The sequence below is a fragment of the Marilutibacter maris genome (genome assembly GCF_003233695.1).
GTDB classification, from domain to species: domain Bacteria; phylum Pseudomonadota; class Gammaproteobacteria; order Xanthomonadales; family Xanthomonadaceae; genus Marilutibacter; species Marilutibacter maris.
The window spans coordinates 1,361,972-1,419,642 of sequence record NZ_CP029843.1 but is presented as its reverse complement, the minus strand read 5'-3'; the positions used below and the strand labels follow the sequence as shown (position 1 = coordinate 1,419,642).

The window sequence follows — 57,671 nt, the reverse complement described above, 5'->3', positions numbered from 1 at the left end:
GTCGCGGGTGAGATCGAGGACGTCGGACACCGGCTCAGACCCCGAAGCGCTTCTTGAAGCCGTTGTCGGAGAAGCCCTGGCTGATCACGCCGTCGTCGGTCACCACCACCGGCCGCCGCACCAGTTGCGGGTACTCGCGCAGCAGCAGTTTCCATTCCGCGTCCGAGCCCGGCGCCTTGCGCTGCTCGGGCAGGTTACGCCAGGTGGTCGAGGACTTGTTGATCATCGCGTCCCAGCCGCCGAGCGCGTCCTTCCACTCGACCAGGGTTTCCGGGGTGCGCGGCTCGTCGCGGTAGTCGACAAAGGCGTGCTCGACGCCGAAGCGGTCCAGCCACTTGCGCGCCTTGCGGCAGGTATCGCAGTTCTTCAGTCCGTACAGGGTGGTCATATTGATCTCAGTGCGTGTTGCGCAGCTTGTCGATACGGAGAATCAGTTCCTCCGCAACGGCGTTCCGGGCAAAGGGGTTGAACTGGAACGAATGCTTCGGAATGAACGCCACGTCCTGTCCCAGGCTACCGGGGACGCGCAGACGCAGGGTGATGCGCCGCGGGCTGGCGAACTGGCTCGAATCGACGTTCATGACGTTGCCCAGGTCGATACGTTCCTCGACGTCGCCCTTGCGGACCAGCAGGCAGGTGCCCCCATCACGGACCTCGTCCGCGATATCCCACAGCAGCTTGCGGAAAAGGAAGTACCCGAACACTGCCATCAGCAACGGCTGGAGCACGACCACGGGCTGCTCCGTCCATACGCCCGACCACAGGACGATACCCAGGAACACCGCCAGGAAGCCGAACCAGGCCACCGGGAACACGCGCTTGGCGAGAAACGTCGTCGATGACGAGAGCGTCTCCACGTGCTCAGTCCGCCAGCCCGCGCAGCAGGTCGTTGATGCTGGTCTTGCTGCGCGTCTTCGCATCGACCTGCTTGACGATCACGGCGCAGTACAGCGAGTGGGTGCCGTCGGCGGCCGGCAGCTGGCCGGAGACCACCACGCTGTACGGCGGCACCGAACCGTAGCTGATCTCGCCTGTCGCTCGGTTGTAGATGCGGGTGCTCTGGCCGAGGAACACCCCCATGCCGATCACGCTGTGATGGCCGACCACGAAACCCTCGACGACTTCCGAGCGGGCACCGATGAAACAGTGGTCCTCGATGATGGTCGGGGTCGCCTGCAGCGGCTCCAGTACGCCGCCGATGCCGGCGCCGCCGGACAGGTGACAGTGCTTGCCGACCTGGGCGCAGGAGCCGACCGTCGCCCAGGTATCGACCATCGTGCCCTCGCCGACGTATGCGCCGATGTTGACGAAGCTCGGCATCAGCACCACGTCGCGGCCGATGTGGGCGCCGCGGCGGGCGATCGCGCCGGGCACCACGCGCGCGCCCAACTGGCGGAACGCGGCCTCGTCGTAATCGGCGAAGCGGGCCGGGATCTTGTCCCAGAACGGCGCCGGATAGGCGTCGACGACTTCCATGTCCTGGGTGCGGAAGTAAAGCAACACCGCCTTCTTCAACCACTCGTTGACCCTCCAGCCGCCCTCTCCGTCGGGTTCGGCGACGCGGAACTGGCCGCTCTCCAGGCCGTCGATCACGCGCTCGACCGCGGGCCGGGTCGAGCCATCGATCTCGTCGACGGTCAACGCAGCGCGCCGTTCGAACGCGCTTTCGATCACGGACCGCAGTTCAGCGCCGGCGTCGCCGCCGGTTTCCTTCTTGGGACTCATCAACAATCTCCTTCAAGGCAGGCCAGCAGCGCCGCGCGCAATGCCTCCTGCCGGTTGTCGTCAAGCGCTCGGTCGCTGCCGTTGTCGTCCACGGCGGTGACCTGGAACAGGTCTTCGGCACGCTCGCCGAAGGTGGCGATGCGCGCATCGTGCACCCGCAACGCCTGATGGCGCAGGGCCCGGGCGATGTCGGCCAGCAGGCCCGGGCGGTCGGTGCAGACCAGGCTGACCTGGGTGCGACCGCCGCGGGTGGCGTCGAACACGATCTGCGGGGCGATGCGGAAATGCCGCAAGTGACGCGGCTGGGTACGGCGCGGCGGCTTGACCTCGTCGAGGTCGCCGGCCAGCGCGGCCTCCAGCCGCTGCTCGATGTCTTCCGCCGCCGGGATGTGGCGGGGATCGGAGGGGATCACCTCGAAGCTGTCGAAGATCGTGCCTTCCGGACCGTCCAGCACGCGCGCCTGCTGGATCGCCAGGCCAAGCCGGTCGAGGGTCGCGACGATCGCCGCGAACAGGCCGTCGCGATCGGGCGAGTGCACGAAGACCTCCATCGCCCCGGCGTGCGCGGCGACCGGTCGCGCACGGACCCGGGTGTCGCCGGGCGCCATGCCGCGCAGCGCGGTCGCCTGCCAGGCAAGTTGGTCGGGGCGGCCGCGGCGGAAGGCGGACTCGGGCATCCGCGCGAACAGGACTTCGATCTCATCGTCGCCGGTGCCGAACGCCGCCAGCATCGCGCGCGCCGCCTCGCGGTTCTCGGCCGCACGCTCGGCGGCCGCCAGCGGATGCTCCAGGCCCCGCCGCAGCGCCAGCCGGGTCGCGGTGTAGAGATCGGCGAGCAGGCGGTCCTTCCACGCGTTCCACAGCTTCGGCGAGGTCCCGGCGATGTCGGCGCAGGTCAGCAGATAGAGGTGATCGAGCCGCTCGCGGTCGCCGATCACGGTGGCGAAACGGTGGATCACCTCCGGATCGGTGATGTCCTGCTTCTGCGCGGTGGTCGACATCAGCAGGTGCTTGCGCACCAGCCACTCGACCAGGCTCGCATCCGCCTCGCTCAGGCCCAGGGTGTCGCAGAACACCCGCGCATCGTCGCCGCCCAGCTCGGAGTGATCGCCGCCACGGCCCTTGCCGATGTCGTGGAACAGTCCGGCCAGCAGCAGCAGTTCGGGCTTGCGCAGCCGCGGCCAGATCTCGCGGGCCAGGGTGAAGCGCTCGTCGTGCTCGCCGGACGCGAAGATCGACAGGTTCTTCAGCACCGCCAGGGTGTGCTGGTCGACGGTGTAGACGTGGAACAGGTCGAACTGCATGCGACCGGACACCCGCGCGAACGCGGGAATCCAGCGTCCCAATACGCCCAGCCGGGCCATCCGGGTCAGGGTCTGCACCGGGACCGGGCCGCGCAGCAGTTGCAGGAAACGGGCATGCAGCAGCGCGCCGGCGGCGGAGAACCCGGGCAGCGACGGCAGCGCCTCGGCCAGCGCGCGCGCGGTCTGCGAGTGCAGGCCGCGGACATCGCCGCGCGAGGCCCAGACCGCGAACAGGTCGAAGATCTGCGCCGGCTCGCGCGGCCATTCGGCCTCGCGCGCGGCCAGGTAGCCGCGGCGCAGCTCGAACAGGCGGTCGATCGGCTCGGGTACCGGCTCGCCCTCGATCTGCTCCTCGAAGCGTTGCAGCAGACGTTCGCCGATGCGCTGCACCAGCGAGGCGCTGCGGTAGAAGCCCTGCATCAGCTGCTCGACCGCCAGGCTGCCGTCGGTATCGACATGGCCCAGGCGCGCGGCCAGCAGCTTCTGGTAGTCGAAGCGCAACCGCTCCTCGCGCTTGCCGGCGACCAGGTGCAGGCCGTAACGCAGCCGCGACAGGAAGATGCGCTCGCGCTCCAGCGAGGCGACTTCGTCGGCACCGAGCTGGCCGACCGCGATCAGCGACTCCAGGTCCGAGGTGCCGATGATCCGCAGCGCCATCCAGTGCAGGGTCTGGACGTCGCGCAGCCCGCCCGGCCCTTCCTTCAGATTGGGCTCGAGATTGTCGGAGGTATCGCCATGGCGGGAATGCCTTTCCCGCAGCTCCTGCCGCTTGGCTTCGAAGAACTCGCGTGCCGGCCACACCCGTGCCGGCGCGGCGGCCTCGCCCAGCGCCTGGCGGGCGCCGGCATCGGCATCGAGGGGGCGCGATTCGATCAGGCTGGTCAGGACGGTGAGGTCGGCCTCGGCCGCCTCACCGCACTGGGTCGCCGAGCGCACCGCATGGCCGACCGGCAGGCCGGCATCCCACAACAGGGTAAGGAAGCGCGAAAGCGCGTCCTCCTCGGTACGGCGGTCGCTGCCGTCGGTGGTGTCGGGGCGCTCCGGGGTCAGGACCAGCAGATCGACGTCGGAATGCGGGAACAACTCGCCGCGGCCATAGCCGCCGACCGCGAACAGGGCCAAGCCGGACGCCTCCGGCACGCAGCGCCGCCACGCCGCCAGCACCTGGCGGTCGACCGACTTCGCGCGGGCCGCCAACAGCCGGTCGACATCGGCCCCGGCATCGAAGCGCGCGGCCAGTGCCGCTTGCTCGGTGGCCAGGGTTTCGCGGGCCTGGGCCGCCCATTCGGCGTCTGAGGCGCTGGTCCCCGCTTCGCCGGCGCGGACAGGCCCCGCGGTCATAGGTCGTTGTCGTCGCCGGGCAACCGGGTCAGGATCTCGACGCCGTCGTCGGTCACCGCGACGGTGTGCTCCCACTGCGCCGACAGCTTGCGGTCCTTGGTGACCACGGTCCAGCCGTCGGGCAACAGGCGGGTGTGGCGGGCGCCTTCGTTGATCATCGGCTCGATGGTGAAGGTCATGCCGGGCTTCAGGATCACGCCGGTGCCGGGCCTGCCGTAGTGCAGCACCTGCGGCTCGTCGTGGTAGACCCGGCCGATGCCGTGGCCGCAGTACTCGCGGACCACCGAGAAGCGCTCGGACTCGGCGTACTCCTGGATCGCGTAACCGACATCGCCCAGGGTCGCGCCCGGGCGCACCGTGCGGATGCCGCGGAACATCGCCTCGCGGGTCACATCGACCAGCCGCTGGGCCATCACCGACGGTTTGCCGACGATGTACATGCGACTGGTGTCGCCGTGCCAGCCGTCCTTGATCACGGTGACATCGATATTGACGATGTCGCCGTCCTTGAGAACCTTGGCCTCGCTCGGGATGCCGTGGCAGATGACGTTGTTGACCGAGGTGCAGACGGTCTTGGGGAAGCCCTTGTAGCCGACGTTGGCGGGGATCGCCTTCTGCACGTTGACGATGTGGTCGTGGCAGATGCGATCCAGCTCCTCGGTGGTCACGCCCGGCTTCACGTGCGGGGCGACGACCTGCAGCACTTCGGCGGCCAGACGGCCGGCGACGCGCATGTGCTCGATTTCTTCGGGGGTCTTGAGGTTGATGGCCATGCGCGCATTATCGCCGAATCCGGGACGCACCGGGCTCCTGCCGCATGAACGCCCGCGCCAGCCTGCGCAATGCCCCGTCCCGGCCGGCCGGTGGCGCCGCCGGAAGCGCCGGCGAATGGCGCCCCGGCGGCGCTTGCGGCACCGGTCTTGACAGCGCCGGTGGGGAGTGGAAGTGTTGGCGGCGGATGCAACGTACGGGCCCGGGAAGGCGGCGGACGCGGCGCTTTCTCCAGGGCAACAGGGACGAACGACGCGTCGAGGAGACCGCCCATGACCCGGTTCAAGCATTTGTTCGGCAAGCAGTTGTTCGGCAAGCCACTGTCCAGCAAGCGCCTTTCCGCCATCGTGCTGCTCGCCGCCTTCGGCCTCGTCGCCAACCCGGCATGGGCGCAGACCGCGACCACGACCTTCCAGGTCCAGATCACGATCCAGAGCAGCTGCACCATCGACGACCCGGCGCCGACCGACGTCGATTTCGGCAGCCAGCCCTCCAGCGCCACCAACGTCGACGCGATCGGCCAGCTCAACGTCAACTGCACGCCGGGCACCGACTACGTCATCGCGCTGGATGACGGCCAGAACAGCGGCGGCGGCGGCGTCGGCGCCCGCGCGATGGCCAACGGCGCCGACCTGGTCACCTATCAGCTCTACAGCGACGCCGGCCGCACCACGATCTGGGGCGAGACCCTCGGCACCGACACGGTCGCCGGCACCGGCACCGGCGCGGTACAGGCCTACCCGGTCTATGGCCGGGTGCCCATCGCCAGCGCTCCGGCGGCGAGCTATCTCGATGTCGTGACCGCCACGATCAGCTTCTGAGTCGCGATCGTGGCCACGTTCGAGCGGCGTCATCGCCGCCGGCCCGCGCGCGCGCCGACCGTGTCGGCACCGGGGGTGAAAGCATTGCTGACGGCGCTGCTGGCGGCATCGCTGTCGGGCCTGCCCTCGCCGGCCGATGCGACCCATCTGCAGGTGGCGCCGACCTCGGTCACGATCCCGGCCGAGCGCAATACCGAGGGCCTGACCCTGAGCAACAGCGGCGACGCGCCGATGCACGCGCAGGTGCGGGTGTTCGGCTGGCACCAGGAAGACGGCGAGGACCGTCTGCAGGCCACCACGGCCATCGTGTTGAGCCCGCCGATGGCGGAGATCGCCCCCGGCAGCCGCCAGCTGGTGCGGATCGTGCGCACCGGACCGCCCCCGGCCGGGACCGAGGCCAGCTATCGGATCGTCGTCGACGAGATCCCCGGTCAGGGTCAGGGTCAGGGCGATGCCGGTGCCGATCCGTCCGGGCTGCGGTTCGTGATGCGCTACTCGATCCCGCTGTTCGTGTCGCCCACCGGCCCCGGACCGGCCTTGCCCACGCTGCAGACGCGCGTGACCGCCAGCGGGGGCGAGCGCTTCATCGAGATCGGCAATGACGGTCGCGGTCATGCGCAGGTGGCGGATCTGGCGTTCGTCGCCACCGACGGCACCCGTACTTCGATCGCCGCGGGGCTGTCCGGATACGTGCTGCCGGGCCAGCGTCGGCGCTGGAAGCTGCCGGCGCGGCTCGTGCCTCCGCTGAACGGCGTCTTCAAGGCAAGGATCAACGGTGAGCCCGCCGAACGCACCCTGGCGCCGGATGCGGTGGCGCTCTAGCGCGCTGCTGCTGGGGCTGGCGGCGGCCCCACCGATCGCGATGGCGGGCCCGGCGCCGGCCGGGACTCCGCATCCCGGGCACGACACGCTGTACCTGGAAGTGGTGCTCAACCGGACGGCCCGGCCGGGTCTGGTCCGGTTCCTGCGCGAGGGATCGCGCTTCCGGGTCGACGCCGCCGAACTGCGGCGGCTGGGACTGGTCCTTGAAGAGCATGCCCTTGAAGAGCATGCCCTTGAAGAGCGCGCCGCTGACGAGGGTGTCGCGGACGGGCATACGCAGGACGGACATCCGGCCGCGGGCACGATCGCACTGGATGCGATTGCCGACATCCACTACCGCTACGATGCGCCCGGCCAGCGCATGTTCATCGAACTGCCGCCGTCACGGCTGGACCTGCCGACCACGGTGATCGGCGCGACCGATCGCGCCACCCCGCCGCTGAGCGAAGTCCCGACCAGCCTGTTGTTCAACTACGACCTTCATGCCGACCACGACGACCGCGGCAACAGCCAGTTGGGCACGGTCGGCGAGCTGCGCCTGTCCGGCCTGGGCGCCGGCGTATTCAGCACTTCGGCGGTCAACCGCCTGCATCGCCGCGATCACGGACGCTGGCACACCACGACCACCCGCCTGGATACCCGTTGGGAACTGTCGTTTCCCGAGCACGCGCTCACCGTCCGCGCCGGCGACGTCTTCAGCGGCTTTCTGGACTGGACCCGACCGGTGCGCATGGGCGGCGTGCAGGTCGGCCGCAACTTCGGTCTGCAGCCGTACCGGGTCACCACACCGCTGCCGACCTTCCTCGGCGAGGTCGCGGTGCCGTCGGCGGTCGATCTGTACGTGAACGGCATGCGCCAGTACAGCGGCCAGCTGCCCGTCGGACCGTTCGAGCTGAGCACCGCACCCGGCATCAACGGCGCGGGCAACGCCTCGGTGGTGATCACCGACGCCTTCGGTCGCACCCGTACCCTCGAGCTTCCGTTCTATTCCACCCCGCAGTTGCTGGCGCGTGGACTGTCGGACTGGTCGCTGAGCGTCGGCACGGTACGCGAACGCTACGGGCTGACGTCATTCGCCTACGCCAGCGAACCGGTCGCCAGCGCCAGTCTGCGCTACGGCATCGCCGATCCGTTCACCGTCGAACTGCACGCGGAGACCGGCGACGGCCTGGTCAATGCCGGGTTGGGCGGGGTCTGGCTGCTCGGCCGCGCCGGCGTGCTCAACGCTTCCCATACCCGAAGTCGGCAGGAGCGGGCACGCGGATCGCAGAGCGGCATCGGCTATCGCTGGAACGATGGCCGCTTCAACTTCTCCGCCGACGGCCGCCGCACCGACGGCGACTATCGCGACATCGCCTCGCTGTACGGCCCGCCGCCGCCGACCGTCAGCACCCGGATGCTGGCCGGGATCACCAGCGCCGCGCTGGGCAACGTCGGCATCACCCACGTGCGGCTGCGCCATCCGGACCCGGATATCGCCCCGGCACGCTACGCGGGCCTGTTCTGGACCCGGAACTTCGCCAATCGCTGGTCGGCAAGCCTGTCCTACAACGAGAACCTGGACGATGCCGACGACCGCAGCGTGTATCTGCAGGTGAGCGCCGTGCTGGACGGCAACCGCCAGTTGGGCAGCGCCTGGCAACGCGAGGGACGGCGCGACAACGCCCGGGTCGAATTCATCCAGCCGGTTCCCGGCGATGGCGGCTTCGGCTGGCGCGTGCGGGCGCACGACGGCGACGATGGCGCCGGCGGCGCGGTCGAGGCCGGCTGGCTGCTGCCCAGGACGCGTGTGGGCATCGGCCTCGCCCGCATCGGCGATACCCGGCGCGGCTATGCCCAGGCCAGCGGCGGCGTGGTGTTGATGGACGGCCATGCGTTCGCCGCGCGTCGCATCGACGACGCCTTCGCTGTGGTCTCGACCGACGGTGTCGCCGACGTGCCGGTGCTGCTGGAGAACCGCGCGATCGGCCGCACCGATGCCGACGGCATGCTGCTGGTGACCCCGCTCAACGCCTGGCAGCGCAACCGCCTCTCGATCGACCCGATGTCGCTACCGGTCGACATGCGCATCGACACGGTCGAGCGGATCGCGACCCCCGGCGACCGCGCCGGCACGCGGGTGCGCTTCGCGATCGCGCCGGTGCGCGCGGCGGTCATCGTGCTGCACGACGGAGCCGGACAGCCGTTGCCGCTGCGCAGCCGGGTGCGCCTGGCCGGCAGCGATGCGGACACCATCGTCGGCCACGACGGCGAGACCTATCTGGACACGCTCGACGCGCACAACCGGTTGAGCGTGCGCACGCCGTCGGGCGGGATCTGCCATGTCGATTTCGATTACCCGCAAGGCGCCGATCCGATTCCGCGCATCGGCCCGCTGCGATGCCTGCAGGAGGCCGAGCCATGACCCGCCCCCCCACACGCTTCGCCGCCGCGACCGGACCGCGCCGCACCCTCGCGGCGATCGTATGCCTGGCGCTGCTGGCGTGGCTGCCATCGGCCCCGGCCGCCACCACCTGCACCGCCAGCAGCACCGCGCTGAGCTTCGGCAGCACCAGCGGCGCCGGCAACGTCGACAGCACCGCCACCGTCACCGTCGAATGCAGTACCTCGGGACTGTCGCTGCTGGCCACCGCCCGGGTGCGGATGTGCCTGAACATCGGCGCCGGCGTCAACGGCGGCGGCAGCACCGCACCGCGCCGCATGACCAATGCCTTCGGCGACCCGATGCAGTTCCAGATCTACAGCGACCCGGCCCGCACCCAGATCTGGGGCGACTCACTGATCGCGGCGACCCCGACCCCGGTCCTGATCGACCTGGAATACAGCGTGCCCCTGCTTGGCGGCAGCGGCGAGGCCAGCGCCACCATGCAGGCGCGGATTCCGGTGCAGGCCGGGCTCGCCGCCGGCACCTTCAGCAACCCCTTCAGCGGCACCCATACCCGGCTGGAATACCGCTACGCCGTGCAAGTTACCGGAACACCACCGTTCCCGGTCTCGTGCACCAGCGGCGGCGATGGCGGCGGCACCGCGACCTTCCCCTTCACCGCCACCGCCACGGTGCCGGACAACTGCACGATCGGCAGCGCGACCACCCTCGACTTCGGTACTGTCGGCGGAGCGGTCGCCACCGATGTCGACCAGACATCGACCATCACCATGACCTGCACCCAGCGCACCGCCTGGGACGTCGCCCTCGACGACGGCCAGAATGCCAGCGGCGGGGTCCGCCGCATGCGCCTGGGCGCCAGCGCCGACTACCTCGACTACGAGCTGTACCGCGACGCCGCCCGGACCCAGCGCTGGGGCGCCACCCCGGGCACCGACACCGAGGTCGGCACCGGGACCGGCAGCGCCCAGGCCCTGACCGTGCATGGCCGGGTCCCGGCGACCCAGTCGGTACCGGCCGGCGCCTACGGCGACGTGATCACGGTGACGGTGAGCTACTGAGCGGCGGTCGCGCCCGCCGTCACCCCCGGGCCATCTCCCGACCTTGCTCCTGGAGGCCGTAGCGGCTATGCTTCTCCGGCTGTGCCTGCCGGTCCGACCGGCAAGCCGCCGCCGATGCCGGGCGTAGCACCCGATCCTGATTGACCCGATCGCTGTCGCGATCGACCGGTCCGGGTCAGGAAGGGTGCCGGCAAATACACACCCGCTGCCACGCGCCGTGCCGGGGTGCCGCGATCGCCGTCTGGAGCCACCTGGCTCCGATGCCGGCGAAGCGGTTCGGACACGGACGCAGCGGGGAGGCCCAACCCCGGAATCCCGCCCCGGCCCCGTGCCGGGGCAGCCGCGCCAAACCCATTTGCGGCCGGATTCCACTGCCTGGAGTTACTGCAATGCCCCAGATCACCATGCGCCAGATGCTCGAAGCCGGCGTCCACTTCGGCCACCAGACCCGTTACTGGAACCCGAAGATGGGCCCGTACATCTTCGGCGCCCGCGGCAAGATCCACATCATCAACCTCGAGAAGACCGTTCCGCTGTTCAACGACGCGATGAACTTCATCTCGGGTATCGCGCAGAAGCGCGGCATGATCCTGTTCCTCGGCACCAAGCGTTCGGCGCGCGAGACGATCAAGGAAGAGGCCGAGCGCTGCGGCATGCCGTACATGAACCAGCGTTGGCTGGGCGGCACCCTGACCAACTTCCGCACCGTCAAGCAGTCGGTCGCGCGCCTGAAGGAGCTCGAGGCCGCCGAGACCGACGGCACCTTCGACAAGCTGGTCAAGCACGAGGTGCTGGGCCTGCGTCGCGAGCGCGACAAGCTCGAGGCCTCGCTGGGCGGCATCAAGGACATGAACCGCCTGCCCGACGCGCTGTTCGTGATCGACATCGGCCACGAGGACATCGCGATCAAGGAAGCCAAGAAGCTCGGCATCCCGGTGATCGCGGTCGTCGACACCAACTACAACCCGGAGCTGGTCGACTACGCGATCCCGGGCAACGACGACGCCATCCGCGCCGTGCAGCTGTACGCCCGCGCCGCCGCCGACGCGGTGCTGGAGGGCAAGGCCGCCGCGCCGACCGCCGCCTCGGTCCGCGAGGAAGACTTTGCCGACGCCGCCGAAGGCGACGCCGACGCTGCCAAGAAGCCGGCCCGCAAGGCTCCGGCCAAGAAGGCCGCCGCCAAGGCCGACGGCGCCTCCGAGGCTCCGGCCGCCGAGTAAGGCGGGCGTCATGCGGCCACGCGATACTGCGTGGCTGCGCCCTTCCCGCACCCGGCGGGAAACATCGTTGGTCCGCGCCCTACGGCACCGTCCGGGCGCGGGCCGCACGTCGCCCAGCGACCCATCCCATTTGAGGTACCCCCATGGCTGAAATCACCGCTTCCCTCGTCAAGGAACTGCGCGAGCGCACCGGCGCCGGCATGATGGAGTGCAAGAAGGCGCTGTCCGAGACCGGCGGCGACATCGACGCCGCGGCCGAGAACCTGCGCAAGTCGGGCCTGGCCAAGGCCGACAAGAAGGCCGGCCGCGTCGCCGCGGAAGGCCGCATCGCCAGCGCCCAGGACGGCGGCAAGGCCGTTCTGGTCGAGATCAACTCCGAGACCGACTTCGTCGCCAAGGACGAGAACTTCGTCGCCTTCACCAATGCCGCCGCGCAGGCCGCCCTGGCCACCGCCGACATCGAAGCGCTGAAGGCCGCGAGCATCGACGGCGCGACCGTCGAGGAGACCCGCGCCGCGCTGATCGCCAAGGTCGGCGAGAACGTGCAGCTGCGCCGCATGGTCCGCATCGACACCGACAACACCGTCGCCGCCTACGTCCACGGTGGCCGTATCGGCGTGCTGGTCGAGCTCAAGGGCGGCGATGCCGACCTGGCCCGCGGCCTGGCGATGCACGTCGCCGCGATGAACCCGCCGCATATCAAGGCATCCGACGTGCCGGCCGACTTCATCGAGAAGGAAAAGGAAATCGAGCTGGCCAAGATGAGCGACAAGGACAAGGCCAAGCCGGCCGACATCCTGGAGAAGATCATCGGCGGCAAGATCAACAAGATCGTCAACGAAGTGACCCTGTACGGCCAGCCGTACGTGCTCGACACCAACCAGTCGGTCGAGGCCGTGCTGAAGGGTGCCGGTGCCGAGGTCGTGCGCTTCGAGCGCCTGGCCGTTGGCGAGGGCATCGAGAAGGTGGTCGAGGACTACGCCGCCGAAGTGATGAAGCAGGCCGGCCTGGCCTGATCGCCCCGCCCTGCGCAGGCGACGCCTGCAAAGACGAAGGCCGCGGATCGCTCCGCGGCCTTCTTTTTTGGCGGATTTCGAATCGAGGAGCTCGCCTCCCTTCTCCCTCCTCCTGCCCGCGCGCCGGACTGACCAACGGCGGCGGACGGTTCTTTCCGCCCATCCGGTACAACAGGCGCCGGAACAGGGACCGGCAAAAAGTGGTGCTCCCGCGCGATGAGAACAGGGAACATCGCGCCGGGAGCAAGGCCGGTCCTTGGCTGGCACCGCCTCCTTCGGTGCCAGCGACGGGCATCCATGTCTGCCCGTCCTTCTTCCAGCGTCCGATCAGCCGGGGCTACCCCCGTCCCGATCAGAACTGCAACGAGTAGCGGGCATTCAGCCCCTGCGCGTCCGCGTCGTCGCCGAACTGGCCGCGATAGCCGAACTCCAGCAGGCTGCGCGCACTCAGGCGGGCGGCGATGCCGAGCTCGGCGACGGTCGCGTCGTCGGCCAGCGGCGCGCCCTGCACGGTGAACGCGTCGGCACCGCTCCAGGCCAGCGTCGCGGCCGGCAGCAGATCGCCACTGGCGTCGCGGTAGCCCAGACCGCCACGCAGACTCAGCCAGCTGTCGGCCTGGTGGGCGGCCTTCAGGTTGACGTTGAAGCGCAGTCCGGCGGTGGCCAGGCCGACGTCGCCGTCGCGGCCGCTTCCGCCGAGCGCGGTGGCGCCACCCTGCTCGCGGAAACCGTCGATGTCGAAGCCGACATGCGCGTACTGCAGATAGGGCTCGAACTCCCACGCCCCCGTCTGCATCCGGTACCCCGCCTCGATGAAGCCCTGGGTGACGGTCGCGTCGTATTCGACCCGGGTCTGCTCCTGCAGGCCCTGGAACGCGGCGCTGCGGCGGATGTCGACCTCGCTGCTGTCGTGGCTGATGCCGCCTCGTACACCGAAGCTGCCCCACGCCTGGCCGGCATAGATACCGACCCGATAGCCGGTGATGTCGCCTTCGCTGGCACGCGTGCGCGCATCCAGGTCGGTTCGCGCGGTGCCGCCAAGCACGCCCAGGCGCCAACCATTGTCGAAGCGGTAGTCGTAGCCCACCAGGGTGGTGTTGCCGCTGTACTCGGTGCGCGCGGCATTGCCGTCGCCGTCCAGGGTGCCGCTGCCACGCATCACTTCCACCCACGCCGAGGAGCCGGCGTCGCCCTGATGGGCGAACGCGCCCTGCCCGGCCGAAGCACGCGCCAGCGCGCTCTCGCGCACGTGCTGCTGGCTGTCGACCAGCACCGACTGGGCGCTGGCGTGCAGCTCGCCGCTGAGCATGTCGAGCGCAACGCCGGCCTGCGCCGGGAACAGCTGGGTCAGGCGCTGGGCAAGCACGTGGTCCATCGCGAGCGCATCGGCGGCAGTCGCGACCGCCCGCTGGTTGCGGGTGTTCGCGGCGTCGGCCAGGGCCATGCCACGGCTGACGTCCAGCCCGACCGCGTTACCGGAGTAGCTGAAGGTGAAGTCCAGGAACGGCGATACGGCGCTGCTGTCGATCCCGGCGAAGCCGCCATCGATGCCACCGGCCGCATTGAGGATGTTGTAGCTCTGGCCAAGCAGGTACTCGCCCGGTCCACGCAGGATGCGGACGGTACCGCCCTGCAGGTCGGCGCGTCCGCTGATGTCGAGCAGATCGGCACCGTCGGGCGCCTGGATCTCGGCCTCGAACACCGAGCCGGCCACCTGGGTGTAGTCGCCGTCGATGCGCAGGGTGCCGATCGAATTGCCCGGCGCGATCACCCCCTCGACCCGGGTATCGCCGAGGCTGCCGACGCCGTGCAGGCGCCCCTCGGCACCGACCACGGTCGTGCCACCGATGACCGTGCCCTGGATGCTGGCCAGACCATCGTTGACGTTGAGATCGGTGTCGCGCAGCGTGCCGTTGAGGACGAAGAAGCCGCCGTTGACCTCGGCCGCTGCCGACAGGGCGTTGTCGCCGTCGAGCTCGAGCACGCCGTCCTCGACACTGAGGCCGCCGAAGCTGTTGTCGCCGCTCAGGCGCAGCCAGCCGATGCCCGACTTGGTCAGTCGGCCGGGGCCGCTGATGTCATTGCGCCAGTCGTCCCACGCCGGACCGTCCCACACCTTCTCGCCACCGGCGAAGGCGTTCATCGCCACATTGGTATCGACCCTCAGCATGCCCGGACCGTCGATCGCCTTGGCCAGATTGATCAGACCCCAGCCGTAGATCTCGTCGACGCCGGCCTCGCCCAGATCGGTGGCCGTGGTCAGCAGCACGTCGCGGATCTGCGGATTGTCCAGATACGGGAAGCGCTCCATCAGCAGCGCCAGCGCGCCGGTGACGTGCGGCGCCGCCATCGAGGTGCCGGTCAGGTTGCCGTAGCCGAACTGCGGGTTCTCGCCGACGACCTCGAAGCCAATCAGGTTGCCGTCGTCATCGTACTTGTACTCGACCTCGGCATCGCCGCCGATCACCGTCGAGGTGATCTCGGTGCCGGGCGCGGAAACGCACCAGTCCTTGCTCAGCCCGCATATGCTGGAGCTGCCATCGATGCCACCGCCCTCGTTGATGTTGGCGACGCTCAGCCAGTACTGCTCCGCCTCGGGCACCCATCGCGGCAGGGTCGCGTAGATGCCCGCGATATCCCCATCGTTGTTGCCGGCGGCCCACACTTGCAGCATGCCGTCGCGAATCGAAGGCGTCACATAGGTATTGAAATACTCGGCGGCGCCATCGCTGTTGTAGAGCGCGTCCATGTCCTCCGGCGTGGAGGGTTCCGACGCGAGTCCCCAGCTGTGATTGATCGCGCGGACGCCCTGCGCCGACATCTGCTCGTACATCGCAGCGACCGCTTCGCTGCTGGGCCCGATGCTGATCTCGGTACCACCGAAGTTGACGCCGAATATCCCGGACAACAGGGCGGTCACATCGGAGTAGCTGTTGGCGAACAGGCGCGCTGTGGTCAGGTCGGCGCCGTAAGCCACACCGTGGGTCCCGTTGCCATCGCGATTGGCCAGCATGGTGCCGGCGACGTGGGTGCCGTGGGTCTCGTACGAGATGCCGGAAAGGCCCTCGAGGATCTCGTTGGCATCCGGAACGAGCCAGCCGAACTGGATCAGCAGATCGACCAGTGCGCGGTCTTCATCGGTGTACTGCAGGATCGATACCTGGGCGCGATCGCCCTCGGTATAGAAGCATGCGTCAGGGCCGTCGAGCACCGCGCCGCTTGTGCAGCCCGGGTCGGCCATCAGGATCGAGCGCAGGTCCTTGCCCGCGAAGTCGGCATGACGACTGTCGGCGCCGCTGTCGAAGATTCCCAGACGGATCCCGCGTCCGGTCAGGCCGCGCGCGTAGGCGTGGTGCGCGCCGATCGCCTCGAGGCCCCAATCGGCCTTGAACTCGTCGCTGCGCCAGCTGTCGGCATCGCCGACCTTGCCCTGCTCCTGATACCGAGTGTCCTGCGCATCCTGCGCCACTGCGGTGCCGGCGCCAGCGAACAACAGCGCGACGACGATCGCGCTGGAGAGCGCCGACCGCACATGCCCCTTGTTCCCGCCGCTGCGGCTGTTCCCCAGCCGACCACCACGAAGCGCCGACGAAAAGCTTCCAGACTGCTGCATCTTGTCCCCTATTCCCTGATCGAGTGTTCTTGTCCCGTCCAACGCCGCTCGCTGTCGAGCACGCGCGAACGGAGGCGGCGTGCCAACGGCACGCGTCGGAGCCCCAGAGCTTCGACACGAGCAATAACGCGCGTGCCAGGCAACCCCCTACCCCGATCGCGGTAGCGAGTGAAACCCGAACAGGGTTATTGCGCTGACAAGGACCCGGCTTTGCCGGAACGGCTCGTTCAGAACCGATAGCGCGCGCTGAGCAGCAGGTAGCGTCCGCGCGGATCGTCGTAGGCGATGTCGTAACCGTCGCGCTCGATGTCGTAGTTGACCGGATCGCGATCGGCCAGATCACGCACGTTCAAGCCCAGCCGCCAGCCCGGAATGCCGTTGTAGGCGATGTCCAGATCGAGCACCCCGCGCCCCGGTGTGCGGCAGCGACCGCGGTTGTAGCCCGGACATCCGGTGACGGGCGAGCCGACCTGGTAAGGGCCGCGGGCGCGCAGGGCCAGGGTATGGGTCCAGTTGCCGCGCGCCCACTGCACGGAGCCCAGCAGGTTGGTGGTGGGCGCACCGTAGCCGGCATGGTCGTAGACCGGCGCACCTTCACCGAGCTGGCGCTTGACCCGCGACAGCTGGTGCACCGCGGCGGTCAAGGAAAGCCTGCCGGCATCGCCCGCATCCACATGCCAGCGCATCTCCGCTTCCCAGCCGCGGATGTCGGACCGGCCGATGTTCTGGTAATAGCTGTCGATCCCGACCAGGCGACCGCCCTTGTCGCGACGCACCGACTCCGGAAAGGCCTCCGGACTGTCGAGCACGTTGCCTTGCGCGATCTCGTTGTCGCGACGGATGCGGAAATGATCGAAGCTGAGACTGAAGTCCGGCGACGGCGCCCATACCATCCCCAGCGTGTGACTGCGCGATGTCTCCGGCACCAGGTTCGGGTTCTCGAACGCACCCAGCTCGACCCGGCAATAGGACGGTGCCAGCCGGAATTGCGCCAACCGCTGCAGCACCGACGGGTCGATGACCACCTCTTCCAGGCACGGTCGCAGCGCATCGCTCGCCGGGACCAGCTTGCTCTGCGGAATCACGTTGGGACGCCGCAGCTCGAACAGCGAGGGCACCCGGTAGCCGGTAGCCGCGGTCGCACGGAAGGTGAAGCTCTCGTGCGGCGACCACTTCAGGCCCAGCTTGGGCGAGACGCGGCTGCCGTAGTCCTGCGGATCGTCGTAGCGCAGGGCGACGTCGGCCTGCAGATTGTCCAGCAGCGGCAGGCCGAGCTCGGCGTACAGGGCCGCGCTGTTGCGGTGACTGTTGCGCGCGGTCTTGGGGGTGCCCAGGGCCAGGTCGTCCTTCAGCAGGCGGGCATCGGGCTCGTGCACCAGACCATTGCGCAGGAACTCGCCGCCGACCGCAAGCCGTGCCGCGCCTCCCGGCAACTTGAACACCGGCCCCTCCAACCCGGCCGACAATTGCTGCAGGGTGGCCTCGCCGCGCAAAGTGAAAGTCGGGGAGATGGCGGCGAGCCGTTCCGGATCGTTGGGCGTGCCATCAAAGCGGTACCGGCCCAGGGAATCCGGACTAAGAAACTCCTCCAGACTGACCTGGCCATCGATGCTGCTGACGACACGATTGGCGTGGTGCGAAGCCGACACGTCCCAGGCCCAGTCTCCGCGCCAGCCCTTGAGCGCGGCGCCGAAATCGAACGTGCGGTTGTCGGTGCGGCTGGTAACGGGCCCCAGCTCGAAGAACGCGTAGTTCAGCCGGACCTCGGGACGGCCGAGAAAGAACCCCATCGGGAGGAAGTCCGGATAGCGGTCCGGATGCCCGGCGGGCAGCTCGACGCTGGCGGAGAACGGCGGGTACCGCAGTTCCTGCTGCGCCTCGCCGTAGCGCGCATCCAGCTCCAGCGTCGTTCCCTCCCACAGCGGTTCGGACAGATGCCCGTACAGCCACAGGCGCCGACTGGCCGGCTGCAGGTCGGTGTAGCGCGCCTGGTCGAACCGGCAATTGGCGTCGATGACCTCGGCCGGCGCGTTGCCGCACTCGAGCGCGACCGGCTCGACGACATCGTCCAGATCCAGGAACCGGTAATAGTGAGCGAGCCAGGTCCGCCCGTCCGGCAGACCATCGCGGCTGCGGTCGCGGGTATGCCAGTCGCGCGCATCGCCGGGCAACGCCTCGCGATCGAACCAGTCCGCCGCCAGCATGCCGCTGCCGCCGCGCGGCGTATCGAAGCCATGACTCAGCGACAGGCGACGCTCGCCGGCATCGCCGCGCTCGGAACGGCCGTAGCGGATCAATGCCTCACCGCCCTTCTGCCGCTTGCGCAGGATGATGTTGACCACGCCTGCGATCGCGTCGGCACCGTAGATCGCCGAGGCGCCGCCGCGCAGGATCTCGACGCGATCGACCAGGCTCAGCGGGATCGCGTCCAGGTCGGTCAGCCCGCCCAGCTCGGCGCTGGTCAGGCCATAGTTCGCCACCCGCCGGCCATCGACCAGGAACAGGGTCGCGCGCGGCCCCAGCGCGTTGAGACTGGTGGTCGCGGCCACGTTGAACGGTTGCTGGAAGTTCGGCCCGCCTTCGGCGGCAACCGCGACCGGATGGTGGCCGATCATCCCCGGCTGGAACCGCAGCAGCTCGAACAGGGTCTGGAAGCCGCTGGTCTCGATGTCCTCGCGGGTGATCAGGGTCATCGGCGACGGGGTGACCGCGTCGATGTCGATGCGCGGAATCCGCGACCCGGTGACCTCGACCCGATCCATGTCGACGGCACGCTGGCGCGGCATCGACGGCGGCGGTGGCACCGCCTGCTCCGGCTTCGGCGCAACGGTCGTCTTCAACACGAAGGTGTCGGCGTTGACCCGTTCGGCCCTCAGCTCGCTGCCCTCCAGCAGGTAGCGCAGCGCATGTTCGAGCGTCATCCGGCCATTCAACGCGCGTGCGCGGCGCGACTCGACCTGCCCCGGAGCGTAGAGGATCTGGATGCCGCTACGCAGCGCCAGCGCCTTCAATGCACCGTCGAGCGTGCCGCCAGGCAGATCGAGCTGCAGTTGCTCCGTCGAGGTCCCCGACTCCGCCGCGGACGGTTCGACCGCCCACGCGCCGTCCGTGCGCAGCGACAATACGCCGCACACTGCTATCACCAGGCAGACCCTGGTTATCCGAGGGGGCACCGGAACCAGCATCCCCACACATTACGGAACCCCCGGCAGCGCAGGCAATCAGGGGATTCCTCCATTCGCACCGGTTTGGAGGCCTCGCTCCTCCGGGAGGGCTCCCGCGCCGCCGCCCGGGCGGCCTTCATCCAGGCCGCCGGCCGGCTTCCAGCCGCGCCCTCACTCCGCGGGACCGTACAGGAACACCCCGTCGTCGCGGGATTCGGCGCGCAGCCCCCAGCCCTGCCTGAGCGCCTCGACCAGGGCCGCCTGCTCGTCGACCCGGAACACGCCACTGACGGCAATGCCCGCCAGTTCAGGTTCGGCCAGGCGCAACGGGACCTCGGAGTAGCGGTTCATCTCCACCAGCAGGTCGTCGAGACGACGCTTGCGGAACACCAGTTCGCCGCGCGGCCAGCCGTTGGCGACCTCGAGGTCCAACGCACGGGTTGGAGTGAAACGGCCCTGCGGATCGACATGGAGCTGCTCGCCGGGGGCGAGCCTGCGGCCCGGGCCGTCGTCGCCGCGGCTGACCAGCACGATGCCCTCGATGAGCCCGACGTCGATGTCGTCGCCGCGGCGGCTGACCTGGAAGGTGGTGCCGATGTCGCGCACGGTGCCGGAGGCGGCACGCACCAGGAACGGCCGGTCCGGGTCCTGTCCGACCTCGAAGCGGGCGCGACCGGAGATCAGCTCCACCACCCGCAGGTCGGCATCGAAGCGGGTCTCCACCCGGGTATCGGTATCCAGCAGCATGCGGGTGCCGTCCTCGAGCACGATCTCGCGCTGCTCGCCCACGGCGGTCGCGTAGCCGGCCACCTGGGGCGGTTGCGGACGCAGCCAGGTCGCCGCCCCGATCGCCAGCACCAGCACCGCCGCCACTGCGGCCGACCAGGGCCGCCAGCGCGATCGCCGCGTCCTGGACGCGGTGCGCGGGGCCGGCGGACTCATCTCGCCGATGGCGGCCCGCAACAGTTCGTCATCGGCCAGTCCGGCCGCCAGCAGGTGCAGGCGCTCGGCCTCCAGGTAGGCCTCGACATGCCGCGGCGATGCCGCCAGCCAGTCCTCGAAGGCGGCGCGCTCGGCCATCGAGCACTCCGGCGACTCCAGCCGGGCCAGCCAGTCGGCGGCGAGGTCGTCGAGACGGGTGATATGCCCCACGCTCACGGCATTTCCTCCCCGGACGCATCGCCCTCGATCCGGGCCAGGCCTTCACGCAATCCCTTGAGCGCGCGGCTGACATGCTTTTCGACGGCCTTGACGGAGATGCCGAAGCGCTCCGCGATCTGGGGGTAACTCATGCCTTCGATGCGGTTGAGCAGATAGACCTCGCGGCAGCGATCCGGCAGTTCCAGGATCAGCCTCCGCACGTGAACCAGTTGTTGCTGGGTGTCGACGCGCTGCTCGTGGCTGGGTTCGGGCGACGGCAGCCAGTCGTGATCGGCGTTCAGGCTGATCGGTTGCGGCCCGATGCCGGTGCCGGTGCCGGCGCGACGGCCCCGGTCGAGCAGCGCATTGGCGGCGATCCGGTACACCAGCCGGCGCAGTTGTTCCGCGGGCAGGCCGCGGTAACGCAACAGCCGGACCATCGCCTCCTGGGCCACGTCCTTGGCATCCTCCTCCGGCAGGCGCCGGCACAGATAGCCGACCAGGACCGAGCGCTGCTCGCGTACGAATGCCTCGAAGTCGTCGCCCTGCCCGCACTCCGGCAGCGAGCCAGGGTCGTCCCGCTCCCAGGCCGGAGCAACCACTAGGCGCGCTCCCGGGAGTGGGCGGTGGTTGTCGCGGCAGCGACGATCGGAACGACGGTGGACCCGAGGGGGGGCATCGGCAGAGACGTCTCCGGCAGCAACAATCTGGTGATTGGCGCGCCGGAGAGCGATGTCATCCGGCCGCCACAATGGCCAATTGTTGTACCACGAGCCGCAAAGAAGGCGCAGAACGGGCCCACGCCTTCCTGAACGTCCCTGTAGTGGCGGTGAGAGCGCAATCATGTCTACCTGAACGGATCTCGTGGCGCGCCCCCTACCTCGGATAGAATTTCCGGGTTTATCCACTGTTGAGGTCGCCATGTCCCCGCTCGCCTATCGCCGCGTCCTGTTGAAACTCTCCGGCGAGGCCCTGATGGGCGATGAGGACTACGGCATCGATCCAAAGATGATCGGACGCCTGGCCCAGGAGGTGATCGAGGCGCAGCAGGCCGGTGCCGAGGTCGCGCTGGTGATCGGCGGCGGCAACATCTTCCGTGGCGCCGGCCTCGCCGCCGCCGGCATGGACCGGGTCACCGGCGACCAGATGGGCATGCTTGCCACCGTGATCAATGCGCTGGCGATGCAGGACGCGCTGGAGAAGCGCGGCGGCAAGGCGCGGGTGATGAGCGCGCTGAAGATCAACGACGTCTGCGAGGACTACATCCGCCGACGCGCGATCCGTCACCTGGAGAAGGGCCGGCTGGTGATCTTCGCCGCCGGCACCGGCAACCCGTTCTTCACCACCGACTCCGGCGCCGCGCTGCGCGCGATCGAGATCGGCGCCGACCTGCTGCTGAAGGCGACCAAGGTCGACGGCGTCTACGACAAGGACCCCAAGAAGCACGCCGACGCGACCCGCTACGAGACCCTGACCTACGACCAGGTGATCACGCGCGACCTGCAGGTGATGGATACCGCCGCATTCGCCCTGTGCCGCGACAGCGGGCTGCCGCTGCGGATCTTCGACATGGGCCAGCCCGGGGTCCTGCTGCGCCTCCTCAAGGGCGAGAACATCGGCACCCTGGTCTCCGGCCGCGGTTGAGAGGTGCCCCGCCCACGCCGTTGGCAGCCCTGAGCCGCAATCCCCCGCAGGCGACAGAGGACTCCCTCCAGGAGCGGCGCAAGCCGCCATCCCAGGGCCTTCCCAAGCAAGTCCCATCGCGGCTTACGCCGCTCCTACGAGATGCGATGTAGCACGGCTCCAGCCCCCTGAGTCAGGGGGCGATTCGCGCATAGCGCGAATGGGGGTGTGGCAGCGCAACGGCGGGGCCCAGGGTTTGCGCAGCAAACTTTTGGAGATATCCGCGCGCAGCCGGATATCGTTCCCCCTGCAGGAGCGGCGTGAGCCGCGACCGGGCCTTCCCAAGCAAACCTCATCGCGGCTTACGCCGCTCCTACGAAGAGCGTTCGCCTGCCTCATGAGCTCAGCCCCCTGAGTCAGGGGGCGATTCGCGCATAGCGCGAATGGGGGTGTGGCAGCGCAACGGCGGGGCCCAGGGTTTGCGCAGCAAACTTTGGGAGATATCCGCGCGCAACCGGATATCGTCCCCCCTGAGTGAGGGGGCGATTCGCGCGTAGCGCGAATGGGGGGGTAGCGCAACGGTGGGGCCCAGGGTTCGCGCAGCAAACTTTCGGGATTGCCGGGCGCAGCCCGGGGATCGCGGCCTGCGCCGCTGCCACGGGAAAACCTCCCTGCAACAATGTCCTGTCCGTCGGAATAGTGTCCTGCCCGCCCGGCATGCCACCATCGCCGCATGTCCGGACACCACCATCACCACCACGACGGTACCCGCGCGTTCGCCGTCGTGACCCTGGTCAACCTCGCCTACACCGCGCTGGAGGCCGGCTACGGCTTCGCGATCAACTCGCTGGCGCTGCTGTCCGACGCCCTCCACAACCTCGGCGACGTGCTGGGCCTGGGCCTGGCCTGGGGCGCGGCGGTGCTCGCGCGCCGGCCGCCGACCGACCGCCACACCTATGGCTGGCGCCGCGCGACCCTGCTCTCGCCGCTGGCCAATGCGCTGCTGCTGGTCGCATTCTCCGGCGCGCTGGCCTGGGAAGCGGTGCGGCGCTTCAGCCAGCCGCCGGAAATCCCGGCGATGACGGTGGTGGTGGTCGCGGCGATCGGCATCGCGGTCAACCTCGGCGCCGCCTGGATGGTCCGCGACGGTCACGACCACGACCTCAACCGGCGCGGCGCGTTCCTGCACCTGGTCGCCGACGCCGCGGTATCGCTGGCGGCGGTGGTCGCCGGCCTGGGCATGAGCTGGCTGGGCTGGGCCTGGCTGGACCCGGCCACGGCCCTGCTGATCGGCGCGGTGGTCGCGTTCAGCGCGTTCGGGCTGCTGCGCGAGAGCTTCAACGCGGCGATGGACGCGGTGCCGGCCAGCATCGACCAGGCCCGGGTCAAGGCCTTCCTGGAGCAGCAGCCGGGCGTCACCGCGGTGCACCATCTGCACATCTGGTCGCTGGGTGCGGGCGAGATCGCGATGACCGCGCACATGGTGCGGCCCGAGCCCGGCGACCACGACCGCTTCATCGACGGCCTCAACCGCGCCCTCGACGAGGAATTCGGCATCAACCATCCGACCCTGCAGGTCGAGCACGGCGCCGCCTGCGAGCACGATCGCCACGTGCGCGCGCCGCACGGCGGCTGAGCGCGGCGACCGCCATTGCCCCGACCGCGCGCCGCGCGCCTCGCGGGCCGGGCGCCTCCCGGTTGACAAGCCCCGCTATAATCCCGCGGTTACCGACACAGGACCGGAGCCGGCGATGCTCAACGAGATCAAGACTGACGCGAAGACCCGCATGACCAAGAGCGTGGACGCGCTCCGCCACGATCTGACCAAGGTCCGTACCGGCCGTGCCTCGACCGCGCTGGTCGACCACCTGAAGGTCAATTACTACGGCTCCGACATGCCGCTGACCCAGGTCGCCAGCGTCGCGGTCACCGACGCGCGCTCGCTGACGATCACCCCGTGGGAGAAGCAGATGGTCGCGGCGGTCGAGAAGGCGATCATCAATTCCGACCTCGGGCTGACCCCGAACACCGCCGGCACGGTGATCCGCATCAACCTGCCGGCGCTGACCGAGGAGCGCCGCCGCGAACTGACCAAGGTCGTGCATGCAGAGGGCGAGAACGCCAAGGTCGCGATCCGCAACATCCGCCGCGACGCCAACCACCAGGTCAAGGAGCTGCTGAAGGAAAAGCAGGTCACCGAGGACGACGTGCGCCGCTCCGAGGAGGACATCCAGAAGCTGACCGACAGCGCGATCAAGGACGTCGACGAGGTGGTCAAGTCGAAGGAACAGGAACTCATGGCGGTTTGACGGGTCTGTCCGTCGGCCTCATGACCTCCGATCCCGCCAAGACCCCGCCGGCCGCCGGCGTTCCCCGCCACCTGGCCGTCATCATGGACGGCAACGGGCGCTGGGCCGAACGTCGCCGACGCCCGCGCATGATCGGCCACCGCGCCGGCGCGCGTGCGGTCAACGTCTGCATCGACTTCTGCCTGGAGCGCGGCATCCGCGCGCTGACCCTGTTCGCGTTCTCCAGCGAGAACTGGGCCCGTCCCGAGGACGAGGTCGGCGCGCTGATGAAGTTGTTCCTCAACGCGCTCGAGCGCGAGGTCGAGGAGCTGCACCGGCGCGGCGTGCGCATCCGCTTCATCGGCGAGCGCGAACGCTTCAGCGAGGCGATCCGCCAGCGCATGGAGCATGCCGAGTCGGTCACCGCCGGCAACGAGCGCCTGCACCTGAACATCGCCGCCAGCTACGGCGGCCGCTGGGACATCGCCCAGGCCGCGCGCTCGCTGGCCGAGGACGTCGCCGCCGGGCGACTGGCCCCGGCCGACATCGACGAGGCCCTGCTCGGCTCGCGGGTCGCGCTGGCCGAGCTGCCGCCGCCGGACCTGTTCATCCGCACCGGCGGCGATCTGCGGATCAGCAACTTCCTGCTCTGGCAGCTGGCCTACACCGAGCTGTGGTTCACCGAGCGACTGTGGCCGGAACTGGACGTCGAGACCCTGCAGACCGCCCTGGACGACTACGCGAGCCGCCAGCGCCGCTTCGGCCTGACCGGCGCCCAGGTGGCCGCCGCCGGCCTGGCGACCCCAAACGAAGAGAATTCCGAATGACCCGTACCCGCCTGATCGCCGCCCTGGTGATGGCGCCGATGGCGATCGCCGCCATCCTGCTGCTGCCCACCCCCTGGCTGATGGCCCTCGCCGCGGTGGTGTTCCTGGCCGGGCTGTGGGAGTGGTTCGACCTGGCCGAGGTCGACGACAGTCTCGCCCGCGCGGTCCTGCTGGCGGCCAACCTGGCGCTGATGGTCGCACTGGTCTGGGCCTCGCGCTCCAGCAGCGGATTCAGCTTCGTCCTGCTGCAGATCGCCACCGTGATCGGCGTGGTCTGGTGGCTGCTGGCGCTGGCCTGGCTCGGCCGCTACGGCTTCGCCAGCAACCACGACACCCACGCCCGCGCGATCAAGCTCGCCGCCGGCACCCTCAGCCTGGTCCCGGCCTGGTGCGCGCTGGCCTGGATCCACGCCGACAACGGCGACACCGGCCACCGCTGGCTGCTGGTCGCGCTGGCGGTGGTGTGGGCGGCCGACTCCGGCGCCTATTTCGCCGGCCGCCACTTCGGCGGCAGGCTGTTCAGCGGCCGCCGACTGGCGCCGCGGATCAGCCCCAACAAGACCCTCGAAGGCCTGCTCGGCGGCCTGCTCGCCGGCGTCGCCACCGGCATCGGTCTGGGCCTGTTCGCCGGCGCCGGCGTCGCCCAGTTGCCGTGGGTAGTGCTGGCGAGCGTGATCGCGGTGCTGTTCTCGGTGGTCGGCGACCTGTTCGAGAGCCTGCTCAAGCGCCACGTCGGGCTCAAGGACTCCGGCCATCTGATCCCCGGCCATGGCGGCGTCCTCGACCGGCTCGACGGCGTGCTGGCGGCGCTGCCCGCGTTCGCGCTGGCCAAGGCGATGTTCGGATTCTGAGCATGTCGACCGCACCGGACATCCGCGAAGTCGCCGTACTCGGCGCCACCGGCTCGATCGGCGGGTCGGCGCTGGACGTGATCGCGCGCCATCCCGACCGCCTGCGCGCCAGCGTGCTGGCGGCCGGGCGCAACGTCGAAGCGCTGATCGCGCTGTGCCGGCGCCATCGCCCGCGCCACGCGGTGATCGGCGACGCCGCCGCGTTCCCGGCACTGCGCGACGGCCTGCGCGCGGCCGGTCTGGACACCCGGGCCCACCCGGGCAGCGAGCTCGACGCGCTGGTCGCCGGCGACGCCTGCGACACCGTGGTCGCGGCGATCGTCGGCGCCGCCGGCCTGCCCTCGACCCTGGCCGCGGCCCGCGCCGGCAAGCGCCTGCTGCTGGCCAACAAGGAATCGCTGGTACTGGCCGGCGAGCTGCTGATGCGCGCGGCCCACGAGGGCGGCGCCAGCATCGTGCCGATCGACAGCGAGCACAACGCGATCTTCCAGTGCCTGCCCGACGCCCATGCCCACGGCGGCCTGCGCCGGATCGTGCTGACCGCGTCCGGCGGCCCGTTCCGCGGCCGCGACCGCGCCTCGCTGGCCGCGGTCACCCCCGAACAGGCCGTCGCCCACCCCAAATGGTCGATGGGCCCGAAGATCTCGGTCGACTCCGCGACCCTGATGAACAAGGGGCTGGAGGTGATCGAGGCGCATCACCTGTTCGACACGCCCGGCGAGCGCATCGACGTGCTGGTGCATCCGCAGAGCCTGGTCCACTCCCTGGTCGAGTTCGTCGACGGTTCGACCCTCGCCCAGCTGGGCCTTCCGGACATGCGCACGGCGCTGGCGGTGGGCCTTGGATGGCCGGAGCGGATCGAGTCCGGAGTGTCCGGCCTCGACCTGCTGGCCCAGGGCGGACGGCTCGATTTCGAGGCGCCGGACCTGGAGGCCTTCCCCTGCCTGCGGCTGGCGTTCGACGCCCTGGCCGCCGGCGGCACCGCTCCGGCGACCCTGAATGCTGCCAACGAGGTCGCAGTTTCAGCCTTTCTTCAGCGCCAGGTGGGTTTCCTGTCGATACCCGCCCTGGTCGAGGACACCCTGGCGGCCCACCCCGCCGCCGCAGCCGGTACCCTCGACGTGCTGGCCGAGGCCGACCGTCAGGCCCGTCGCCACGCCGAAGCCGCCATCGCCCGTTTCGCCTGACCCCACCCGCTCCGATACCGTCCCCGCTTCGATACCGACCCGTTCCCGATGACCGTCCCCGCCCGCCCGCAACACCAGGATGACCGCCATGGCTGAGTTCCTCGGTTCGGCCTGGTGGCTGATCGTCAGCCTGGGCGTGCTGGTGTCGATCCACGAGTACGGCCATTTCTGGGTCGCCCGCCGCTGCGGGGTCAAGGTGCTGCGCTTCTCGATCGGCTTCGGCAAGCCGCTGTGGATGCGGCGCGGCCGCGACGGCACCGAGTACGTGATCGCGGCGATCCCGCTCGGCGGCTACGTGAAGATGCTCGACGAGAACCAGCTCCCAGAGTCTCCATCCGGCCATGGCACGCTCAGCGAACAGGAGCTGGAACAGTCGTTCAACCGCAAGCCGGTCTGGAAGCGGATCGCGATCGTCGCCGCCGGCCCAGTCGCCAATCTGGCCCTGTGTGTGGCGCTGTTGTGGGCCATGTTCGTCATAGGGCGTCCCGACTACGCGCCGGTGGTCGGCCAAAGCGAGCGGATCGCCGCCGAGGCCGGCCTGCAACCGGGGGACACGGTCCTGGCGGTCGGCGATCGCGCGACTCCGACCTGGAGCGAGGTGCAGATGGCGCTGGTACCGGCGGCGCTGGACCGTGCCGACGTGACCCTGCGGGTCGCCGACAGCGAAGGCCGCGAGCGCAGCGTCGACCTGCCCCTGGACCGCCTGCCGGAGGATTTCGACGAGCGCAATGCGGTCGGCGTGATCGGCCTGTTGCCGCGCCACCAGCAGCCCCCGGCGCTGGTCGGGCAGGTCCAGCCGGAGGGCGCCGCCTGGGGCGTGCTCGCCGAGGGCGACCTGATCACCGCCATCGACGGCGTCCCGATCCACAGCTGGAGCGACATCGGCCCGGAGGTCCAGAAGCTGGGCGAGCGCGGCGGCACCGCGATGATCGAGGTCGAGCGCGACGATGAGCGCCTGGCGCTGGAAATCCAGCCGCGGTTGACCCGCAGCGAGGACGGCCGCCAGTTCTGGGCGCTGGGCGTGATCTCGCCCAACGGCGGACGCGCGCCCAAGGACGCCCTGCTGCGCTACGGCCCGCTGCAGGCGGTCCCGGCGGCCTTCGCCGAGGCCGGCCACCAGGCCGGCGAACTGTTCGCGATGATCGGGCGGGCGTTCACCGGGCGGGTCTCGATCGAGAACACCGTCGCCGGCCCGATCACCATCGCCCGCGCCGCCAATGCCTTCGCCGGCCAGGGCCTGGCCTGGTACCTGTCGATCCTGGCCATGCTGTCGCTGAGCCTGGGCATCTTGAACCTGCTGCCGATCCCGATCTTGGACGGCGGTCACTTGCTGTATTACCTTATCGAGCTGGTCAAGGGCAGCCCGGTGAGTGAGCGCGTCATGGCCGCCGGGCAATACGTCGGCCTCGCATTGATCGCCGGGCTGATGGGTCTGGCGTTCTACAACGACATCGTGAACAACCTGGTCCCATGAACACCTGGTACGCCGATGCCGGCACCCTGACCTCCCGACGCCCGCGCTGCGGGCGTTATGCATCGCACCCGGCACCTGTGTGCCGGGCGCCGTGTAGCCGAACCACCAACCGGACGTGATGATGACGCGAACCCCGACCCGCCGCCTGCTCGCCCTTGCCCTGTCGACCGCGCTGTACCCGGCAATGGCCCTGCCCGCGATGGCACAGACGACGGCACCGTCCCTGCCGAGCCCGTTCGATCCTGCCGCCTCCTTCCCGGCCGCCCCCAGTGGCTTCACCGTCAGCGACATCCGCGTCGACGGTCTGCAGCGCATCGCCGCGGGCACGGTGTTCACCTACCTGCCGGTCGAGCGCGGCGACGTGATGGACCAGGCCCAGGCCGGCGAGGCGATCCGCGCGCTCTACCGGACCGGCTTCTTCGAGGACATCACCCTGTCCCGCCAGGGCGACATCCTGGTGGTCACCGTGCGCGAACGTCCGGCGATCAACAAGCTGACCCTGACCGGCAACAAGGACATCCAGACCGAGGACCTGATGAAGGGCCTCAACGAGATCGGCCTGTCGGAGGGCAATACCTTCGACCGGCTGGCGCTGGACCGGGTGACCCAGGAGTTGACCCGCCAGTACAACAACCGCGGCAAGTACAACGTCGAGATCAAGCCGGCGGTGACCACGCTGGACCGCAACCGCGTCGACCTGACCATCGAGGTCAAGGAAGGCAAGGCCGCCAAGATCCGCCACGTCAACCTGATCGGCAACGACAGCTTCGAGCAGAAGGACATCCTGGAGACCTGGGAGTCGCGCGAGAGCAACTGGCTGAGCTGGTACCGTCGCGACGACCAGTACTCGCGCGAGAAGTTCTCCGGCGACCTCGAGAAGCTCAACTCCTGGTATCTGGACCGCGGCTACGTCGACTTCAGCATCGACTCGCCGCAGGTCTCGATCAGCGCCGACCGTCAGGACATGTACATCACCGCCGGCGTCACCGAGGGCGACAAGTACACCGTCTCCAGCGTCGAGATCACCGGCGACACCGTGCTGCCGAAGGAACAGATCCAACGGCTGGTCCTGGTCAAGCCCGAGCAGACCTTCTCCCGCCGCTTGCTGGAGGTCAGCTCCGACGCGATCACCGCCACCCTCGGCAACGTCGGCTACGCCTTCGCGCAGGTCAACACGATTCCCGACATCGACCGCGAGAACAAGACCGTCGGCGTCAATCTGCAGGTCGTCCCGGGGCCGCGCGTGAACGTGCGCCAGATCGTCTTCAAGGGCAACACCCGCACCGGCGACGAGGTCCTGCGCCGCGAGATGCGCCAGTTCGAGGGCTCCTGGTATTCGCAGGCGGCGATCGACCGTTCCAAGATCCGCCTGCAGGGCCTGGGATTCTTCGAGGAGGTCAATGTCGACACCCAGCCGGTGCCGGGCAGCGACGACCAGGTCGACGTGGTCTACAGCCTCAAGGAAACCACCTCCGGCAGCTTCGTGTTCGGCCTGGGCTACTCGCAGCTCAGCGGCCTGAGCACCCAGGTGCAGGTCTCGCAGAACAACTTCCTCGGCACCGGCAACCGGATGTCGCTGCAGGCGCAGCGCAGCGACTACCTGCAGCGCTACGACTTCTCCTACGTCAATCCGTACTTCACCGACAGCGGCATGTCGCTGGGCTACAACCTGTGGTGGCGCGAGTACGACTACGGCAACTTCAATACCGCCCAGTACTCCAGCACCAACGCCGCGGCGCAGGCGGTGTTCGGCATTCCGATCACCGAGACCGGCTCGATCACCGGCCTGTTCGGCATCGACAGCAACCAGATCTTCACCTTCCGCGGCCAGACCCCGGAGTCGATCGTCGACTACATCGACGCGATCGGCCAGCGCACCTTCCACGCCTGGCGCGGCGAGATCGGCTGGTCGCGCAACACCCTCAACAACGCGCTGACCCCGACCCGCGGCACCTCGCAACGGTTGTGGCTGGAGGCGACCCTGCCCGGCTCGACGGTCGAGTACTACAAGATCAACTACAACATCTCCAAGTACTGGCCGCTGTCGCGCTGGCTGGTGATCAACACCCGCGCCGAGCTCGGCTACGGCGACAACTACGGCGATGCGGTCTCGCGCAACATCTGCTTCACCCCGGGCTCGTACGTGGACACCGACGGCGACGGCAAGGTCGACACCTATGAGCCGGGCCCGGACCCTTCCGACCCCTGCGAAACCGATTCGACCGACTTCGTGAAGACGGTCACCGCCGACGGCCTGCCGTTCTTCGAGAACTTCTACGCCGGCGGCGTGCGCTCGGTGCGCGGCTTCCGCGACAACACCCTGGGCCCGCGCGAGGCGCCGTTCGAGGGCAGCAGCTACCGGCAGCCGGTCGGCGGCTCGGTCAAGACGGTCGGCTCGATCGAGGCGATCTTCCCGACCCTGTTCGACAGCCCGGCCGCGCGCGTCTCGGCCTTCGTCGACTTCGGCAACGTGTTCAAGGACGTCGATGCCTTCGATGCCGGCGAGCTGCGCGCCTCCACCGGCGTGGCCCTGCTGTGGCGCTCGCCGATGGGCCCGATCTCGATCAGCTACGCGTATCCGATCAAGAAGGACGACGACGACGAGCTCGAGCGCCTGCAGTTCACCTTCGGCGGCGCGTTCTGATCGCCTCCCGCCGCGTCCGCTACGCGGCGGGACCACGATGGAGGCTCCCGGGATGAATATGCCGTCGTACACCGCCGCCGCCCTGGCCGAGCGCTTCGGCCTTGGCGTGCACGGCGATGGCTCGGTCGCGGTCGAGAGCGTCGGCACGCTGGCCGCCGCCGGCGCCTCGCAGCTGGCCTTCCTGGCCAACCCCAAGTACCGCGGCCAACTCGCCGACAGCGGCGCCGGCGTGGTGGTGATGCGCGAGGCCGATGCCGAAGGCTTCGCCGGCACCGCCCTGATCGCGGCCGACCCGTATGCCGCCTTCGCCCGTATCGCCGCCCTGTTCGAGCCCCGCCCCGAGCGACCGCCGGGCGTCCACCCCTCGGCCGCCATCGACGCCACCGCCGAGGTCGCCGCCGACGCCCACATCGGCGCCTTCGTCAGCATCGGTGCGCGCAGCCGTGTCGAAGCCGGCGCGGTGGTCGGCCCGGGCTGCGTGATCGGCGAGGACTGCGTGGTCGGCGCCGGCAGCGAGCTGATCGCCCGGGTCACCCTGGTCACCCGGGTCCGCCTCGGTCATCGCGTGCGCATCCACCCCGGCGCCGTGCTCGGCGCCGACGGCTTCGGCCTGGCGATGGACAACGGCCACTGGCTGAACGTGCCCCAGCTCGGCGGCGTGGTGATCGGCGACGACTGCGAGATCGGCGCCAACACCACCATCGACCGTGGCGCGATCGAGGACACCGTGCTCGGCGAGGACGTCCGCCTCGACAACCAGATCCAGATTGGACACAACGTGACTATCGGTGCCCATACGGCCATGGCGGGTTGCTCGGCGGTCGCCGGCAGCGCGAAAATCGGCCGTTACTGCCTGATCGGCGGCGCCGCCGGCGTGCTCGGCCACCTGGAAGTCTGCGACCGCGTGGTGATCACCGCGATGAGTCTGGTCACCAGCTCGATCCGCGAGCCGGGCGAGTACTCGTCCGGCACCCCGTTGATGGACAATCGCAGTTGGCGCAGGAACGCCGCCCGCTTCAAGCAACTCGATGCGCTCGCCCGCCGCGTCCCGCGTGCGGAACCGTAGCGTCCCCTCCGGCCGGTTCGTCCCGCTCGTCCGGACAGCCGCGCCGGGACGTACCTGCAAGGAAACACGATGAGTTCGACCGTGAAGTTGCCGATTGACGTAACCGCGATCCAGGCCGTGCTGCCGCACCGCTACCCGTTCCTGCTGGTCGACCGGGTGGTCGAACTGGAACCGAACAAGCGCGTACTCGCCTACAAGAACGTCACGGTCAACGAGCCCTTCTTCAACGGCCACTTCCCCGGCCACCCGGTGATGCCCGGCGTGCTGGTGGTCGAGGCGCTGGCCCAGGCCGGCGGCCTGCTGACCCAGCTGGCCAGCGGCGGCAGCGCCGACGACCGCCTGTTCTACCTGGTCAAGATCGACAACGCCCGGTTCTCGCGGATGGTGGTGCCCGGCGACCGGCTGGAGCTGGAGGTCGTGCTCAAGCGCACCATCCGCAACATGGCCATCTACAGCGGCATCGCCCGCGTCGACGGCGAACAGACCGCCTGCGCGGACATCGTGTGCGCCGAGGTCGCAGCCTGACGATGCAGGCGACCATCCACCCCACCGCCGTCGTCGAGCCTGGCGCACGCCTGGGCGCGGACGTGCACGTCGGCCCGTTCTGCTACATCGGCGACGGCGTGACTGTCGGCGACGGTTGCCGGTTCGGCCCCCACTGCTCGGTGATGGGGCCGACCACGATCGGCAGCGGAAACCGCTTCGTCGGCCACTGCGCGGTCGGCGGCGAGCCGCAGGACAAGAAGTTCGCCGGCGAGCAGGTCGAGCTGATCATCGGCGACCGCAACACCTTCCGCGAGTTCGTGACCCTCAACCGCGGCACCGGCAGCGGCGGCGGCGTGACCCGGATCGGCAGCGACAACTGGCTGCTCGCCTACACCCATGTCGCCCACGACTGCGTGGTCGGCGACCACTGCGTGTTCTCCAACAACGCCACCCTCGCCGGCCACGTCACCGTCGGCGATCACGTGATCCTCAGCGGCTTCGCCGGCGTGCATCAGTTCTGCCGGATCGGCGCCCACGCCTTCATCGGCATGGGCGCCTTCGTCAACGGCGACGTGCCGCCGTTCGTGATGGTCGCCCAGGACGGCTACGGCCGCCCGCGCGGCATCAACAGCGAAGGGCTCAAGCGGCGCGGCTTCGACAGCGCGCGGATCGGCGCGATCAAGCGCGCCTACCGCGCGCTGTACGTGGCCGGGTCGTCGCTGGACGAGGCGCGCGCGAAGTTGACCGAGATGGCGGGCGAGAGCGCGGACGTGCGCGCGTTGCTGGACTTCATCGACAGCGCCGAGCGGCCGCTGCTGCGCTGAGGCTCCGCACGCCTCCGCAGGAGCGGGGTACGCCGCGAGGGATTCATCGGAAGGCCTGATCGCGGCATGCGCCGCTGACATGGACGGGTCCGTGGTCGCGGCTGTTCTATCATGCCGGCACCCGCCAAGCCGATCCGTCCGCCTTGTCCCCAGCACGCACTCCCCGGCCCGCCCCCCTCCGCATCGCACTCGTCGCCGGCGAGGCCTCCGGCGACCTGCTCGGCGCCGGCCTGATCGAAGCCCTCAGACAGCGCTACCCCGACGCCGAGTTCGCCGGCATCGGCGGCGACCGCATGCGCGCGGCCGGTTTCGACGCCTGGCACGATGCCGGCGAACTGGCGGTGATGGGGCTGTCGGAGGTGCTGCGCCACCTGCCGCGGCTGTTGCGGTTGCGACGCGGGCTGCGCCGCCGGCTGCAGGCGTGGCAGCCGGACGTGTTCGTCGGCATCGACGCACCCGACTTCAATCTCGGCGTCGAACGCTGGCTCAAGCAGCGCCGCCGCGAGGACGGTGGCCCGCGCACCGTCCACTACGTCAGTCCGTCGGTGTGGGCCTGGCGCGAGAAACGCGCGGCCAAGATCGGGCGCTCGGCCGACCGGGTGCTGTGCCTGTTCCCGATGGAACCGCCGATCTACGCCCGCCACCGGGTCGACGCCCGCTTCGTCGGCCACCCGCTCGCCGACGAGATGCCGCTGCAGCCCGATCGCGCGGCCGCGCGCGACCGGCTCGGCCTGGACCCGCAGCGCCCGGTGCTGGCGGTACTGCCCGGCTCCCGGCTCGGCGAGATCGAGCGGCTGGGACGGACCTTCATCGAGGCGGCGGCCCGGGTCGCCGCCGCGGCGCCGGGGCTGCAGGTGGTCGTGCCGGCCGCCAACGCCGCCTGTCGCGCCGCGATCGAGCCGCTGCTGGCCGCCGCCGGCCTGCCCGACATCCGCGTGACCGATGGCCGCGCGCGCACCGCGATGATCGCCAGCGACGTGGTGCTGCTGGCCTCCGGCACCGCGACCCTGGAAGCGATGCTGGCCAAGCGACCGATGGTGGTGGGCTACAAGGTCGCGCCGCTGACCTACCGCATCGTCAAGGGCCTGGGCCTGCTCAAGGTCGACCGCTACGCGCTGCCCAACGTGCTGGCCGGCGAGCGCCTCGTGCCCGAGCTGATGCAGGACGACTGCCGCGCGGACACGCTTGCCGACGCGGTGCTGGCCTGGCTGCGCGATCCGGCCGCGGTCGCCGCGCTGGAGCCGCGCTTCGCCGCGATCCATCGGCAGTTGCGCTGCGATGCCTCGATCCAGGCGGCGACGGCGATCGCCGGGCTGCTGAACGGCGCCGATGGCGCCGCGACCGACATCCGCGCGCATGGGTGAGCGTGCCGCCCACGCCGCGCACTGCGGCGACCTGTTCATACCCGAAGCGGCGGAGCCACATGTCGCGGGTGTCGACGAGGCCGGGCGCGGTCCGCTGGCCGGACCGGTCGCGGTGGCCGCGGTGATCCTCGACCCGGCCCACCCCATCGCCGGACTGAACGACTCGAAGAAGCTCAGCGGCAAGCGCCGCGAGGCGTTGTTTCCATTGATCCAGCGGCATGCGCTGGCCTGGCGGATCGAATTCGTCGAGCCGGCCGAGATCGATACGCTGAACATCCTGCAGGCAACCCTGGAAGGCATGCGGCGGGCGGTTGCCGGCCTCGACCCGTCGCCGCGGCTGGCCCGCATCGACGGCAACCTGGTGCCGCCCGGCCTGGGCTGCGCCGGCGAGGCGGTGGTCGGCGGCGACGCCATCGAACCGGCGATCATGGCCGCCTCGATCCTGGCCAAGGTCGCCCGCGACCGCGCGATGATCGCCCTCCACCGGCAGTGGCCGCAGTACGGCTTCGACGCCCACAAGGGCTACCCGACGCCGGTTCACCTCGCCGCGCTGCTCGCGCACGGCCCCTGCCCGGCGCACCGGCGCAGCTTCGCCCCGGTACGCCGGAGCCTGGAAGCTTCGCGCTGAGGCGAGCGCCGGCGTCGGCTGAACGGGTGGGAGCCGATCGTAACGGGCCAGCCGTCACGGTGCCTTTTCCCACTGGGCGCTAGGCTTTAAACGCCCGATCCTATCGACGCATCCCAACAGATGCCCGCCGGTTGCCGCCCAGGCCCGGCCCCAGGGACGCGGCGCACACGCCGGCCCGCCGCCCCCCGGAACCATCCGCACCGCCGGCGACGGAGGTGTGCGATGCGCCGCGCCCTGATCAACCCGCCCAGCCCACCGATGCCGTTCGGCGCCGATGCGCTGCCACCGGACGCACGCGATGCGGTGATGGCCTGGCAGCCCGCCGCGGTGGCGAGCTTCGACGCGCTGCTGCACGAGATCAATCCCGATGCCCTGCGGGTCGACATTCCGCGCCTGCAGGCGGTCGCCGAATGGCTGGCCGCGCTGCCGCCCGAACGCGCCCGCCAGCTGCTGGCCGACCGTCTCGAACGGATCGAGCTGATCCGCGCGATGCTGGCCGATCCCGACTGGGATACCGACGCCGGCACCCGTGCCCGGGTCGGCCGGCTGATCGCCTACATGGATCGCGACGACGACCTGATTCCGGACGGCACTCCGGCGCTGGGAATGCTCGACGACGCACTGATGCTGGAGCTGGCATGGCCGACGCTGGAGGCCGAGGTCGAGCAATACCGGGACTTCTGCGAATATCGGACCCGCGAACACCCCGGCGGCGATGCCCAGGCACGTCGCCAGGCCTGGTTCCGCGACCGCCTCGCCGAACTGGAGCAACTGCGCCACAACGCCCGCGTGAGCGCCGGGCACTACGTCGACACCCGGGCCTCCGAGGACAGCCCTCTGCGCGTGGTTTGACCCGATCGCGCGGCGATACCCGGGGCGGCGGGCGACCGTCCCGGGCGGGGAGTGGCCATCGCCGCGCCGTCAAGCCTTGTGCCTGCCCGGGGGACTGCTAACCTGCATGCCTGCAAGACGGTCGCTTCCGACCCCCAATGCCCGCATCCCGATTCGTCCACCTCCACCTGCACAGCGAATACTCGCTGGCCGACTCCACCGTCCGCATCGGGGAGCTGGTCAAGCGTAGCGTCGAGCTGGATCAGCCGGCCGTCGCGATCACCGACATCGACAACGTGTTCGCCGCGGTCAAGTTCTACAAGAAGGCCGAGGGCGCGGGCATCAAGCCGATCATCGGCGCCGACATCGGCCTGGCCGACGGCAACGAGGCGACCTCGCGACTGACCCTGCTGTGCCGCGACCGCGAAGGCTACCTGACCCTGTCGCGGCTGCTGACCCGGGTGTGGATGGAAGGGCACCGCGCCGACAGCGTGGCGATGCGCCCGGAATGGCTGCGCGAGGACAACGCCGGCCTGTTCGTGCTGGCCGGCCGCCACAGCCTGGCCGGCAAGCTCACCGTCGCCAACAAGCACGATCACGCCGAGGCCTGGCTGGCCGACTGGCAGGGCGCGTTCGGCGAGCGCCTGCACATCGAGCTGACCCGCGCCGGCCGCGACGGCGAAGAGGCGTTCAATGCCTTCGCCCTGCACGCCTCGGCCAAGCGCGGCCTGCCGGTGGTCGCCAGCAACGACGTGCGCTTCCTCGACCGCGAGGGTTTCGACGCCCACGAGGCCCGCGTCTGCATCGCCTCCGGCCGCGTGCTCGACGACCCCAGGCGACCGAAGGACTACAGCCCCGAACAGTATCTGAAGTCGACCGGACAGATGCTCGAACTGTTCGCCGACGTGCCCGACGCGATCGACAACGCGCTGGCGCTGGCCACGCGCTGCAACGTCGAGATGAAGCTGGGCGAGTACGCGTTGCCGGCGTTCCCGGTGCCTTCCGAGCACACCATCGAGTCGTGGCTGCGCAACGAAGCGCGCGAGGGCCTGTCCACGCGCTTGGAAAAGGCGCCGCTGGCCGAGGGCAAGACCCGCCAGGACTACGACGACCGCCTGGAGACCGAGCTCGACGTCATCATCAAGATGGGGTTCCCCGGCTACTTCCTGATCGTCGCGGACTTCATCAACTGGGGCAAACAGCACGACATCCCGGTCGGCCCCGGCCGTGGCTCGGGCGCGGGTTCGCTGGTGGCGTGGGCGCTGGGGATCACCGATCTCGATCCGCTGCCCTACGACCTGCTGTTCGAGCGCTTCCTCAACCCCGAACGCGTGTCGATGCCCGACTTCGACATCGACTTCTGCATGGACCGCCGCGACGAGGTCATCGACTACGTCGCGCGCAAGTACGGTCGCGACCGGGTCAGCCAGATCATCACCTACGGCACGATGGCGGCGAAGGCGGTGGTGCGCGACTCCGGCCGCGTGCTCGGCCATCCCTACGGCCTGGTCGACGGCATCGCCAAGCTGATCCCGAACACGCTCGGTATCAGCCTCGACGACGCCATGGGCGAGACCGAGAAGTCCCGCGCCAGCGAGGGGCTGGCCTCGCCCGACCTGATCGAGCGCTACAACAGCGACGAGGAGGTGCGCGACCTGATCGACCTGGCGCGCAGCCTGGAGGACCTGACCCGCAACGCCGGCAAGCACGCCGGCGGCGTGGTGATCGCGCCCAGTCCGCTGAGCGACTTCTGCCCGCTGTACGCCGAACACGACGGCGAGGGGCGCGGCAGGAACCCGGTCACCCAGTTCGACAAGGACGATGTCGAGGCGGTCGGCCTGGTCAAGTTCGACTTCCTCGGCCTGCGCACGCTGACCATCATCGACTGGGCGGTGAAGGCGATCAACGCGCGCCTGGCGAAGGATGGCCAGCCACTGCTGGACATCACCGCGCTGCCGCTGGACGACAAGCCCAGCTACGAGTTGTTCGCGCGCGGCGACACGGTCGCGGTGTTCCAGTTCGAATCCCGCGGCATGCGCGAGCTGCTCAAGCGCGCGATGCCGGACACCTTCGAGGACATCATCGCTCTGGCGGCACTGTTCCGCCCCGGCCCGCTGGGCTCGGGGATGGACAAGGAATGGGTGGACCGCAAGCACGGCCGCACCGAGGTCAGCTATCCGCACCCGCTGCTGGAGCCGGTGCTGTCCCCGACCTACGGCGTCATCGTCTACCAGGAACAGGTGATGCAGATCGCCCAGGTGCTGGCTGGCTACACGCTGGGCGGCGCCGACATGCTGCGTCGCGCGATGGGCAAGAAGAAGCCCGAGGAGATGGCGAAGGAGCGCGCCAAGTTCGAGACCGGCTGCGCCGAGCGCGGCATCGCGGCGAGCCAGGCCACGCCGATCTTCGACCTGATGGAGAAGTTCGCCGAGTACGGCTTCAACAAGTCGCACTCGGCCGCCTACGCGCTGGTCGCCTACCAGACCGCATGGCTGAAGGTGCACTACCCCGCCGAGTTCATGGCCGCGGTGCTGTCCTCGGACATGGACAACACCGACAAGGTCACCGGCTTCCTCGACGAATGCCGGGTGATGGAGCTGGAGGTGCTGCCGCCGGACGTGGGGCACTCGGAGTACATGTTCGAGGCGGTGGCGCCGGGCACGATCCGCTACGGCCTGGGCGCGGTGAAGGGCGTGGGCCGCGGCGTCTGCGAGGCGATCGTCGAGGCGCGCCGCTCCGGCCCGTTCAAGGACCTGCTGGATTTCTGCAAACGGGTCGACGGCACCAAGCTCAACCGCCGCGCGCTGGAGGCGTTGACCCAGGCCGGCGCGCTCGACGCGCTGGGTTGCAACCGCGCCAGCCTGATGCTGCAGCTGCCGGAAGTGCTCAAGGCCACCGAGCAGCTTGCCCGCGAACGCGCCGCCGGCCAGGTGTCGTTGTTCGGCGGCGGCGAGTCGCCGGTCGCCGAGTTGCACATCGACCTGCCCGAGGTCGCCGAATGGCCGCTCACGCAACTGCTCAACGGCGAACGCGAGACCCTTGGCCACTACCTCAGCGGTCACCCGTTCGACCCCTACCGGGACGAGTTGCGCGGCCTGCTCGGCCACGACCTGGGCGATCTGGAAAAAATCTGGGAGTCGCGTCCGGAATCGGCCCGCAGCGGTTGGCGCCCGGAAGTCGAAAGCGTGGTCGCCGGCCAGGTGGTGGCGATGCGCAAGAAGGGCGACAGCCAGATGTTCGTGCAGATCGAGGACGGCCGTGGCCGCCTGGAGTGCGCGTTCTTCGCCGAGACCTACGCCGAGTACGCCGCGCTGTTCAGCCGCGACCGCCTGCTGATCGTGCAGGGCGGTCTGCGCGAGGACACCTTCAGCGGCGGTTTCGCGCTCAAGGCGCAGCGCTGCTGGGATTACGCCGCCGTCTGCGCGAACCATGCCCGCCGCCTGTCGCTGCGGCTGGATCTGCGCGTGCCCGGCATCTGGCAACAGGTCGATGCGCTGCTGGAACGGCACCGTCCGGGCAAGACCCCGATCCGGCTGGACCTGCTGCGCCCCGGCGCCGCCGGCATGCTCGATCTCAACGGCAGCCATTCGGTCCGCGTCGACGCCGACCTGGTCACCACCCTGCGCGCCGTGCCGGGAGTCAAGGCGGTCAAGCTGGCGCTGGCGCGGCCCTGGAGCTGACGCCGTCACGCCCGTTGTCCGCGGGCTCACTTAAGATGAGGGTCGCATGATCGACTTCGTCGCCACCTTCATCTTCTTCTTCGCGGTGATCGACCCGATCGGGACGATTCCGGTCTTCATCGCGGTCACCCGTCAGTACGACGAACGCACCCGCCGCCGGATCGCCAGACGCGCGACCCTGATCTCGGCCGCGATCCTGATCTTCTTCGTGGTCGCGGGGGAACTGATCCTGACCGCGGTCGACATCCCGCTGTCGGCGTTCCAGATCGCCGGCGGGATCGTCCTGTTCCTGTTCGCGCTGTCGATGATCTTCGGCGAGAGCAAGCCCGAGCAGGAGGTGAAGATGGCCGAATGCGGCCACGAGACCGCGGTGTTCCCGCTCGCGGTGCCATCGATCGCCAGCCCCGGCGCGATGCTGGCGGCGGTGCTGCTGACCGAGAACGACCGCTTCAACATCTGGCAGCAGGCGCAGACCACGCTGACCATGCTGGCGGTCCTGGCGGTGGTGCTGGTGTGCATGCTGCTGGCCACGCGCCTGCACCGCTTCATCGGCAACAGCGGCGCGAGCATCATTAGCCGGGTGATGGGCCTGATCCTGGCATCGGTCGCGACCGCCAGCGTGCTGGGCGGAATCAAGGACTATTTTGGCCTCTGAGCGGGCCGCGTCCGCGCGCCAGCCACCGGGCCCGGGCCCTACCCGATACGCGACCAGCGTGCAAGATCCGTACCAGACGGCTCGGTACGGACCCCGGGGGTCGGCTAGACTGTGCCCTTTCCCGGCGGCCCACCGCCCACTATCTGCCGACGCATGAATCCGAACTACCTCGACTTCGAGCAGCCGATCGCCGACCTGGAAGCCAAGATCCAGGAACTGCGCCACGCCAGCCATGGACCGGCGGTGGATGTGGATGCCGAGGTGCATGCGCTGCAGGACAAGCTGCGCCAGCGGACCGCGCAGATCTTCCGCGACCTCAGCCCGTGGCAGGTCTCGCAGCTGGCCCGTCATCCGGCGCGGCCGTACACGATGGACTACATCCGGGTGATCTGCGACGAGTTCCAGGAACTGGCCGGCGACCGTGCGTTCAAGGACGACGCCGCCATCGTCGGCGGCCTCGGCCGGATCGACGGCCGCAGCGTGGTGATCATCGGCCACGAGAAGGGGCGCGACACCAAGTCCAAGGTCAGGCGCAACTTCGGCATGCCGCGACCGGAGGGTTACCGCAAGGCGCTGCGGCTGATGAAGCTGGCCGAACGCTTCAAGCTGCCGCTGGTCACCTTCATCGACACCCCGGGCGCCTATCCCGGCATCGGCGCCGAGGAGCGCGGCCAGTCCGAGGCGATCGCGCGCAACCTGCTGGAGATGAGCGAGCTGCGCACGCCCATCCTCTGCACCGTGATCGGCGAGGGCGGCTCCGGCGGCGCGCTGGCGATCGGGGTCGGCGACCGCACCCTGATGCTGGAATACAGCACCTACTCGGTGATCTCGCCGGAAGGCTGCGCCTCGATCCTGTGGAAGGACGCGGCCAAGGCCAAGGACGCCGCCGAGCAGTTGGGCCTGACCGCCAAGCGCCTGCATGGCCTGGGCCTGGTCGACAAGGTCGTGCGCGAGCCGATCGGCGGTGCCCACCGCAATCCGAAGCAGATGGCGACCCGCCTCAAGGCGGTGCTGCTCAACGAGCTCGACGCGCTGGAACAGATGCCGGCGGACGAACTGCTGGATCGTCGCTACCGCCGCCTGCGCGCCTACGGCGCCTACGACAACGCCTGATCGACAGCGCATGACGGCCGGGGCTCCACCGCTCGCGCGGGGAGCCCGGACGCGGACCTCTATTCCGCGTGCAGGACCCTCACCACCCTGCCAACGAGGGTGTCCTCGGCTATCGGCCCCATCATGCGGCCGTCCATGCTGTTGTCGCGGTTGTCGCCCATCAGCAGGTACTGGCCCTGCGGCACCGGTAGCGGCGCCATCCGGCAGGAGTAGTCCTCGACCGCACGACCGGGCGCCACGTAGTCCTCGCCCAGCGCGCGCCCGTCGATCATCAGCACGCAGTCCTCGATCGACACGGTCTCGCCGGGCAGGCCGATCACGCGCTGCAGCCAATGTTCGCCATACTCGGGATGGGCGAACAAGACGACGTCGCCACGCTCGGGGCCGCGGGCGCGGTAGGCGCCAGCGCGCACGATCACGATCTGGCCGGACTCCAGCGTCGGCGACATTCCCATCGAGGACATGCGATAGGGCGCATGGCCGAGGATGCGCTGGCGCGGGTCAATGGAGTTCGCCCCCAGCGGGTTGAGCAGGTACATGCCGATCGCCGCGGCCGGCAGCAGCACCGCCAGCGACAGCAAGCCCCTGACCAGCCAGCGACGCCACGCCTCGGTCCTGCCTTCGCTCATCGCCCACCCCGCCACACGCCCTGGAACCGACTCCGATGGTACATGCGGCGCGGATCGCATCGGCCACCAATTAGACTTGATCCATGCTGTCCGACCTGCCGCCCGACGCCCCCTCGCCCGCGCCACTGCTGGTGGCCTATAGCGGCGGACTGGACTCGACCGTGCTGCTGCATCTGCTGGCCGGCGAGCCGCGCCGGCGCAGCGACGGCCTGCGCGCGATCCACGTCCATCACGGTCTGCACCCGGATGCCGACGACTGGGCACGGCACTGCCGGCGTTTCTGCGACGCGTTGGCGGTCCCGCTGACCGTGGTCCGTGTCGAGGTCGCGCGCGATGCCGGGCTCGGCCTGGAGGCGGCGGCGCGCCACGCCCGCCACGCCGCGTTCGAGGCGGCGCTGGGAACGGACGAGGTGCTGGTCACCGGTCATCATCGCGACGACCAGGCCGAGACCTTCCTGCTGCGCGCGCTGCGCGCCTCCGGCACCGACGGCCTGGCGGCGATGCGCGCCTGGCGGCGATGCGGCCGGGGCTGGCTGTGGCGACCGCTGCTGGAGACGCCGCGCGCGGCCCTGCTGGGACACGCCAGGACACACGCCCTGCGCTGGATCGAGGACCCCAGCAACGCGGACACCTCGCTGGACCGCAACTTCCTGCGCCGCCGTGTGCTGCCGGCGCTGCGCGAACGCTGGCCGCACGCCGACGCCGCGCTGGCCCGCAGCGCCGCGCTCAGCGCCGAATCCGCGACCCTGCTCGAACGCGACGACGCGCAGGCGCTGGCCGGGGCCGGCACCGCCGACCCGCACTGCCTCGGTGTCGCCGCCCTGCTGGCCCTGCCGACAGCGCGTCGCCACCGCGTCCTGCGCCGCTGGACCGCGGCGCTGTCGCTGCCGCCGCTGCCGGCCAGCGGCATCGCCCGCATCGACGGCGAACTGCTTGCGGCCAGCAGCGACACCCAGGCGGGCTTCCGCTGGGCCGGCGCCCGCATCCGCCGCTGGCGCGGCCTGCTGCATGCCGACCGCGAACGCTCCGCCCTGCCCGACGACCTCGACCTGGGATGGGACGGCCGTCGGCCGCTGACCTTGCCCGGCGGCGGCACCCTGTGTCTGGAAGGCACCGAGGCCCTGCCGGCGCCGTGCCGGGTGCGCGCCCGCCGCGGCGGCGAGCGCATCGTCCTGCCAGGCCGCGGTCACCACCATGCGCTCAAGCAGGTGCTGCAGGACCTCGAAGTGCCACCCTGGGTGCGCGAGCGGCTGCCGCTGCTCGAGGACGGCTCCAACCAGCTGCTGGCCGCCGGCGACCTGGTCTACTCGGCGGCCTTCGACGACTGGCTGCGCGCCCGGCAGGCGCGGCTGGTGTGGCACGACGGTCCGCCTGCGCGGGAATCGCCCGAGCCACTGTAGGCGCGACGAGAGTCGCGATCGGGTCGCCCCGCGAACGCTCCATCGCGGCTTGCGTCGCTCCTACGAAAATCGTTGCCATTCCCGCTGCCGACGAGGCCGTCCGGACCACCTGCACGGAATCCCGTAGGCACGGCCTGAGCCGCGATTGGGCCTTCCCATGAAAGTGCTATCGCGGCTTGCGCCACGTCCACGATCGCCCCACGCGCCCACAAAAGCGGCGACCAAGGCGATAGACTTCTCCCATGGCCAAGAAACCCGCCACCGAAGCCTCGCCGGTCGCCGATTTCGAGCAGTCGCTGGACGCGCTCGAACAATTGGTCGAGAAGATGGAGCAAGGCGAGATGAGTCTGGAAGACTCGCTCGCCGCCTACGAACGCGGCGTCGGCCTGTATCGCAAGTGCCAGGCCGCGCTCGAACAGGCCGAGCTGCGCGTGCGTCTGCTCAGCGATCCCCAGGACCCTGCCGGCGGGCGACCATTCGACGCCGCCGACGCCCCCCGCCCCGACGATGTCTGAGCGCGATTTCGCGCGCTGGCGCGCGCGCGCGGACGCGGCGCTGGCCCGCTGCCTGCCCGACCCCGACGCTGCGCCACGCAGGCTTCATGCGGCGATGCGTCACGCGGTCCTGCTCGGCGGCAAGCGGATGCGGCCGATGCTGGTCTACGCCAGCGGCGAGCTGTGCGGTGCCGCCCCCGAGACCCTGGATGCGCCGGCCGCCGCGATCGAACTGATCCACGCCTATTCGCTGGTCCACGACGATCTGCCGTGCATGGACGACGATGCGCTGCGCCGCGGTCAGCCGACCGTGCATGTCGCCTTCGACGAGGCGACCGCGGTGCTCGCCGGCGACGCCCTGCAGACGCGCGCCTACGAGCTGCTCGCCGACGCCCCGGTGCCGGATGCGACCCGGGTCGCACTGTTCCGGGTGCTGGCCGGCGCCTCCGGCGCGGCCGGCATGTGCGGCGGACAGGCGCTGGACCTGGATGCGACCGGCAACGGCCACGCAATGTCGGTGCAGGCCCTGAAGCGATTGCATGCGCTCAAGACCGGAGCGCTGATCCGCGCGGCGGTGCGGATGGGCGCGCTGTGCGGCGGTGCCGACCGGGAGCAGACCGAGGCCCTCGACCGCTTCGCCGATGCGATGGGGCTGGCGTTCCAGGTCCGCGACGACATCCTCGACATCGAGAGCGACAGCACCACGCTCGGCAAGACCGCGGGCAAGGACCTGGCGCAGGCCAAGGCGACCTTCCCCGCGCTGATCGGCATGGTCGCCTCGCGCTGCCTGCTGTCCGACCTCGCCACGACGATGGACGCGGCCCTGTCGGATTTCGGCGAGAGCGCCTCGGCGCTGGGCGCATTGGGCCGCCTCGCCATCGAACGCGACCGCTAGCGATCGCTGTAAACGAACAACGCCGGCACTGGGCCGGCGTTGTCGTGATGCCGCGCGGGACGCGCGATCGACCGATCGGACTCAGCTGATCAGGCGAAGGGTGAACGGATAGCGGAAGTTTTCTCCGTTCGCCGTCTTCACCGCCGCGACGATGCACAGGATCAGGTTCGCCAGCCCCACCAGCGGCATCAGCAGCGCGCCGATGATGACGAAGGTCAGGATGAAGGAGACGACGAACGCGATCATGATGGTGATCTGGAAGTTCAACGCTTCCTTGGCCTGCTCGTTGAGATAGGCCTTGGCGGAGTTGTCCTTGTTGATCAGCCACACGACCAGCGGCATCACCACGCTGAAGAGCAGCCCCGAGAGATGGGTCAGCATCGCCAGGTTGCGGTCGTCGCTGCCGGCCGCATCGGTCGAGGCCGATTCGGGCGCGGCCTGCTGCGGCGGCGGAGACGCCGGCGGCTCGTTGTGCGGGGGCGGCGTCTGGGACGGCTCGTTCGGGTCTTGGGTACCGCTCATCGTGGATCTCCCTGAAGGTTCGGACGAAGGTTTCAGACCTCTCACTGTCGGCTGATCGCTCCTGCCCGTCAACTGCCGGAAGCCATGGCGGCCTCCGCCCGGAGGCGCCGTCGTCGCCTCGATCCTCGCTCAACCCTCGCCGGCGACGGTCATCGCGCCGATCAGGATCGAGCCGGTGCGCACGTGCGAACGCGGGTCGACATCGCTGCCGACCGCCTCGATCGCGCGGAACATGTCCTTCAGATTGCCGGCGACGGTGATGCCGTCGACCGGATGGGCGATCTCGCCGTTCTCGACCCAGAATCCGGCCGCGCCGCGCGAGTAATCGCCGGTGATGCTGTTGACGCCCTGCCCCATCAGCTCGGTGACCAGCAGGCCGCGGCCCATGCCGCGCAACAGGTCCTCGAAGCCGCCGGCGTTGGCCGCGACCTGCAGGTTGTGCACGCCGCCGGCGTTGGCGGTGGTCTTCAGGCCGAGCCTGCGTGCCGAGTAGCTGCCGAGGATGTAGCGCTGCAGCACGCCATCGAAGACCAGCGCCGACTCGCGCGTGGCCACGCCCTCGGCGTCGAAGTTGGCCGAGCGGAAACCGCGGCGCAGGAACGGCTGTTCCTCGATCGCGAACCACTCCGGAAACAACCGGGTACCCGCGCTGTCGAGCAGGAAGCTGGCGCGACGGTACAGGGCGGTGCCGGAGACAGCCCCGAGCAGGTGTCCGACCAGCGAACGCGCCATCTCGGCGGAGAACAGCACCGGATAGCGGCCGGTGGCGAGCTTGCGCGGGGCCAGGCGCGACACCGTGCGCTCGGCGCCACGGCGGCCGATCGCCGCGGCCTGCTCCAGGTCGTCGGCGGCCAGCGCGATGCTGTACCAGCCGTCGCGCTGCATCGCATCGCCACGCCCGGCGATGAAGGCGCTGCCGATGCTGTGCTGGCTGCCGCGCTCGCGACCGATGAAGCCATGCGAGTTCGCGTAGACGCCGAGGCTGGTGCCGGTACCGAGCGAGCTGCCGTCGGAGTTCTCGATCCTGGCGTCGAAGTCGCGCCCGGCCTGCTCGGCGGTCAGCGCCAGCGCGATCGCCCGTTGCGGATCGTGTTCGACCTCCCATGGATGCCAGTCGTCCAGGTCGCGCCAGCCGCCGTCGGCCTGCGGCGTCGCCATCAACTCGGCATCGGCGAGGCCGGCCGCGGCGTCGTCCTCGGTGTGGCGGGCGATCGAGCAGGCCTGCTCGACCGTCGCCGCCAGGCTGTCCTCGCGCAGGTCGGCGGTGCTCGCGCTGCCCTTGCGCTGGCCGAAGTAGACGGTCACCGCGATGCCGCGGTCGCGCGAGGCCTCGACCGTCTCGACCTCGCCCATCCGCACGCTGACGTTGAGTCCGGTCTCCTCGCTGCAGGACACTTCGGCCTGGCTCGCGCCCTGCCCGCGACAGCGCTCGAGCAGTTTCAGGGACAGCGCCTCCAGCGCGTCCAGGCGGGCCTGACTGTCGTCGTGGACGGGAATGCTCGGGGGGTGGTGGCCAATGCCTTATCCTTTCTGTTCTGGGCCCGGCGCCAGCCGGCTCCGGGTACGACCCTTCATTGGAAACATCGGCCCGACGCCGGCGCAAGCCGGTGCGACGGGCGGTAGAGAAGAACGAACATGCGTGGAACCGACGACGACACCGGCGAATACCTCAGCCCCAGCCGCAGCCAGCGACGCCGCGAGGCGCTGGACGTGCTCGAACTGGGCCGCAGGCTGTCGGAGCTGACCGACGCCCAGCTCGAACGCCTGCCGCTGCCGGAATCGCTGCTGCCGCACATCCGCGAGACCCGCCGCATCACTTCGCACATCGCCCGCAAGCGCCAGCTCGCGTTCCTGGCCAAGCAGATGCGCCGCGAGGACGAGGAGGTCCTGGACGCGGTCCGCGACGCGATGGACGAGAGCGGCGAGGCCGCGCGTCGCGAGGTCGCCGCGATGCACCGCGCCGAGTCCTGGCGCGAGCGCCTGCTCGAGGACGGCGACGCCGCGCTGGCCGAATTCATCGACGCGTTCCCGGCTGCCGACCGCCAGCACCTGCGCCAGCTGGTCCGCAACACCCTGGAGGAACGCAAGCGCAACAAGCCGCCGCGCGCGTTCCGCGAGCTGTTCCGCGAGGTCCGCGAGGCCATCGCCGGCAACGCCGACGACAACGCGGGCAGCGCCGACGACGACCACGGCTGAACGCCCACGGCGGCATCCGCCGCGCCGCATACGTCGAGCCCCCGCGCCGACACGCCGGTCCGCATCAGGCGCGGGTGCCGCCCACGGTCAGCCCGTCGATCAGCAACGAGGGCTGGCCGACGCCGACCGGAACGCTCTGTCCGTCCTTGCCGCAGACGCCGACGCCCTCGTCCAGCGCCATGTCGTGGCCGACCATGCGCACCTTCTGCATCGTCTCCGGACCGTTGCCGATCAGGGTCGCGCCCTTGACCGGCGCAGTGACCTTGCCGTTCTCGATCAGGTAGGCCTCGGTCGCGCTGAACACGTACTTGCCGCTGGTGATGTCGACCTGGCCGCCGCCGAAGTTGACCGCGTACAGACCGCGCTCGACCGAGCGGATCATCTCCTCCGGGTCGTGCGTGCCGGCCAGCATGTAGGTGTTGGTCATGCGCGGCATCGGCAGGTGGGCGAAGGATTCGCGGCGGCCGTTGCCGGTCGGCGCCATGCCCATCAGCCGTGCGTTGAGGGTGTCCTGCATGTAGCCGACCAGGATGCCGTCCTCGATCAGCGGGGTGCAGTGGGTCGGCGTGCCCTCGTCGTCGATGTTCAAGGAACCGCGGCGGCCGGCCAGGGTGCCGTCGTCGACGATGGTCACGCCCGGCGCGGCGACCCGCTGGCCCATGCGCCCGGCGTAGGTACTGGTGCCCTTGCGGTTGAAGTCGCCCTCCAGGCCATGGCCGACCGCTTCATGCAGCAGCACGCCGGGCCATCCCGGGCCGAGCACCACCGGCATCACCCCGGCCGGCGCGTCGATCGCCTCCAGGTTGACCAGGGCCTGGCGCAGGGCTTCGCGCGCGAGCCGCTCCGGCAGGCCGCCGTCGAGCAGCTCGGCATAACCGTAGCGGCCGCCACCGCCGGCGTAGCCGCTTTCGCGGCGGCCGTCCTGTTCGACGATGACCTGCACGTTGACCCTGACCAGTGGGCGCACGTCCGCGGCGAGCACGCCGTCGCTGCGCGCGACCAGCACGGTGTCGACGCTGCCGGACAGGCTGACCATCACCTGGCGCACGCGCGGGTCGGCCGCGCGCAGCATCCGGTCGACGCGCCGCAGCGCCTCGACCTTGGCTTCGTTGGCATAGCCGTCGATCGGATCCTCGGCCGGATAGAGGCCGCCGCCGCCCGGATTGCGGCTCAGCGCCTGCGCTCCGACCACGCGGCCATCGCGGGCGATCGCCCGCGCCGAGCCGGCGGCTTCGAGCAGGGCCTGGCCGTTGATCTCGTCGGAATAGGCGAAGCCGGTCTTCTCGCCGCTGATCGCACGCACGCCGACGCCCTGCTCGATCGAATGGGCGCCGTCCTTGACGATGCCGTCCTCCACCGACCAGCTCTCGCGCCGGCTGTGCTGGAAATACAGATCGCCGAAATCCACGCCGGGGCCGAGCAGGGTGCCGAAGGCGCGCTCCAGGCCACCGGTGTCGAGCCCGGCGGGAAGCAGGAGACGGGATTCGGCCAGTTGCAGGGGCTGGGTCATGGGTTGGATGTCCGGAAACAGGGGGATGCGGCAGCTCGACGGCGGCGCAAGCCGCGATCCTCGGCTGTCGCGGGAAGGCCTCGCCGCGGCTTGCGCCGCTGGTACAGGCAGGATGGGTCCCGAAGGGCGGTCAATCAACCCGCCGGTGGCGCCGATTCGGCCGCGGCCCGGCGACTCTGTTCACGGGTCTGGACCTCGACCTTGGGCGACTTCCAGGGGCCGGTCACGCGGTAGACGCGGGCGGCGATCTGGCCCAGCGGCTTCTCCAGCACCACGTTGGCGGCGGCACCGATCGCCGCACCCACCGGCCCGCCGGCGATCGCCCCGACCGCGGTCAGCAGATTGCCGGCCTTGGGTCGCACCTCGATGGTCTGGTCGAAACGCTCGCTGCGCAGGTGGGTGGTGCCGCTGATCGCGATCGCCGCGGCCGGTCCGTCGATCAGCAGGTCGTCGCTGCGGGCCAGGCCATCGGCGAACACCACGTTGCCGGCGACCCGGTTGAAGGCGAATCCCTTGGAGAACAGGTCGCCGAAATCCAGCAACAGCCGGCGCGGCAGCTGGGCGATGCTCAACAGGCCGAGCATGCGCCCGGCACCGGGCTCGACCTCGAGCAGGTGGCCATCGCGCGCATCGATGCTCAGGCGCCCTTCCAGCGCACCGGCCGAGAACGCCGCCGGACTGCCGGACCATCCGGCATCGAATTGCACGCGGCCGCGGCCGTCGCCGATCCGGCCGGCCAGGCCGAATCCCAGTCCGTCGAACAACTCGCCGAAATCCTCGCTGCGCAGTTCCAGCTGCATCCGGGTCCGCGCGGCGGCGCCGCGGCCGTTCCAGTCGCCGCTGACCTCGATGCTCTGCTTGTCGGCGCGCGTGTGCAGGCGCTCGATGCGCATGCCCGTCGCGGTCGGATGCGAGCGGAACCCGGCCTGTCCCAGCGCCGCGTCGTTGAGACGGAAGTCGGCGACGTCGATCGTCAGCGGCGGCACCGCCGCCGGATCGAGTGCGTCCGCCTCGGCACTGGCGATCGCCGCCGGCACCGCGTCGACCACGTCGCTCGCCTCTATCGTGGCAGTCGCGGCAGGCGCGACGGAAGCGTCCGCGGCCACCGTCGGCGCGCGCCAGTAGACCCGATCGAAGCGGCCGACGATGGCCTGCCCGCCGCTGCGCGGAATCGCCAGCCGCCCCTGCAGGTGTTCGCCGGACGTCGCCACCGCGAGGGCGCCGTCGGCGCCGGGCGTGACCACGACCCGGGTGTCGGGGAACACGCCGGCGAGCATCTGCAGCTCGCTGGCGGTCACGTCGATCCGTTGCAGCGGCATCGCGCCGCCGGTGGTCCCGGCCCGGCCGAGCGCGATCCATTCGATCGCATCCAGCTGCGCGGCATGGCCGCTGGCGATCAGACCCTGCGCCGGTGCCGGTTGCGTCACCTCGGTACTGCCCAGGGCGATGCGCACCCCTGTCTGGCCGTTGCCGCTGCGCGCGCGCACCGCCATGCGATCGCCCAGCGCCACCCGCACATCGCCGCTCCCCAGCGGCAATGGCGTTTCGATCGTCGCCGCCAGCGACTCGCCGGCCGGCTTGCGCAACGGCGCCGGCAGTTCCAGCGCGGTGCCGACCAGGTCCGAGCCCAATCGCAACCGCGACGCGGCCTGCGCACCGTCGACGGCGCGCGGCACATCGACGCCGACGGTCCAGGACGAGCGCCCGGACAGGTGTGGCCGCAACCAGTCCAGGTCGGGCACCCGCGCGATCAGCTCGCGCACCGGGATCGAAGCCTGCAGTTCGCCCTCGAAGGCATGCCCCGGATCGCGCACATGGCCGTCTCCGGCGCGCAGCGCGAGGGTCCCGGGCAGTCCCTCGTGAACCACGCTCAGGCCGTCGGCCCGGAAGCCGCCGCGCGAGTAGCGGGCGCGACCGCGGACCTGGTCGAACGCCAGGTCCAGCGCGAATCCGACAGTTTGATGCCGTCGACATCGACGCTGCCGTCGATCTCGGTATGGCTGCCCTTCTTCATCGGCAACCGCAGTGCGAAACCGACCCGGGCCGGACCGCTGGCCTGCAACGAGGCCAGGTGCTCGCCGATGCTGTCGTCGAGCGGACTTTGCCGCAGCAGTTCGAGCAACCGCCTGGCATCGCCGTCGCCGTCGGCATCGACGGACAGACGGCCACCGACGTAACGATCGATGCCGGCCTCGATTCGGCTGATCGCGACGCCGGCGATGCGCCCGCGGCCGCTGACATCGAAACCCTCGGCGACGAAGCGCACGTCCGCGTCGAGCTCCTCGACCGCCGGCCAGCCGGGCTGGAAGCGGATCTCGCCCTGCTCGATCCGCGCGGTGGCCTCGAACAGGCCCTGATGGTCGCGGAACGGCCAGTCGTCGAGATCGCCGCTGATGATCGCGCGGCCGTCGCGGACGGTACCGCCCTGCAGGGCCGCGTCCAGCCAGGCCACCGCCGCCGGCGGCATCCGGTGATGAACCCAGAACCCCTTGGCGACCGGCACCGCGGCATCGTCCAGGCGTGCGGCGATGTCGATCCGCGGCCGGCTGCCATCGCCCTGCCAGCCGAGGCCGCCGCGCACATCGGCGGCGAAACTGCCGCCGTCCAGGCGCAACGCACCGGTCGCGACCCGCCAGCCGGCACCGTCGCGCCAGCCGGCGATGTCGCCGGCGAGCTTGACGGTATGGACCACGCCGAATCCGCTCGGCCAGTCGAACCGCATCGGCGCGTTCTCGTCCAGCCTCAGCACGAAACCCGACTGGTCGCCGTCGATCACCCCGCCCAGGCCGCTGATTCCGGGCGCATCGCCGAGCGCCTGGAAGCCGGCGCGCTCGATCCGGGCATGCGCACGCAGCGCGCCGCCGCTCTCGCCGGCGACACGGATGTCGCGCAGCACCGCCTGCGGCCGGCTGCGCTGCAGCCAATCGCGCAACGCCGGCGACAGGCGGTCGCTGAACGCCGCCACCGCCAGCAACGGGCCGATATCGATGCGCTCGGCCTGCACCGCGAAACGCCGACCACCGGCCACGCCCAGGCCGTCGAGCACCTGGCGCGCGTCGCCCTCGCCGACCCGCAGCACCGGCGCATCGAAGCGCCAGCCATCGTCGATCAGTCGCCAGCGCGCGCGGCCCTCGACACGGCCGAACCGGACCGTGCGCTCGTCATTGCCGGCCGCCGGCACCAGGGCGACCTCCTCCAGCAGGGTATCCACGGTCACCGCGGTGATCCGATGGCCGCGCAGCTCGGCCCAGGCCTCGGCGCGTCCCTGCCGCTTCGACCCGCACGCCTGCCAGCTGCAACAAGCCGCGCCAGTCCGCGAGATCGGCCTCGCGGGGCGCCGGCATAGGCCGTGCCATCGCCGCTGCGACGGTCCAGCGACAGCACCCGGTCAGCGGTGTGCCGTCCAGCTGGGGCCAGCGCGCAGCGCGGCGCGGACCCTGTCGCCACTGACCTGCAGGCGCACGTTGACCGCGGGATGTGGGCCTCGATGCCGAACGCGGGGCGATCACCGACAGCTTGCCGCCGACGACCTGCAATTCGCCCAGCGCCTCCAGGGTTTCGAACACGTCGCCGCCGGCCTTCTGCTGTCCCGGCAGACCGCGCACCTGCCAGCGTCCGTCGCGCGGCACGCTCCAGGGTCAGGTCGAGGCCGCGCAGGCGCAGCTCGGACAGCGCCTGTCCCGGCAGCAGGCCTTCGTAGATCGACACCAGCATCTCGGCATCGCCGACCACCACCGCATCGCGCCCGGGCCGATCCGCAGGTTGTCGAGCTTCAGCAGCGGCCCGCGCCGGGTCCACTCGGTCTCGACCCGGTCGAACGCGACCGGCCGGCCGCTGCGCTCGCTCAGCCACGCCGCGATCCGCTCGGGATGACGCTCGGCCAGCGGCAACAACTGGCTGGCCACGCCCAGCAGCAAGGCGACCAGCACCAGCGATACCGCCATGGCATAGCCGAGGCCGCGACGGGCCATGCGCAGGCGGCGGCGCATCGGGTCGGCATCAGGCCTCCGTCCCGCGACCGGGCAACGGCCCCGCACCCACCGGCCATGCGCTCATGCGCCGGGCCGTCCGGGGCGAACGCGCGCGAACCCCGCAACAGGTACCGCAAACTCCGCGGTCAGAGCAGCACCACATCGAACTGCTCCTGCGAGTACTGCTCGTCGGCCTGGAAACGGATGCTCTTGCCGAGGAATTCCTCCAGCTCGGCGACCGCCGCCGACTCCTCGTCGGTGATCCGCACCACCACCTGCGGCGAGGCGATCACCAGCAACCGCTGGGCGTCGAACTGGCGCACCTGGCGGACGATCTCGCGGAAAATTTCGTAGGTCACCGTTTCCGGCGTCTTCAGGGTGCCGCGGCCGCCGCACTCGTGGCAGGCCTCGCTGAGCTGGCGCTCCAGACTCTCGGTGGTGCGCTTGCGGGTCATCTCGACCAGGCCCAGCGGCGAGAACTCGTAGACGGTCGACTTGGCGTGATCGCGCGCCATCGCCTTCTCCAGCTGCCGCAGCACCTGGCGCCGATGCTCGGGATCGGTCATGTCGATGAAGTCGATGATGATGATCCCGCCCAGATTGCGCAGCCGCAGTTGGCGCGCGACCGACTGCGCGGCCTCCAGGTTGGTGCGGTAGACGGTCTCCTCGAGGTTGCGCTGGCCGAGGAAGGAACCGGTGTTGACGTCGATCGTGGTCATCGCCTCGGTCTGGTCGATGACCAGGTAGCCACCGGACTTCAGCGGTACCTGCTTGTCGAGCGCACGGCCGATCTCGTCCTCGACTCCGTACAGGTCGAAGATCGGGCGCGCGCCACTGTAGTGTTCGATCTTCTCGTCGAGCCCCGGCATGAACTGCGCGGCGAAGGTGCGCAGGCGCTCGCAGGTCTCGCGCGAATCGACCTTGACCCGTTCGACGTCCTTGCGCATCAGGTCGCGCACCGCGCGCATCGGCAGGCTCAGGTCCTCGTACACGCGCTCGCCGATCCGTGCCTTGGCGACCCGCGCCTCGATCAGGGACCAGGCCCGCCCGAGGTAGGCGATGTCCTCGGCCAGGGCCTCGGCCGGCTGGCTCTCGGCGTTGGTCCGGACGATGTAGCCGTGGGTCGGCGCCGGGCTGCCGTCGACCTCGCCCGCGGTGGCCGCGCCGGAACGCGCGGCGGCGCACTCGGCCGCACACCCGACCACCAGCGCCTTCAGCCGCGCACGCTCGTCCTCGTCCTCGATCCGCGCCGATACCCCGATCACCCGCGCCCTGGGCAGCAGCACCAGGTAGCGCGACGGGATGCTCAGCTGGGTGGTCAGGCGCGCGCCCTTGCTGCCGATCGGGTCCTTGACCACCTGCACGACGATCTCCTGGCCCTCGCGCAGCAGCTCGGTGATCGGCCGGGTCGGCGCCGGCGGCAACGGTGCCTCCTCGCCCTCGCCGTTGCTGACCGGAGGCGGCTTGGCGATGTCGGCCGCATGCAGGAACGCGGCGCGTTCCAGGCCGATCTCGATGAAGGCCGCCTGCATGCCGGGCATCACCCGCTGGACCTTGCCCTTGTAGATGTTGCCGACCACGCCGCGGCCCAGCCGCGCTCGATGTGCAGTTCCTGCAGCATGCCGTTCTCGACCACCGCGACGCGGGTCTCGCGCGGGGTGACGTTGACCAGGATTTCCTCGGTCATGCGACGCTCCCGGCCGCCGGCAGCAGCCCGAACCGCCGCAACAAGGCGTCGGTCTCGTACAGGGGCAGGCCCATCACCCCGGAGAAGCTGCCGTCCAGCCGCGACACGAACACCTCGGCCGCGCCCTGGATGCCGTAGGCGCCGGCCTTGCCGAAGGCCTCGCCGGTGGCGACATAGGCGGCGATGCGCGCCTCGTCGAGGCGATCGAAGCTCACCTTCGACTCCGATACGTCTCCAGCTCGCGTTCGGCCGAAACCAGCCACACCGCCGACACCACCCGATGGGTGCGTCCGGACAGCCTGCGCAGCATCGCCGCCGCGTCATCGGCATCGGCGGGCTTGCCGAACACCTCGTCGTCGAGGATCACCTCGGTGTCGGAGCCCAGCACCACCGCGCCGGGGTGGCGACGACCTCGAGCAGTCCGGCGCCGGCCTTCTCGCGCGCGACCCGGCGCACGTAGTCGTCGGCCGCCTCGCCGGGAAGGCGCTGTTCGGGGATATCCAGATCGATGGTGTCGAAGTCGACGCCCAGGCGGGCCAGCAGGGCGCGGCGGCGCGGGGATTTCGAAGCGAGATAGAGCATCAAGGCTCCCGGAACGGAAGGAAGCGGCGGACGACAGACCCGGCTTCCCGGAAACTGAATGGGCCCGGACGGCCCGCCCCTGAGACACGGCACGGACCCCTCAAGCACGGCCCGGCCGCCACATCACCATACGGTCCGGAAAGCATAACCCGCACTGACTGAGCGCCAGCCGATGCCGAATCGATAACCCCGACGCAGCTCACGCTCCGTTCACCCGTTCACCTCGTCCTACCGGATGAACAGGCATCGTCTGCGGATGATCCGCCTCGCCACCGGCCAGGCCTTGCCCCACCCCCTGATGGAGTCGAACATGCCCCAATCCCTCACCCGCCCCGCCTTCGCCGCCGCCCTCGCGATCGCCCTGACCCTGGGAGCCCTGCCCGCCATGACCGCCCACGCCCAGACTTCCGCCCCCCAAGCCAGCGCCGACGGCACCCTGCTGTCGATCAGCGCCGAAGCCGAGGCCAGGCGCGTGCCCGACATGGCGACCCTGTCGACCGGCGTGGTCACCCAGGCCGCCGACAGCAATGCCGCGATGCGCGCCAATGCCGAGCAGATGGAGCGGGTGGTCGCGGCGATCCGCAAGGCCGGCATCGCCGAGCGCGACGTCCAGACCAGCGGCGTGAACCTGCATCCGCAGTACCAGCACAACAACGACCGCGCGCCCACGATCACCGGCTACCAGGCCAGCAACACCGTCAACATCACCGTGCGCGACATCGGCAAGCTCGGCCAGGTGATGGATGCGCTGGTCGCGGCCGGCGCCAACCAGATCAACGGCCCCAGCTTCGATGTCGAGGACAAGGAGTCGGCCTACGACGAGGCCCGCCGCGCCGCGGTTGAAAAGGCCCAGGCCCGCGCCGGGATGTACGCCAAGACGCTGGGGCTGCGGGTCCGCCGCATCGTCAGCATCAGCGAAGGCGGCGACGGCTTTCCGCGGCCGATGCCGATGATGGCGATGGCGCGCGCCGGCAAGATGGCCGACACCCCGATCGCCGCCGGCGAGAGCAGCCTGTCGGTCAACCTCGACATCGTGTTCGAGCTGGGCCGGTGATCGCCGCCCGCCTCTTTCGGGAGGCGTGACGCACGACGATGCGAATTGCACAGGCCCGCTCCGGCGGGCCTCTTCGCATTGGCGGGCAGCGCCTCAACCCCGCCGGCCCGGGTCGCGCGTTCGTGATCCATACAGACCGCGAATGGAGGTGGCCGATGACCCCCAGCTTCCCCTTTGGACAGCAGCACGTCGAGCAGCAGCATGCCGATCCGCGCCACGGCGAAGGGTCGCGCTTCGAACGCTGGCGGGCCGCGCTGGCGGACGGCAACGGGCCGGACGTCAATCGCATACTGGCGATGGCGGCGATGATCGTCCTGCACCTGGTCGCGGTGATGCTGCTGTTGCGGCCACAGTCGATCGAGCCGGTCGAAGCGAAGCAGGAAACCATCCTGGTCGAGCCGATCAAGCTCGACCAACCGCCCCCGCCGCCGGTGCCGGTGCCGGTCGAACGCACGCCGACCGCTCCGGTGCGGCAGCCCAGTCCGCCGGTCCGGCAGCCCGACCCGCTGCCCGACAGCCAAGCGCCCGACATCCACGTTCCTCCCGTGGATGCGGTCGGCGAGACCACCGACGTCATCGCCGACAACGCGATCGACGACGGTCCGCCTGACCTGTCGCCGATGACCGGCGCCCGCCTCGCCTACGCCAGCGCGCCGGCGCCGCGCTATCCGGTCAAGGCGGTGCGGGAGGGCCGCAGCGGTACCGTCCTGCTGCAGGTCGTCGTCGACGAAGCCGGGCAGCCGATCGAGGTCACGGTCTCGCGCAGCAGCGGCCACCGCGACCTCGACCAGGCCGCGGTGCGCCAG

Annotated in this window: 48 protein-coding genes and 1 pseudogene (2 of these 49 running past the window's edge); 29 read left to right on the top strand and 20 right to left on the bottom strand. The window is 70.1% G+C overall.

The window, feature by feature from the left end; genetic code table 11:
* The 6 genes in view from dapE to map are tightly spaced (at most 7 nt apart) and all read right to left on the bottom strand, a layout consistent with a single transcriptional unit that may run on beyond the window.
* A protein-coding gene (dapE, locus tag C9I47_RS06220; protein ID WP_111265978.1) for a succinyl-diaminopimelate desuccinylase crosses the window boundary here: on the bottom strand, nt 1-30 show its 5' portion. It extends 1,101 nt beyond the left edge of the window; only the first 30 of its 1,131 coding nucleotides appear in the window; its start codon is at nt 28-30; its stop codon lies off the left edge, out of view.
* A 4-nt stretch (nt 31-34) separates the two neighbouring features.
* Nucleotides 35-388, bottom strand: a complete 354-nt coding sequence (locus tag C9I47_RS06215) for a Spx/MgsR family RNA polymerase-binding regulatory protein (protein WP_111265977.1) — start codon at nt 386-388, stop codon at nt 35-37.
* Between the two features lie 7 nt (nt 389-395).
* A complete protein-coding gene (locus C9I47_RS06210) occupies nt 396-857 on the bottom strand; it encodes a hypothetical protein (RefSeq protein ID WP_145985435.1) in 462 nt (153 codons plus the stop codon).
* Between the two features lie 4 nt (nt 858-861).
* Nucleotides 862-1,725 carry a 2,3,4,5-tetrahydropyridine-2,6-dicarboxylate N-succinyltransferase gene (dapD, locus tag C9I47_RS06205; protein ID WP_111265975.1) on the bottom strand — a complete coding sequence of 288 codons (864 nt, stop codon included), beginning with the start codon at nt 1,723-1,725 and terminating at the stop codon, nt 862-864.
* Nucleotides 1,725-4,370, bottom strand: a complete 2,646-nt coding sequence (glnD, locus tag C9I47_RS06200) for a [protein-PII] uridylyltransferase (protein WP_111265974.1) — start codon at nt 4,368-4,370, stop codon at nt 1,725-1,727. The genes dapD and glnD overlap by 1 nt, the downstream gene beginning before the upstream one ends.
* Entirely contained in the window at nt 4,367-5,143 is a 777-nt protein-coding gene (gene map, locus C9I47_RS06195) for a type I methionyl aminopeptidase (protein WP_111265973.1), read from the bottom strand. The genes glnD and map overlap by 4 nt, the downstream gene beginning before the upstream one ends.
* A gap of 270 nt (nt 5,144-5,413) precedes the next feature.
* Between map and C9I47_RS06190 the strand changes: the two genes are divergently transcribed.
* The 6 genes from C9I47_RS06190 (at nt 5,414) to tsf (ending at nt 12,467) form a co-directional block, all read left to right on the top strand.
* The gene (locus C9I47_RS06190) at nt 5,414-5,962 is read left to right on the top strand and encodes a Csu type fimbrial protein (RefSeq protein ID WP_111265972.1); all 549 of its coding nucleotides are present in this window, start codon (nt 5,414-5,416) and stop codon (nt 5,960-5,962) included.
* Nucleotides 5,963-6,037: 75 nt separating this feature from the next.
* Nucleotides 6,038-6,784: a fimbrial biogenesis chaperone gene (locus C9I47_RS06185; protein ID WP_111267996.1), complete on the top strand. Its 747-nt coding sequence runs from the start codon at nt 6,038-6,040 to the stop codon at nt 6,782-6,784.
* The gene (locus C9I47_RS06180) at nt 6,738-9,188 is read left to right on the top strand and encodes a fimbria/pilus outer membrane usher protein (RefSeq protein ID WP_190238623.1); all 2,451 of its coding nucleotides are present in this window, start codon (nt 6,738-6,740) and stop codon (nt 9,186-9,188) included. Before C9I47_RS06185 ends, C9I47_RS06180 begins: the two co-directional genes overlap by 47 nt.
* Entirely contained in the window at nt 9,185-10,231 is a 1,047-nt protein-coding gene (locus tag C9I47_RS06175; RefSeq protein WP_111265970.1) for a Csu type fimbrial protein, read from the top strand. The genes C9I47_RS06180 and C9I47_RS06175 overlap by 4 nt, the downstream gene beginning before the upstream one ends.
* A gap of 389 nt (nt 10,232-10,620) precedes the next feature.
* A complete protein-coding gene (gene rpsB, locus C9I47_RS06170) occupies nt 10,621-11,451 on the top strand; it encodes a 30S ribosomal protein S2 (protein WP_111265969.1) in 831 nt (276 codons plus the stop codon).
* 143 nt (nt 11,452-11,594) lie between these two features.
* A complete protein-coding gene (gene tsf / locus C9I47_RS06165) occupies nt 11,595-12,467 on the top strand; it encodes a translation elongation factor Ts (RefSeq protein WP_111265968.1) in 873 nt (290 codons plus the stop codon).
* Between the two features lie 352 nt (nt 12,468-12,819).
* Here tsf and C9I47_RS06160 read toward each other — a convergent pair whose 3' ends face one another.
* The 4 genes from C9I47_RS06160 to C9I47_RS06145 all read right to left on the bottom strand — a co-directional run bounded on the left by C9I47_RS06160 (nt 12,820) and on the right by C9I47_RS06145 (nt 20,986).
* On the bottom strand, nt 12,820-15,999 hold the full coding sequence (locus tag C9I47_RS06160) for an autotransporter domain-containing protein (protein WP_223250304.1): 3,180 nt from the start codon (nt 15,997-15,999) through the stop codon (nt 12,820-12,822).
* 308 nt (nt 16,000-16,307) lie between these two features.
* A complete protein-coding gene (locus C9I47_RS06155; RefSeq protein WP_190238622.1) occupies nt 16,308-19,202 on the bottom strand; it encodes a TonB-dependent receptor in 2,895 nt (964 codons plus the stop codon).
* 213 nt (nt 19,203-19,415) lie between these two features.
* Entirely contained in the window at nt 19,416-20,402 is a 987-nt protein-coding gene (locus C9I47_RS06150) for a FecR family protein (RefSeq protein ID WP_111265965.1), read from the bottom strand.
* A complete protein-coding gene (locus tag C9I47_RS06145) occupies nt 20,399-20,986 on the bottom strand; it encodes an RNA polymerase sigma factor (RefSeq protein WP_223250303.1) in 588 nt (195 codons plus the stop codon). Before C9I47_RS06145 ends, C9I47_RS06150 begins: the two co-directional genes overlap by 4 nt.
* A 319-nt stretch (nt 20,987-21,305) precedes the next feature.
* Here C9I47_RS06145 and pyrH point away from each other — a divergent pair, with 319 nt between their 5' ends.
* The 17 genes from pyrH to C9I47_RS06060 all read left to right on the top strand — a co-directional run bounded on the left by pyrH (nt 21,306) and on the right by C9I47_RS06060 (nt 41,925).
* Nucleotides 21,306-22,028 carry a UMP kinase gene (gene pyrH, locus C9I47_RS06140; RefSeq protein ID WP_111265963.1) on the top strand — a complete coding sequence of 241 codons (723 nt, stop codon included), beginning with the start codon at nt 21,306-21,308 and terminating at the stop codon, nt 22,026-22,028.
* Between the two features lie 712 nt (nt 22,029-22,740).
* Nucleotides 22,741-23,643: a cation diffusion facilitator family transporter gene (locus tag C9I47_RS06135; RefSeq protein ID WP_111265962.1), complete on the top strand. Its 903-nt coding sequence runs from the start codon at nt 22,741-22,743 to the stop codon at nt 23,641-23,643.
* 115 nt (nt 23,644-23,758) lie between these two features.
* The gene (frr, locus tag C9I47_RS06130) at nt 23,759-24,316 is read left to right on the top strand and encodes a ribosome recycling factor (protein ID WP_111265961.1); all 558 of its coding nucleotides are present in this window, start codon (nt 23,759-23,761) and stop codon (nt 24,314-24,316) included.
* 20 nt (nt 24,317-24,336) lie between these two features.
* Nucleotides 24,337-25,122: a polyprenyl diphosphate synthase gene (gene uppS / locus C9I47_RS06125; RefSeq protein ID WP_111265960.1), complete on the top strand. Its 786-nt coding sequence runs from the start codon at nt 24,337-24,339 to the stop codon at nt 25,120-25,122.
* On the top strand, nt 25,119-25,973 hold the full coding sequence (locus tag C9I47_RS06120) for a phosphatidate cytidylyltransferase (RefSeq protein ID WP_111265959.1): 855 nt from the start codon (nt 25,119-25,121) through the stop codon (nt 25,971-25,973). The genes uppS and C9I47_RS06120 overlap by 4 nt, the downstream gene beginning before the upstream one ends.
* 2 nt (nt 25,974-25,975) lie before the next feature.
* Nucleotides 25,976-27,160: a 1-deoxy-D-xylulose-5-phosphate reductoisomerase gene (locus C9I47_RS06115; protein ID WP_111265958.1), complete on the top strand. Its 1,185-nt coding sequence runs from the start codon at nt 25,976-25,978 to the stop codon at nt 27,158-27,160.
* 88 nt (nt 27,161-27,248) lie between these two features.
* Nucleotides 27,249-28,634 carry an RIP metalloprotease RseP gene (gene rseP, locus C9I47_RS06110; protein ID WP_111267995.1) on the top strand — a complete coding sequence of 462 codons (1,386 nt, stop codon included), beginning with the start codon at nt 27,249-27,251 and terminating at the stop codon, nt 28,632-28,634.
* A 121-nt stretch (nt 28,635-28,755) separates the two neighbouring features.
* Nucleotides 28,756-31,278, top strand: coding sequence for an outer membrane protein assembly factor BamA (gene bamA / locus C9I47_RS06105; RefSeq protein ID WP_111267994.1), 2,523 nt, complete (start codon nt 28,756-28,758; stop codon nt 31,276-31,278).
* A gap of 52 nt (nt 31,279-31,330) precedes the next feature.
* Nucleotides 31,331-32,344: a UDP-3-O-(3-hydroxymyristoyl)glucosamine N-acyltransferase gene (gene lpxD, locus C9I47_RS06100; RefSeq protein WP_111265957.1), complete on the top strand. Its 1,014-nt coding sequence runs from the start codon at nt 31,331-31,333 to the stop codon at nt 32,342-32,344.
* A 69-nt stretch (nt 32,345-32,413) separates the two neighbouring features.
* Complete coding sequence (gene fabZ / locus C9I47_RS06095) at nt 32,414-32,869, top strand: 3-hydroxyacyl-ACP dehydratase FabZ (RefSeq protein ID WP_111265956.1); 456 nt, start codon at nt 32,414-32,416, stop codon at nt 32,867-32,869.
* Nucleotides 32,870-32,871: 2 nt separating this feature from the next.
* Nucleotides 32,872-33,654: an acyl-ACP--UDP-N-acetylglucosamine O-acyltransferase gene (gene lpxA / locus C9I47_RS06090; RefSeq protein ID WP_111265955.1), complete on the top strand. Its 783-nt coding sequence runs from the start codon at nt 32,872-32,874 to the stop codon at nt 33,652-33,654.
* A 101-nt stretch (nt 33,655-33,755) separates the two neighbouring features.
* Nucleotides 33,756-35,018, top strand: a complete 1,263-nt coding sequence (lpxB, locus tag C9I47_RS06085; protein ID WP_111265954.1) for a lipid-A-disaccharide synthase — start codon at nt 33,756-33,758, stop codon at nt 35,016-35,018.
* A complete protein-coding gene (gene rnhB / locus C9I47_RS06080; RefSeq protein WP_111267993.1) occupies nt 35,011-35,646 on the top strand; it encodes a ribonuclease HII in 636 nt (211 codons plus the stop codon). Before lpxB ends, rnhB begins: the two co-directional genes overlap by 8 nt.
* Nucleotides 35,647-35,868: 222 nt before the next feature.
* A complete protein-coding gene (locus C9I47_RS06075; protein WP_111265953.1) occupies nt 35,869-36,498 on the top strand; it encodes a YkvA family protein in 630 nt (209 codons plus the stop codon).
* Nucleotides 36,499-36,635: 137 nt separating this feature from the next.
* Complete coding sequence (gene dnaE, locus C9I47_RS06070; protein WP_111265952.1) at nt 36,636-40,157, top strand: DNA polymerase III subunit alpha; 3,522 nt, start codon at nt 36,636-36,638, stop codon at nt 40,155-40,157.
* 46 nt (nt 40,158-40,203) lie between these two features.
* Nucleotides 40,204-40,812, top strand: a complete 609-nt coding sequence (locus C9I47_RS06065) for a MarC family protein (protein ID WP_111265951.1) — start codon at nt 40,204-40,206, stop codon at nt 40,810-40,812.
* Nucleotides 40,813-40,965: 153 nt separating this feature from the next.
* Nucleotides 40,966-41,925, top strand: a complete 960-nt coding sequence (locus C9I47_RS06060; protein ID WP_111265950.1) for an acetyl-CoA carboxylase carboxyltransferase subunit alpha — start codon at nt 40,966-40,968, stop codon at nt 41,923-41,925.
* 59 nt (nt 41,926-41,984) lie between these two features.
* Here the strand turns inward: C9I47_RS06060 and lepB are convergent, their stop codons facing one another.
* Nucleotides 41,985-42,554 carry a signal peptidase I gene (gene lepB / locus C9I47_RS06055; RefSeq protein WP_190238621.1) on the bottom strand — a complete coding sequence of 190 codons (570 nt, stop codon included), beginning with the start codon at nt 42,552-42,554 and terminating at the stop codon, nt 41,985-41,987.
* Between the two features lie 83 nt (nt 42,555-42,637).
* On the opposite strand from lepB, the gene tilS reads away from it, so the two are divergent.
* From tilS to C9I47_RS06040, 3 genes are all read left to right on the top strand, one after another.
* Entirely contained in the window at nt 42,638-43,954 is a 1,317-nt protein-coding gene (gene tilS, locus C9I47_RS06050) for a tRNA lysidine(34) synthetase TilS (RefSeq protein WP_111265948.1), read from the top strand.
* A gap of 242 nt (nt 43,955-44,196) precedes the next feature.
* Nucleotides 44,197-44,469, top strand: coding sequence for an exodeoxyribonuclease VII small subunit (locus tag C9I47_RS06045; protein WP_111265947.1), 273 nt, complete (start codon nt 44,197-44,199; stop codon nt 44,467-44,469).
* Nucleotides 44,462-45,343 carry a polyprenyl synthetase family protein gene (locus tag C9I47_RS06040; RefSeq protein WP_111265946.1) on the top strand — a complete coding sequence of 294 codons (882 nt, stop codon included), beginning with the start codon at nt 44,462-44,464 and terminating at the stop codon, nt 45,341-45,343. Before C9I47_RS06045 ends, C9I47_RS06040 begins: the two co-directional genes overlap by 8 nt.
* Nucleotides 45,344-45,424: 81 nt before the next feature.
* Here C9I47_RS06040 and C9I47_RS06035 read toward each other — a convergent pair whose 3' ends face one another.
* Nucleotides 45,425-45,865: a DUF4870 domain-containing protein gene (locus C9I47_RS06035; RefSeq protein WP_111265945.1), complete on the bottom strand. Its 441-nt coding sequence runs from the start codon at nt 45,863-45,865 to the stop codon at nt 45,425-45,427.
* Nucleotides 45,866-45,994: 129 nt separating this feature from the next.
* Nucleotides 45,995-47,383 carry a metalloprotease PmbA gene (pmbA, locus tag C9I47_RS06030; RefSeq protein ID WP_111265944.1) on the bottom strand — a complete coding sequence of 463 codons (1,389 nt, stop codon included), beginning with the start codon at nt 47,381-47,383 and terminating at the stop codon, nt 45,995-45,997.
* 117 nt (nt 47,384-47,500) lie between these two features.
* On the opposite strand from pmbA, the gene yjgA reads away from it, so the two are divergent.
* Complete coding sequence (gene yjgA, locus C9I47_RS06025; RefSeq protein WP_111265943.1) at nt 47,501-48,061, top strand: ribosome biogenesis factor YjgA; 561 nt, start codon at nt 47,501-47,503, stop codon at nt 48,059-48,061.
* Nucleotides 48,062-48,125: 64 nt separating this feature from the next.
* On the opposite strand, the gene tldD is transcribed toward yjgA, so the two are convergent.
* The 7 genes and pseudogenes from tldD to C9I47_RS18250 form a co-directional block, all read right to left on the bottom strand.
* On the bottom strand, nt 48,126-49,571 hold the full coding sequence (tldD, locus tag C9I47_RS06020) for a metalloprotease TldD (protein WP_111265942.1): 1,446 nt from the start codon (nt 49,569-49,571) through the stop codon (nt 48,126-48,128).
* Nucleotides 49,572-49,705: 134 nt separating this feature from the next.
* A complete protein-coding gene (locus C9I47_RS18270) occupies nt 49,706-51,508 on the bottom strand; it encodes a YhdP family phospholipid transporter (RefSeq protein WP_455363795.1) in 1,803 nt (600 codons plus the stop codon).
* The gene (locus tag C9I47_RS18265; protein ID WP_455363794.1) at nt 51,442-52,812 is read right to left on the bottom strand and encodes a YhdP family phospholipid transporter; all 1,371 of its coding nucleotides are present in this window, start codon (nt 52,810-52,812) and stop codon (nt 51,442-51,444) included. Before C9I47_RS18265 ends, C9I47_RS18270 begins: the two co-directional genes overlap by 67 nt.
* A gap of 397 nt (nt 52,813-53,209) precedes the next feature.
* A complete protein-coding gene (locus C9I47_RS18260; RefSeq protein ID WP_223250300.1) occupies nt 53,210-53,560 on the bottom strand; it encodes a hypothetical protein in 351 nt (116 codons plus the stop codon).
* 128 nt (nt 53,561-53,688) lie between these two features.
* On the bottom strand, nt 53,689-55,122 hold the full coding sequence (gene rng, locus C9I47_RS06010; RefSeq protein WP_407067504.1) for a ribonuclease G: 1,434 nt from the start codon (nt 55,120-55,122) through the stop codon (nt 53,689-53,691).
* Nucleotides 55,083-55,229, bottom strand: coding sequence for a hypothetical protein (locus C9I47_RS18255; protein ID WP_407067503.1), 147 nt, complete (start codon nt 55,227-55,229; stop codon nt 55,083-55,085). The genes rng and C9I47_RS18255 overlap by 40 nt, the downstream gene beginning before the upstream one ends.
* Nucleotides 55,226-55,811 (bottom strand): annotated as a pseudogene (locus tag C9I47_RS18250) (Maf family protein). The gene C9I47_RS18255 and the pseudogene C9I47_RS18250 overlap by 4 nt, the downstream one beginning before the upstream one ends.
* A gap of 310 nt (nt 55,812-56,121) precedes the next feature.
* On the opposite strand from C9I47_RS18250, the gene C9I47_RS06000 reads away from it, so the two are divergent.
* Entirely contained in the window at nt 56,122-56,865 is a 744-nt protein-coding gene (locus C9I47_RS06000) for an SIMPL domain-containing protein (RefSeq protein ID WP_111267992.1), read from the top strand.
* Between the two features lie 155 nt (nt 56,866-57,020).
* On the top strand, nt 57,021-57,671 hold the 5' portion of the coding sequence (locus C9I47_RS05995; RefSeq protein ID WP_111265941.1) for an energy transducer TonB. Its footprint extends 90 nt past the window's final position; 651 of the gene's 741 nt are visible here — the first part of the coding sequence; its start codon is at nt 57,021-57,023; the stop codon falls past the right edge of the window.

Coding starts and splice junctions, on each gene's coding strand:
- C9I47_RS06215 (WP_111265977.1), bottom strand. CDS start 388: ATGACCACCCTGTACGGACTGAAGAACTGCGATACCTGCCGCAAGGCG.
- dapD (WP_111265975.1), bottom strand. CDS start 1,725: ATGAGTCCCAAGAAGGAAACCGGCGGCGACGCCGGCGCTGAACTGCGG.
- glnD (WP_111265974.1), bottom strand. CDS start 4,370: ATGACCGCGGGGCCTGTCCGCGCCGGCGAAGCGGGGACCAGCGCCTCA.
- map (WP_111265973.1), bottom strand. CDS start 5,143: ATGGCCATCAACCTCAAGACCCCCGAAGAAATCGAGCACATGCGCGTC.
- C9I47_RS06190 (WP_111265972.1), top strand. CDS start 5,414: ATGACCCGGTTCAAGCATTTGTTCGGCAAGCAGTTGTTCGGCAAGCCA.
- C9I47_RS06175 (WP_111265970.1), top strand. CDS start 9,185: ATGACCCGCCCCCCCACACGCTTCGCCGCCGCGACCGGACCGCGCCGC.
- rpsB (WP_111265969.1), top strand. CDS start 10,621: ATGCCCCAGATCACCATGCGCCAGATGCTCGAAGCCGGCGTCCACTTC.
- tsf (WP_111265968.1), top strand. CDS start 11,595: ATGGCTGAAATCACCGCTTCCCTCGTCAAGGAACTGCGCGAGCGCACC.
- pyrH (WP_111265963.1), top strand. CDS start 21,306: ATGTCCCCGCTCGCCTATCGCCGCGTCCTGTTGAAACTCTCCGGCGAG.
- C9I47_RS06135 (WP_111265962.1), top strand. CDS start 22,741: ATGTCCGGACACCACCATCACCACCACGACGGTACCCGCGCGTTCGCC.
- frr (WP_111265961.1), top strand. CDS start 23,759: ATGCTCAACGAGATCAAGACTGACGCGAAGACCCGCATGACCAAGAGC.
- uppS (WP_111265960.1), top strand. CDS start 24,337: ATGACCTCCGATCCCGCCAAGACCCCGCCGGCCGCCGGCGTTCCCCGC.
- C9I47_RS06120 (WP_111265959.1), top strand. CDS start 25,119: ATGACCCGTACCCGCCTGATCGCCGCCCTGGTGATGGCGCCGATGGCG.
- C9I47_RS06115 (WP_111265958.1), top strand. CDS start 25,976: ATGTCGACCGCACCGGACATCCGCGAAGTCGCCGTACTCGGCGCCACC.
- rseP (WP_111267995.1), top strand. CDS start 27,249: ATGGCTGAGTTCCTCGGTTCGGCCTGGTGGCTGATCGTCAGCCTGGGC.
- bamA (WP_111267994.1), top strand. CDS start 28,756: ATGACGCGAACCCCGACCCGCCGCCTGCTCGCCCTTGCCCTGTCGACC.
- lpxD (WP_111265957.1), top strand. CDS start 31,331: ATGAATATGCCGTCGTACACCGCCGCCGCCCTGGCCGAGCGCTTCGGC.
- fabZ (WP_111265956.1), top strand. CDS start 32,414: ATGAGTTCGACCGTGAAGTTGCCGATTGACGTAACCGCGATCCAGGCC.
- lpxA (WP_111265955.1), top strand. CDS start 32,872: ATGCAGGCGACCATCCACCCCACCGCCGTCGTCGAGCCTGGCGCACGC.
- rnhB (WP_111267993.1), top strand. CDS start 35,011: ATGGGTGAGCGTGCCGCCCACGCCGCGCACTGCGGCGACCTGTTCATA.
- C9I47_RS06075 (WP_111265953.1), top strand. CDS start 35,869: ATGCGCCGCGCCCTGATCAACCCGCCCAGCCCACCGATGCCGTTCGGC.
- dnaE (WP_111265952.1), top strand. CDS start 36,636: ATGCCCGCATCCCGATTCGTCCACCTCCACCTGCACAGCGAATACTCG.
- C9I47_RS06065 (WP_111265951.1), top strand. CDS start 40,204: ATGATCGACTTCGTCGCCACCTTCATCTTCTTCTTCGCGGTGATCGAC.
- C9I47_RS06060 (WP_111265950.1), top strand. CDS start 40,966: ATGAATCCGAACTACCTCGACTTCGAGCAGCCGATCGCCGACCTGGAA.
- lepB (WP_190238621.1), bottom strand. CDS start 42,554: ATGAGCGAAGGCAGGACCGAGGCGTGGCGTCGCTGGCTGGTCAGGGGC.
- tilS (WP_111265948.1), top strand. CDS start 42,638: ATGCTGTCCGACCTGCCGCCCGACGCCCCCTCGCCCGCGCCACTGCTG.
- C9I47_RS06045 (WP_111265947.1), top strand. CDS start 44,197: ATGGCCAAGAAACCCGCCACCGAAGCCTCGCCGGTCGCCGATTTCGAG.
- C9I47_RS06040 (WP_111265946.1), top strand. CDS start 44,462: ATGTCTGAGCGCGATTTCGCGCGCTGGCGCGCGCGCGCGGACGCGGCG.
- C9I47_RS06035 (WP_111265945.1), bottom strand. CDS start 45,865: ATGAGCGGTACCCAAGACCCGAACGAGCCGTCCCAGACGCCGCCCCCG.
- yjgA (WP_111265943.1), top strand. CDS start 47,501: ATGCGTGGAACCGACGACGACACCGGCGAATACCTCAGCCCCAGCCGC.
- tldD (WP_111265942.1), bottom strand. CDS start 49,571: ATGACCCAGCCCCTGCAACTGGCCGAATCCCGTCTCCTGCTTCCCGCC.
- C9I47_RS18260 (WP_223250300.1), bottom strand. CDS start 53,560: ATGCGCCGCCGCCTGCGCATGGCCCGTCGCGGCCTCGGCTATGCCATG.
- C9I47_RS18255 (WP_407067503.1), bottom strand. CDS start 55,229: ATGACCGAGGAAATCCTGGTCAACGTCACCCCGCGCGAGACCCGCGTC.
- C9I47_RS06000 (WP_111267992.1), top strand. CDS start 56,122: ATGCCCCAATCCCTCACCCGCCCCGCCTTCGCCGCCGCCCTCGCGATC.